This is a genomic window from Janthinobacterium sp. C22 (genome assembly GCF_057919405.1).
Window position 1 is genome coordinate 6,393,270 of the sequence record NZ_CP193659.1, and the last position, 55,218, is coordinate 6,448,487.

Consider the following 55,218-nt stretch of genomic DNA (forward strand, 5'->3'; position numbering starts at 1 on the left):
CTGGTCGCGCACGACTTTCTTGACGTCGTCGAGCACTTCGCGGCGGCGCTTGCTGATGCGGTCTTCCGTCGTGTCGGCCGTGGAATCCTGGTCGCGCACGGCATCGCGTTCCAGGTGTTTCATGGCGTCGCGCACCTGCGCCGGCCATTCGCTGCGGTCAAAGCCCGTGCGGATATCGTTGATGCGCGTATTGACGCGGTTTTCCACGCCGGCCAGCAAGTGGCCGTGGCGGTCTTCCAGCAATTCGTCGACGACGCGGAAATCGATGAAGTCGCCGCTGGAGCGCTTCAGTTCGATGCTCTTGTCGGAAAACTCGGGAAAATCGCTGAACGGCGTACCCTTCAGGAACATATTTGCAGCCAGGAAATTATCGCGCTGCGTGTCCGTGGCGCGGTTGGCGCCCGCATCCGTGCCGCCCACGCCGAAGAACGCTTGCAGCATGGCGCCGGCCCAGCGGTGGGCCCGCTCGTCGCGCGCCGCTTCCTGGCGTGTATCGAGCACGGCCATGCCGAACGAGGAAAAGCGCTTCGAGAAATACAAACGCATGTCGCCGAAGCGGTCTTGCGGCACGGGCGCGTTGTACAGCGAATTCTTGTGCTGCGCCTGGTTGACGGCGATCGAGCGCTTGGCGCGGGCGAAGTCGGCCGAGGCGAAATCCTCGAACAGCGAATCGGCCACCATGTGGTAGACGTCGCTGACATCCTTGGTGTGCTGCTGGGCAAGGTTGCCCGAATCGATCAGGTACACCTCGCTGTACGGCTCGCGCGTCAGCTCCGGACGGTCGTAGGCATCCCAGCGGCCCACATAGCCCTTGTTGCCCATCATCGCCGATTCCAGCTCCATCAGCGCCGCATAGCCGTTGGCCTCGACCCGGTCCTTGTTGGCCTTGGTGTAGCCGGTCGGCAAGAACAGCATCAGCTCCACGTCGGCCGCGCCCACTTCGCTGCGCGCCAGCCAGCGCGCCAGCAAGCCCATGTCGAGGAAGGAACCGGACCCCGTGCCGCCCGCCACGGAACCGACGATGACGATGCGGAAACGGTTCGTTTCCATGCGCAAACCCAGTTCGGCCAGCTGGCGCTCGTGCGACAGGCCCGCCTTCAGCGCTTTCAGTTTCAAGCGGATCTTGTCGCGGATCTTCGCGTATTTGTCGAAGAAATACAGGCGCGACACGGCGCGGATCTGCCCGGCGCCGCTGCTCATGTCGAAACGCAGCTCGCGGATGCGCTGCGGCGTCAGCGGCAGCCACTCCTTGATGTGCGGATATTTTTCCAGGGAATCTTCATCGCGGCTGTACTTGTCCATGTCGAACGATTCGACCACCTTGTCATCGTCCGTGAACTTCACCTGGTCGAACTGCAAGTCCTTCGCCTGCGACTCGCCGCTTTCGATCACGGCGCCATTGTCGAGGTCGAAATGGATGAATTGCGCGATGGGAAAGTCGGCCAAGCCCTCGATGCGCGTGCGGTGGCCCGCGCCGCCCCACAGGGTGTTGAGGATGCGCCGGCGCACGCGCATCAGCACCTGCATGCCGGTGCCGCCGATGCCGATGAACAGGGTCGGGCGCAGTTCGATGATCTTGTCCTGCTTGCGCTCGCTGGCGCCGCCGGTGATGGTTTGGTTCAGGTTCTCTGCCATGGTGATTCCTTCGATGATGCGTGCAACGGCGTATTCTTAGCGGCGGCTGGAGGTGAACGTCAACAGCAACGCTACCAGGCCCACCAGCACCAGCGGTCCCATGAACAATGGCGCGAGGAATTTATGCGCATTCACGGCCGCCAGCACGACGCCCGTCGCCAGGCTGGCCAGGAAGATGAACAGCCACCAGCCCGAGGCATTGGCCTTGTTCGGCGGCACGCGCTTGGCTACCAGGCCATTCGCATAGGCATTCTTGGCAAAGAAAAAGGCGATGAACAGCAGCAACAGCACGACGCCGCCGATCAGGGTATCGCGCGACGAGGTATCGGTGGTGCTGGCCGGATCGAGCGCTGGCGCCGGTTCGGTGGTGGCCGTGGTGGCGGACGCTGATGCGGCTGCATCGGCTGCCGGCGGTGTGGATGCGGGGGCAGGCAGGGTAAAACCGCTGTTGTCTTTGGGAGTCTCTTGCGCCATGGTATGCCTCAGTTGAATAGAAGTTTTTTAAAGAATGGTTGCTCAGGCCAGGCTCAGGGTATGCCCTTCGGCCACGCGCACGACGGACGGCTTGCCCAGTCCACGCTTGAGTTCGCCGATGTCGCGGCCGTCATCATCGCGGATCTGCACGCTTTTGAATGGTTTTAATAACACTTGGCGCTGCACGCCGTCAGCCATCACCTTGTAGCGCGTGGCGCGCGTGCCCAGCAAACCCAGCGCCAGCAGACCCAGCACGAGCGCCAGCACGCCGCCCAGTAGTACCAGCACGGGCAAGAGCGGATACTGGATGCGCACCAGCAGCGGGATCGTCGCCTGCGAGGCGCGCACGCTGTCGGGCGGCGTGAACATGCCAGAGATCGGATCGCCGGGGAACAGTTCCTGCAAGTCCTTGCCGAAGCTGGACGCCAGCGCCAGCCGCTGTTCCGACAGGCCCACCTGCGCCCGCATCGGCAGCAGCACCTGCTTGCCCATGGCGGCGATCGCCTGCGCCGACCACGGCGACGGAATCTGCGCCATCGGCAACGCGAACTGTACCTGCACGGACTGGCTGGCGCCCGGCTGCAGCTGGCGGATTTGATCTGGCGCAACGTGCAGCGGCGCGTTCTGGCCCGCCAGGCTGGCGTGCACCTTGGCGCTGTCGATCACGTACGGGAAAAACATGTTTTGCAAGGACGCCTGCAGCACCACTTGCGGCACCAGGTTCGCCGCATCGACGTCGAGCACGATGGTGCGCCCGTCGCGGCCCAGGCTGGCGTGCACGTTGGCGCTGTTCTTGACGGACTGGGGCACGATGCGCACGGCATCCTGGTCCAGCGGTTTCAGCCGCGCGGGCGGACGCGTCAGCACTTGCGACAAGCGGCCCTCGGCCAGGATGCGGGTCAGCGCCTCGGACGCGGGCTGGCCATACGCGAGCGCATACACCATCAAACCCTTGGCGCTGTACAGCTTGCCCTGCACGGGCATGCGCAGCGGAAACACCACCGTCTTGGTGATCGACGGTTCCAAGTGCAGCAAGCGGTAAAAATCGCGGTTGCGCTCGGCCGTCTGGCTGTCGTTGTTCGGGCTGTTCTTGTTATTGGTAAATATCCACACGATGCCGGACGCGGACTGGAACGGGCCCGTGATGGTCTTGGTCACGGCTTCCTGGAAATCCGTGTCGGCCAGCGCGCCGCCGGCGCTCTTGCGCGCCAGGCCCAGATGGGCCAGCTGGCCCGCCACGCCGGCGCCGCCCTGCCCTTGCCCCAGCAGCGACGGCGACACGTGCGCGCCGCTGCTCTGGCTGAAGGCCAGCGTATACACCTTGTCGGACGGGCTTGTGGCGGCCTGCGCCACGGCGCCCACCAGGGCTTTCAATTGCGAATGTTCATCCGTGTAGAACGGCTCCATCCAGCCCGAATTCTGCACCAGAAAGGCTTGCTGGATGCCGGCCGCGTGCGCGGCGGCGGCGCTGAAAAACGCGGCGCAAGCCACGGTCAGTAAGCGCGCCTTCATGCCTGCAAGGTCCAGCCATCGATGCGCGACAGCAGCGGGTGGTAAGCCCACAACGTGCCTTCATGGACAAACAGGCGCACGCGCCACGGCTCGCTGACGGCAAAGGTATGAAACACGGTTTCGCGCAATTCATCGTCCTGCACCAGCTGGGCCGCCAGGCGCTCGTTCGAGCGCAGCACGCTGGACAGGCCGGCGCTGGTGGCAAACTTCACGCCGAAGACGCTGTTGCCAGCACCGGATTCGAGCAGCGGCATGACGGCCTGGTTCTTGCCGCCATCGTCGCCGTGTTCCGGTTCTTCCCACGGCGCCGTTTTCAGCTTGGCGGCGAAGCGGTAATTGAAGCTGCCCGAACACAGGCGCGGCGCCAGCGCGTCGGCCCGTTCGGATTGCGCGCCCAGTTTCACGTAGACATAGGTGCCGCGGCTACGCTCGAAGCACAGCTGCCACAGGCCGCCGTCGCGCGACACGTACGGGCTGCCGAATTCGAAATGCGGCACCAGCCCTTCGGGCCAGGGCGTGAACGAAGCGGCCACGTTGCCGTCCGGCTGCAGCTGCAAGCGCAGCTGGCCGTTGGCGCAGGGCCACACGGCCATGCGGTTGTAGGCCACGGGCGCGCTGACGATACCGAGTTCGGCCACGCCGTCGAGCAACACGTCGCTGCCCGGCTTTTGCCCGGCGTCAAGGTTGACGAAGCGGATGCGGCCGTCATCGTCGCGCAGGGGCGCCCACAGGCGGTTCTGGAACCAGACGGGCGCGGCCACGCACGGCGCGCCGCCCACGTGCTCGACCACGTAGCTCAGCGATGGCACGTCGGGACGGATGCAGGCCAGGCCATGGCTGGTCGGCAAGACCAGCACGCTATTGAAGTCAGGCACCAGCTCGGCGCGCCAGGCGCCGTGGGCCAGGTCCGATTCGGCCAGCAAGCCGCCATACTCGGGGTCCAGCGCCAGCCAGCGTTTCGAGGCGGGCAGCCAGGCGTGCAAGACGGCCTTGCGCGGATCGAGCGCCAGCAGCGCGGGCGCGCTGGTGCCGAACCGGGCGGAGAAGAATTCGTATTCGCCAGGCGGCGGCATGGGCAGCGAGGCATCGGCTTGCGCATGCTCGTCGCGCGCGCGCTGGTCGGCCAGCTTCAGGGGCACGCTGGCCTGGCGCAAGCCTGCCGGGCCGGCCGGCGGCACGTCGCTGACGGGGTGCGCGCCGAAAGGAGGAACCCAGGGCGCCACTCCGGACGGTGCGGCGGCCGCCTCGGGCGGCACTTGCAAGGCGACGCCCGAAGCGGGGTCGAACGCAAATTCGGGCGGAAACTGCCGCACGGGTTCGCCGGCCGCCGCGGGCAGGCGCCGCGCCAGCATCAGCTTGCCGATATCGGCCTGGCTCACCAAGGGCGAGACGTTCTGGCCGTCCGCGCTGCGCTGCATGCTCCACGCGCCCGCGTCATCGACGTACCAGGCGCCGGAGGGCAGTGGCCAATCCCCAGAAGTTTTATGATCCATGTATTTTCTATGACAAGCAATGCATATCAGACGGTGTAACGTGCTGGGGCGGCCGAAACGAAGTCGCAGCCCTGGCAGTTCTCATAGTAACGTCTTTTTATCTGTATGGAAACATTGACGGCGCTCCTCAGCCCTGTTGCGTGCGCACTTTCGTCAACAGCTTGGTGGTCGAGCGGTCGTGCGCGAAATCGATGGCCACGGCCTGGCCGCCATACGCCAGCACGGCGCGCCCTTCGGGGATGGCCGCCATGTCGTAGTCGCCGCCCTTGGCATAGATGTCCGGTTCGATCTCCTGCACCACTTCCAGGGCACTGTCTTCCGAGAACGGCACGACCAGGCTCACCGCTTCCAGCGCGGCCAGCACGGCCATGCGGTCTTCGCAGCTGTTCAGGGGACGGTCGTCGCCCTTGCCCAGACGTTTCACTGATGCATCAGTATTCACGGCAACGATCAGCGAGGCGCCCAGCGCGCGCGCCTGCGCCAAATACGTCACGTGGCCGCGGTGCAAAATGTCGAACACGCCGTTCGTCACTACCACCGGTTTCGGCAGGGCCGCGGCGCGGGCGCGCAATTCGTCACGGCCGCACAGTTTGTTTTCAAATTCAGGCATGGATATCTCTTGTTGGGTTAAATACGGTCACGCTCAGGCGTGGCTATCGCCTTGGATGCCGCCGGCACCACGGCGCCAGGCATCGATCAAGGCCAGAATGGCCGGATCCAGGCCCTCTTCGGCGATGCGATCTTGCCGGTAATAAATCATCAGCGCATACACGCCGGCCAGGCGGCTGACGGGTGGCGACAGCGCATATTCATTGCCGCGCGCCGGTTGCCTGGCACGCCAATAATTGATCGCCGCTTCCAGCGACTGTATGTGCACATCCATCGCCCCCTCCCTCCGCCGCCCGCTCCCGCATTATAGGGGGCGATCCGCTACAATACGCCATCGGCGCCACAGTTTCACGTTTGCGCCACCTTTCATTCATTGCAAGTAAGTACTTCCTGTGTTTCAATCAACCTATGACACTGACTGAACTGAAATATATCGTTGCAGTCGCGCGAGCGAAGCACTTCGGCCACGCCGCCGAAGCCTGTTTCGTTGCCCAGCCCACCCTGTCAGTGGCCATCAAGAAACTCGAAGACGAATTGGGCGTGGTCCTGTTCGAACGGGGCGGCGCGGAAATCTCCGTCACGCCCCTGGGCGCGCAGATCATCGCGCAAGCCGAGCGCGTGCTGGAACAGACGGCCGCCATCAAGGAGCTCGCCAAGCAGAACAAGGACCCGCTGGCCGGCCCCCTGCGCCTGGGCGTGATCTACACGATCGGACCCTACCTGCTGCCGCCGCTGGTCAAGGCCATGATAGACCAGGTACCGCAGATGCCCTTGATTTTGCAGGAAAACTTCACCGTTCGCCTGCTCGAATTGCTGCGCCAGGGCGAACTGGACGTGGCCATCATGGCGCTGCCCCTGCCCGATCACGGCATGGCCATGCAGGAGCTGTATGACGAACCGTTCGTCGTCGCCATGCCGCGCCAGCATCCGTGGACGGCGCGTGAAAAAATCGCCGCGCAGGATTTGAAATCGGAAACCATGCTGCTGCTGGGCAATGGCCACTGCTTCCGCGACCAGGTGCTGGAAGTGTGCCCCGAAATGGCGCGTTTTTCCTCGCCCGGCAACGGCATGCAGCGCACGTTTGAAGGTTCCTCACTGGAAACCATCCGCCACATGGTGGCCAGCGGCATCGGCCTGACGGTCTTGCCGCGCGCCTCCGTCGCGAATATGCACGCCACCGACGGCATGCTCGAATACCGGCCCTTCGCCGCCCCCGTGCCATCGCGCCGCGTGGTGATGCTGTGGCGCAAGAGTTTTACGCGCAAGGCGGCCATCGATGCCCTGTGCGCGGCCATCGCCAGCTGCAACTTGCCTGGCATCACCCCCTTGTGCGAAGACGACGAATAGTACATTTACATACTATTTGCGATAATCGACCTTTCTCTTCAACAAGATCGAGTCTTCCATGAACAAGCTGGCGCTGTATTTCCGCCTGATACGGCTGGACAAGCCTATCGGTACCGTATTGCTGCTGTGGCCTACCCTGTGCGCGCTGTGGCTGGCGCAGCAAGGGGTGCCGGACTGGCGGCTGCTGCTCATCTTCACTCTCGGCACGTTCCTGATGCGCTCGGCGGGCTGCGCCATCAACGACTACGCCGACCAGGATATCGACAAATTCGTCAAACGCACGGCGGACCGTCCCATCACCAGCGGACGCATCAGCGGCAAGGAAGCGCTGGCCGTGGCCGGCGTGCTCACCGTGCTGGCCTTTTGCCTGATCCTGCCCCTGAATGCGCTGACCAAACAACTGTCCGTGGCCGCCGTCATCATCGCCGGCACCTACCCGTACTTCAAGCGCTTCTTTGCGATTCCGCAAGCGTATCTGGGCATCGCCTTCGGCTTCGGCATTCCCATGGGCTTTGCCGCCATCACGGATTCCGTGCCCGTCGTCGCCTGGCTGCTGCTGCTGGGGAATGTCTTCTGGGCCGTGGCCTACGATACGGAATACGCGATGGTCGACCGCGACGACGATCTGAAGATCGGCATCAAGACCTCGGCCATCACCTTTGGCCGCTACGACGTGGCCATCGTCATGTTCTGCTATGCCGTCTTCCTGCTGCTGTGGCTGGCATGCGGCTGGTACCTGGGCTTGCGTTACTGGTTCGTCGCGGGCTTGCTGGTGGCGGCCGGCTGCGCCGCTTATCACTACACCTTGATCCGCGCACGCGAGCGTATGCCGTGTTTTGCGGCATTCCGGCATAATAACTGGCTAGGAGCAGCGGTGTTTGCGGGCGTGGTACTGGACTTTGCTTTCCGTTAAGCAATGATCCTTGCGCCGCGGCAGCCCTTGAGGCGGCGCAAGACAGGCCTGGCCGCAGCTGCCTACACTGGTATTTCACTGTGCAGTTTCACTTCCATGAGGTAATACATGAGCTCGATACATACCGGAAAAGCCAGCAGCGACAACATCCTCGCCGACGCCGACAAGGCCCGCGACAAACTGGTCGGCGACCTGAAAACCGTCATCAATGAAGCGGAAGGCTGGCTCGATGGCGCCAAGGATCAGACGGGCGAGAATGTCAAAGCCGTCAAGGACAAGTTCATCGCCACCCTGGAAACGGCCAAGAAAGACTTGATCAAGCTGGAAGAAGACTTGCTCGAACGTACAAAGAAGGCAGCCAAGGCCACCGACGAATACGTGCAGGACAATCCATGGAAAGCCGTGGGCGCGGGCGCCGTCGTCGGCGTGCTGTTCGGCCTGCTTCTCTCCTCGTCACGCCGCTAGCAGTACCGGCGGCGCTGGCCGCCTCCCCTGACGCGAAAGGCAGCATATGGCTATCATGCAGCATGTCGCCCAAGTCGCAGCGACCCTCGCCGCCATCGTCCAGACCCGTCTGGCCCTGGCGGCCGTGGAAATGGAAGAAGAGTCGCTGCGCTTCCTGTCCTATCTGGCGCTGGCCATGCTGGCGCTGCTGTGCCTGTTCGTCGGCCTGGTCTTGATCGTGTTCCTCGTCATCGTGCTATTCTGGGATACGCACCGCATCGCCGCCATCGCCATCACGGCCGCCGTCTTCATCGTCGCCGCCGTCGCCACCCTGCTGGGCGTGCGCGCCAGTTTCCGCAGCAAGCCGAAACTGCTGTCCTTCACGCTTACCGAACTGAACAAAGACCTGGACGAGCTGCAACTGCTGGCCCGCCGGGGATCGGAGCGGCCATGACCACGCATCCCACCAAACTGTCGCATGTGCACAATGCCGCCAGCCTGGCGCAGCGGCGCGACGCGCTGCTGGCCGAATGCGCGCTGCAGCGCCTGGCCCTGGGCGTACAGACGCGCCAGCTGCTGGAGCCTTTGACGGGCGGCAATCTGCGCCACACCCTGGCCACGCGTTTTAAAATTCCCCTGATGGTGGGCGGCGCCGTGCTGGGCCTGGTGCTGGTGCGCCCGCGCCGCTTCCTGCCGCTGCTGCGGGCCGGTGGCGCCCTGCTCAAGCACGCCACCACCGCCATGCCCGTCGTGCTGGCGCTGGCGCAGCGTTTCAGCAAGAAAACACCACCGCCGTAAAATATTTTTGCATAGCTGCATCCAAATGGCAGGCCCGGGCGTAGTAATGGTATCAACCAGCCGGTTGAGCCAACTACCAGGAGTTCGCCATGCATGCCACCATCGCCCCACGCCATACCGCCCCCTCGCTCACCGTCCTGTGCGCCGCCCTGCTCGTGGCTGCCTGCGCACCGATGAGCGCACGCTACTCGCAGGAACAGCTGCCGACCGCCGTCAAGGTACCCGATGGCCATCAGGTGGCCATGCAGACAGTGGGCGTGGGCAAGATCGCCTACGAATGCAAGGCGAAGAAAGACATGACGGGGCATGAATGGGTCTTCGTGGGACCGGACGCGGCCCTGAACGACCGCGGCGGCATGCAAGTGGGCACGTATGTGGGCCCGCCTGCCACCTGGGCCAGCCTGGACGGCTCGAAAGTGACGGCGACGCAAGTGGCCGTGGCGCCGGCCGGCGCGGGCAATATCCCGTACCAGCTGGTGAAAGCCAATCCCGCCACGGGCAGCGGCGCCATGCAGGGCGTCAGCTACATCCAGCGCGTGGCCACCAGCGGCGGCGTGGCGCCAAGCAGCCCCTGCGGCATGGAGTCCGTCGGCGCCAAACAATGGGTGCCCTACCAGGCCGACTACATTTTTGGAAATCGGCATAAATCCTTTCAAGCGACGGTTGGCAAGCGGGTTTCTGACCTATACTCGGCCTTAAAAACTTGCTAACCGTTCACTCAACGATTGCACCGACCTTGCCAGCCCAAGCCGCCCCTTACGATTACGATGCCGCCCTGCGCGCCTGCGCCAGGGGCGAGCAGCAGGCATTGCACGGCCTGTACCAGCAGGAAGCACGCTACCTGCTGGGCGTGGCCCTGCGCATCGTGCGCCAGCGGGCGCTGGCCGAAGACGTGCTGCACGACGCCTTCCTGAACATCTGGCGCCGCGCCGGCAGCTTCGACGCCACGCGCGGCAGCGGCAAGGGCTGGATCTATGTGGTGGTGCGGCACCAGGCGCTGAACGTGGCGCGCGCCCGCGCCCATGAAGTATCGGCCGACGAGGATACCGTGGAAACCCTGCTGCATGAACGCGAAGGCAACGATGCCGACGCCACCTCGGACGCCTACGCCCTGCAGGCGAACATGGGCAAGCTGCACGATTGCCTGGGACACCTGGACGAACCCAAGCGCAACAGCATCCTGTACGCCTACGTCGATGGCTGTTCCCATGGCGAGATCGCGCAGCGCCTGCAAGCGCCGCTGGGAACCGTCAAGGCCTGGGTCAAGCGGGGCCTGGCCGCCTTGCGGGAGTGCATGGGATGATGAACAGCGACGAGGAATGGCAAAGGCTGGCCGGCGAATACGTGCTGGGCACATTGGACCTGGCCGAACGGGCGGCAGTGGAACAGCGTTTGCCGCTTGACGCCGCCTTGCGCGACGCCGTGGCTGCCTGGGAACGGCGTCTGCTGCCCTTGACGACTTTGGCGCCGCCCGAAACGCCCTCGGCGCAACTGTGGCCGCGCATCAGCGCCAGCCTGTTCACGCCGAAAACCGTGCGGCAGGCGGGCGGCTGGCAAGCGTGGTGGAACAGCCTGGCCTTCTGGAGAATACTGGCCGGCGGCGGCTTGGCGGCCACCGCCGTGCTGGCCGTGCTGGTGACCGTGCAGCTGCAGGCGCCAGCCGGGCCCGGCTACCTGGTGGTGCTGGTGGCGCCGCAGGATAAATCGCCGGGCTGGATCGTGCAGGCGGGCGGACGCGGCGGCAAGGACCGCGACCTGAGCCTGATCCCGCTGGGTCCAACTAGCGTGCCGCAGCAGAAAGCCCTGCAATTCTGGACCAAGGGCAAGGACTGGGGCGCGCCCGTCTCGCTGGGCCTCGTCAAGCCGGGGCAAAGCGTCAAATTGACCCTGGACAAGCTGCCGCCGCTGCAGCCGGAGCAATTGTTTGAAATCACCTTGGAGCCGGAAACGGGCTCGCCCACGGGCCGGCCGACGGGGCCGGTGCTCTACATCGGCCGCGCCGTCAAGGTCATGTAATTACCTGTCCACTTATTTGCCCAGCTCGTCTCCCATCTCGCGCCCGCGCTGCGCGGCCGCCTTGATGCCCTTGACGATGGCCGCCTTCACGCCGCTCTCTTCCATGCTGGTCAAGGCCGCATAGGTCGTGCCGCCCTTCGACGTGACGCGCTCGCGCAACAGCGACACGGGCTCGCTGGAATTCGCCGCCAGCTGCGCCGCGCCCGTAAACGTGGCAATGGCCAGCTGCGTGCCCTGCTCCGGCGTCAAGCCCAGCTCGGCGGCCGCCTGCTGCATCGCCTCGATAAAGTAAAACACATAGGCGGGGCCGCTGCCGGAGACGGCCGTGACGGGGTCGATCTTCGCTTCGTCATCGAGCCAGACGGTCTGGCCGACGGCGCGCAGGATGGCGTCCGCCGTTTTCTTTTGCTCCGCGCTGACGCCGCTGCTGGCCACCATGCCCGTGATGCCCATGCCGATCAGGGCCGGCGTGTTCGGCATGCAGCGCACGATGGCCGGATAACCGCCGAGCCAGCGCGACAGGTCGGCCGCGCGGATGCCGGCCGCGATCGACAGGATCAATGGCGCCCGCTCGCCGTCGAGGAAAGGCAGCAGCTGCGCCGCCACTTCGCGCATGCTTTGCGGCTTGACGGCCAGCACGATCACGTCCACGCCGCGCAGCGCGTCACTGGCGGACGCCGCCGTCGTGACGCCGAATTGCGCCTGCAGTTTTTCCAGCGCGGGCGCGTGCGGGTCGATCACGTGGATGTTGCCGCCCAGGGTCAATTTGCCCGCCAGGCCGGCGATCAGGGCCGCGGCCATGTTGCCGCCGCCTACAAAGGCGATATTCAATTCTGTCGTCATGGCTATGCTTTCTATCAATCAGTTAGGAGTAATTGCGGGAACCGAAGATGGCGCTGCCCACGCGCACGATGGTGGCGCCCTCGAGCACGGCGGCGCGCAAGTCGGCCGACATGCCCATCGACAGGGTGTCGAGCGCCAGCCCGTCCGCCTGCAATTGTTGGTACAGGGTACGCAATTGCGCGAACGCACGACGCTGGAGGGTGACATCCGTTTCCGGCTCGGGAATCGCCATCAGGCCGCGCAAGCGCAGGCGCGGCAGCTGCGCCACGGCGCGCGCCAGCGCCGGCAAGTCCGCCGGCGCCACGCCGCTCTTGCTGGCTTCGCCGCTGATATTAACTTGCAGACAGATATTCAGGTCCGGCAAGCCGGCCGGGCGCTGCTCGGACAGGCGCGCGGCGATCTTTTCCCGCTCCACCGTATGCACCCAGTCGAAATGTTCGGCGATGGGGCGCGTCTTGTTGCTCTGGATGGGGCCGATGAAATGCCAGGCGGGTGCGCCTTGCGGCAGCGCAAGCTTGACGGCGGCGATCTTGTCGAGCGCTTCCTGCAGATAGTTTTCGCCAAACGCCGCCTGGCCCGCGCGCATGGCTGCCAGCACGGCGTCCGCGCCGAAGGTTTTTGACACGGCCAGCAGGGTCACGTCGGCAGGAGCGCGCTGCGCCTCCACGGCGGCCTGCGCAATACTGTCGCGCACGGCTTGCAAGTTCTGTTCGATTGTGGACATAATCATTTTCTAGTGTATAGGGGCGGCGGCACGGTGCGCCAGCCCATCAATGCAGGCACAGGGATTATAAATGGACATCTCCGAACTTCTCGCTTTCTCCGTCAGCAACAAGGCTTCCGACCTGCACCTGTCTTCCGGCCTGCCGCCGATGATACGGGTCAATGGCGATGTGCGCCGCCTGAACGTGGCCCCGCTCGAGCACAAGGAAGTGCACAGCATGATCTACGACATCATGAACGACAGCCAGCGCAGGGCGTATGAAGAGGCGCTCGAGTGCGATTTCTCGTTCGAGATTCCCGGCCTGGCCCGCTTCCGCGTCAACGCCTACAACCAGGAGCGCGGCGCCTCGGCCGTGCTGCGCACGATTCCATCGAAGGTGCTGACCCTGGAAGACCTGAACGCGCCGCGCATCTTCGGCGAGCTGGCCATGCGCCCGCGGGGCCTCGTGCTGGTGACGGGCCCGACGGGTTCCGGCAAGTCGACCACCCTGGCGGCCATGGTGAACCACGTCAATGAACGGCTGAACCACCATATATTGACCATCGAAGACCCGATCGAATTCGTGCATGAACCGAAGAAATGCCTGATCAACCAGCGCGAAGTCGGCTCGCACACGCATTCGTTCAGCAACGCGCTGCGCTCGGCCCTGCGCGAAGACCCGGACGTCATTCTGGTGGGCGAACTGCGCGACCTGGAAACCATCCGCCTGGCACTGACGGCGGCCGAGACGGGCCACCTGGTGTTCGGCACCCTGCATACCTCGTCGGCGGCGAAATCGATCGACCGCATCATCGACGTCTTCCCCGCCGAGGAAAAGGAAATGGTGCGCGCCATGCTGTCCGAGTCCTTGCAAGCCGTCATTTCGCAGAACTTGCTCAAAACCAAGGACGGCGCTGGGCGCGTGGCCGCGCATGAAATCATGCTGGCCACGCCCGCCGTGCGCAACCTGATCCGCGAAGCGAAAGTGGCGCAGATGTATTCGGCCATCCAGACGGGCAGCAACGTGGGCATGCAAACGCTGGACCAGTGCCTGTCCGACTTGGTGCGACGCGGCACGATCACGGCGGAAACGGCCCGCGCGGCCGCCAAGTCGCCTGAAAACTTCCCCGGATAAGCCATGCAGACGACGCACGAACACTATGGCGCCATGCACGCGCTGCTGGCGCAGATGCGCGCACGGGGCGGCTCGGACCTGTTCATCACGGCCGGCTTTCCGCCCGCCATCAAGCTCGACGGCAAGCTGACGCCGCTGGCGGGCGGCCCGCTCGATGCGCTGCAGGCGGCCGGCTACGTGCGCGCCGTCATGAACGAACGCCAGGCGGCCGAGTTCGCATCAAGCCGCGAAGCCAATTTCGCCATCAGCCCGGAGGGACTCGGGCGTTTCCGCGTGTCCGCCTTCGTGCAGATGGGCCAGGCAGGCATGGTCTTGCGCTTGATCAATACCGCCATCCCCACGCTCGATGGGCTGGGTTTGCCCGCCATCCTGCAAGACATCGTGATGAGCAAACGGGGCCTCGTCATCATGGTGGGCGCCACGGGCTGCGGCAAGTCGACCACCCTGGCGGCGATGGTGGGCCACCGCAACGCGCACAGCCATGGCCACATCATCACCATCGAAGACCCCGTGGAATTCATCCATCCGCATGGCAACTGTATCGTCACCCAGCGCGAAGTGGGCGTCGATACGGACGACTGGGCCACGGCCCTGAAAAACACCTTGCGGCAGGCGCCCGACGTGATCCAGATCGGCGAGATACGCGACCGCGACACCATGGACCACGCCATCGCGTTTGCCGAGACGGGCCATCTGTGCCTGGCGACCTTGCACGCGAACAACGCCAACCAGGCGCTGGACCGCATCATCAATTTCTTCCCCGAAGAGCGGCGCCAGCAGTTGCTGATGGATTTATCGCTGAATTTGAAGGGCATGATTTCGCAGCGTTTGATCCCCAACAAGGAGGGCGGCGGGCGCAAGGCGGCGCTGGAAATCCTGCTCAATTCGCCGCTGATGAGCGACCTGATCTTCAAGGGTCAGGTGCACGAGATCAAGGACCTGATGAAGAAATCGCGCGAACATGGCATGCAGACGTTCGACCAGGCCCTGTTCGACCTGCACCAAGCGGGCGCCATCAGCCATGAAGACGCGCTGCGCAATGCGGACTCCGTCAACGACCTGCGCCTGGCGATCAAGCTCAAGGGCGCAACGGCGCCGGAAACGGCGCCGCCCTCAACCGCCACCAAACTGGGACTCCTCTGACATGACCAGCATCCACGATTTCCAGGCCGAGGCACTGGACGGCACGCCCGTCGACCTGGCCCGCTACAAGGGCAAGGTACTACTGATCGTCAACACGGCCAGCGCCTGCGGTTTCACGCCCCAATACGAGGGGCTGGAAGCGCTGTACCGCGAGTTTCACGAGCAGGGCCTGGTCGTGCTGGGCTTTCCCTGCAATCAATTCCGCCAGCAGGAACCGGGCTCGAATGCGGAAATCGGCGCCTTTTGCGAAAAGAACTTCGGCGTCACCTTTCCCCTGTTTGCCAAGGTCGACGTGAATGGCCCGCATACGCACCCCCTGTTTGCGCAATTAAAACAGGCGGCGCCCGGCATATTGGGCACGCAGTCGATCAAATGGAATTTCACCAAATTCTTGGTGCGCAAGGATGGCAGCGTATTTCGCCGCTACGCGACGGCCAGCAAACCGGCCAGCCTGGCGGCCGACATTCGGCAATTACTACAGGAATAGCCATTCGATGATTTGATTAAAAACAATAACTACTGAAATCAATCAATCCACATTTATTTCATGCTTGATATCAATATTGTGTTTCCAATAGCAAATTTCGGTGATAATGTTTGCATAATTATTCGCAGATATCGATCAAAAAACGATGCCAGTCTTTGGGAAAATAATATCTTCATGGATGCGGATGGGCATTTATTCCCGCCTCTTTATTCCTATTTTCTTCCTGATACTCGCCGTTTCCGCCGTCCGCTATCACGCCCTGCTCGGTACGGAAACGGCGCTGGCCAATGCGCGCTACCAGAGCGATGCCCGGCAACTCGACCTGTTCCTCGCCAATAGCGTGCTGCCGCTGGCCGTGCACGCGGACGGCCACGCGATGCACGACAGCGTGCGGCAAGTGCTGCGCAGCGCCCTTCCGCTGAACCGCAGCCTCGTTTCCGCCCGCTGGGACACGGCTGGCGAGCATGTCGAGGTGCTGGCCGACAGCAAGCTGGCCGATACGCTGGCCACGGTGCCGGCGTGGTTCGCGCGCCTGGCCGGCATCACGGCCATCCGCAGCCGCCTGACGGTGGCGCTGCCGGATGGCGGCGACGGCACCCTCGACCTGCACTACACGCCCGGCCTGCCCCTGGCGCAGGTGTGGCAGCGGGTGCGCGAGCAGGCCGTCCTCAGCACCATCAATATCGTCCTCGTCTTCCTGCTGCTGGGCTTGATCCTGGCCGCGCACCGCAAGCTGCTGGCGCGCTTCGTGCAGGCGACCGACCGCTTCCGCGATGGCAACTTCGCCGTGCGCCTGGCGGCCGGCGCCACGCCCGAGGCGCAAGCCGTGTCGCAGTCGTTCAACGGCATGGCCGGCGATATCGAAGAACTGCTGACCTCGCTCAAGACCAGCCAGCGCCAGCTGGGCGAACAGTTGAACGAAACCGTGCACATGCAGCAGGCGCTGCAAAAGCTGTCGTGGCAAAACTACAATGACGTGCTGACGGGGTTACCCAACCGTGCCGCGCTGGCCGCCCGCTTCGAACAGGAACTGTTCCTCGCGCGCGAACGCCAGCGCCTGCTGGCCGTCTGCCTGTTCGACCTCGACCACTTCCAGGCCATCAACGACCGCTACGGCGCCGAGGCGGGCGATGAAATCCTCAAGCAGGTGGCGGGCCGCCTGCACGGCTTTACGGGCCAGGTCCACTACGCGGCGCGCCTGGGCGGCGATGAATTCGTCCTGCTGCTGTGCGGCCAGGCCAGCATCGCCAGCATCGAACAGAATGTCACGCAGCTGATGGCTGAGCTGGGCCGCCCCTACCAGTGCGACCAGCAGGCGCTGCACATGACGGCCAGCGCCGGTATCGCCGTCTACGCGGGCAAGGACCTGAATACGGAAAGCCTGCTGCGCCACGCCGACCACGCCGTCTACCAGGCGAAGCTGACGGGGCGCAACCAGTACCATTTCTTCGACACCAACCTCGACGAGGAAGTGCGCACCCACCACAACCAGCGCACGGAAGTGCGCCAGGCCCTGATCAACGGCGAACTGCGGCTGTACTACCAGCCCAAGGTGAATATGCGCGCCGGCACGGTGGTGGGCATGGAAGCGCTGCTGCGCTGGCAGCATCCGCGCCGCGGCGTGCTGGCGCCCGCGCAATTCCTGCCGCTGGTGGAGCAGACGGATTTGATCATCGATATCGGCGAATGGGTGCTGCGCCAGGCCCTGTGGCAGATGCAGCGCTGGGTGGCCTGCGGCAAGCACTGGGTGGTCAGCGTGAACATCGCCGCGCGCCACTTCCAGCAACCGGACTTCGTCTCGCGCCTGGAAACCATCCTCGGCGAATTTCCCGGCGTGCGCGCCAGCATGCTGGAACTGGAAATCCTCGAATCGTCGGCCCTGCACGACATTGAGGACGTGCGCCGCATCATCCGCGCCTGCCAGGCGCTGGGCATCACCTTCGCACTCGACGATTTCGGCACCGGCTACTCGTCGATGTCATATTTAAAACGCCTGCCGGCGAATATCGTCAAGATCGACCAGAGCTTCGTGCGCAATATGCTCAACGACCGCGACGACCTGCACCTGGTGCGCGCCGTCATCGGCCTGGCCCGTTCCTTCAGCCTGACGGTGATCGCCGAAGGCGTGGAAAGCGTCGAGCATGGCGCGCGCCTGATCCAGCTCGGTTGCGACTTGGCGCAAGGCTACGGCATCGCCCGCCCCATGCCGGCCGACGCCGTGCTGGAGTGGGCGAACAATTTCATCCCCGCCCCGCAGTGGCGCATCGCGCAGTTCAGCGAGGTACCTATTTAGACGTCAGGGCCGAGTCGATCAGCTCGATCCAGTGCCGCACGGGCGTCTGCGTGCCCGACTGCAAATGGCTCAGGCAACCGATATTGGCCGACACGATCATCTCCGGCTCGCACGCTTCCAGGTTGGCCACCTTGTTGTCGCGCAGCTGCTGCGACAGGGCCGGCTGCAGGATCGAATACGTGCCTGCCGAACCGCAGCACAGATGGCTGTCCGCGCACAGGCGCACGTCGACGCCGACGGCGCGCAGCACCTGCTCCACCTTGCCGCGCACCTGCTGGCCATGCTGCAGGGTGCAGGGCGGGTGGTACGCCACCCGTGTGCCGATGCGTCCTTGCAGCAGCGCCACCAGCTCGTTTTCAAAGGCCGGCATGATCTCGGACAAATCGCGCGTCAGTTCCGCGATGCGCCGCGCCTTCTGCGCATACTGCGCATCGTGCGCCAGCAGATGGCCGTATTCCTTCACCGTGGCGCCGCAGCCGGAGGCCGTCATGACGATGGCTTCGGCGCTGTCGACGTACGGCCACCAGGCGTCGATATTGCGGCGCATGTCGTCCAGCGCCGCTTCCTGGTCGTTCAGGTGATGGCGCAGCGCGCCGCAGCAGCCCGCCTTCGGCGCGACGATCAGCTGCACCCCCAGTGCGTCGAGCACGCGCGCCGTGGCCGCGTTGATGTTCGGCGACATGGCCGGCTGCACGCAGCCATCGAGCAGCAGCATGCTGCGCGCATGCCGGCGCGCCGGCCATGCGCCGGCGGCGGCGCCCGGGCGCAATTTGTCCTGCAAGCCTTTCGACAGCAGCGGCCGCAGCGCCTGCCCCGCCTTGTACACGGGCGTAAACAGCCAGCGGCGCGGCAAGGCTTCCTTCAGGGCGAAGCGCAGCGCGCGTTCGCGCAGGGGCGCTGCACGCGCTGCTCGACGACGTTGCGGCCGATGTCGACCAGGCGCCCGTACTGCACGCCCGAGGGACAGGTCGATTCGCAGTTGCGGCAGGTCAGACAGCGGTCCAGGTGCGTCTGCGTCTTGGCCGTGACGGGCGCGCCCTCCAATACCTGCTTGATCAGGTAGATGCGTCCGCGCGGGCCATCGAGTTCGTCGCCCAGCAGCTGGTAGGTGGGACAGGTGGCCGTGCAAAAGCCGCAATGCACGCAGGCGCGCAGGATGGCTTCGGCTTCGTCGCCTGCCGGCGTATTCTTGATGAAATCGGCGAGATTGGTTTGCATGCGCTCAAGTCATTCTGTGCGGGTTGAAGATGCCGGCCGGGTCGAAAGCCTGCCGCAGACGCTGGTGGATTTTTTCAACGGCCGGCGCCAGCGGATGGAATACGCCTACGGCCTTGTCGCCGCCGCGGAACAGCGTGGCGTGACCGCCAGCGGCAGCCACGGCCTGGCGAATGTCCTGCGCCCCGGCCGCATCGGCATCGGCGTCGAGCTTGAGCCAGCGCTGCGCCCCGCCCCACTCGATCAGCTGGCGCCCCTTGACGATCACGGCGCTGGCGTGCGGCGGCAGCGACAGCCGCCACAGGCTGCCCGCGCCCGCAAAGAAGGCGTGCGTTTGCTCGCGCACGGACAGCCAGAAGGCCGCCGCGTCTTCGGGCGCCAGCAGCTCGCCGCCCAGCGCGTGCAGCGCCGCCGAGACGGCCGCCTCGGCGCCGGACAGGCGCACGCTCAAGACGCCATCGTGCCAGCAGCTGGCCGATATCGGCAGCGGTTGACCGGCCCATTCATTGAGCATGCGCAAGGCGGCGATTTCCGCGCACGCCACGCGCAAGGTCGCTTCGCGCAGCGGCAAGGGCAGCACCTTCAGCGACACTTCCAGGATCAGGCCCAGGGTGCCCAGGGACCCCGCCAGCAGGCGCGAGACATCGTAGCCGGCCACGTTCTTCATCACCTGCCCGCCAAAGGCCAGGCGTTCGCCGTGGCCATCCATCAGCACGGCGCCCAGCACGAAGTCCCGCAAGGCGCCCGCGCTGGCCCGGCGCGGGCCGGACAGGGCGCTGGCGACGACGCCGCCCAGCGTGGCACCGGGGCCGAAATGGGGCGGCTCGAAGGCCAGCATCTGGTTGCGCGCGGCCAGCGCCGCCTCGATCTCGGCAAGCGGCGTGCCGCAGCGGGCCGTGATCACCAGTTCCGTCGGTTCATAGTCGATGATGCCCGCATACGCGCGCGTATCGAGCACCTCGCCTTCGAGCTGCTGGCCATACCAGTCTTTCGTGCCGGCGCCGCGCAGGCGCAAAGGCTTGCCCGCCGCGCCGGCCGCCAGGATCTGCTGCCTGAATTGTTCCACGATTGCTTGCAAAGGAGTCTCCGGCGGTTAAAAACGGGGCAGGTTGGCGAACGGCAGGCGCCCCGCCGTCACGTGCATCTTGCCGAATTCGGCGCAGCGGTTCAAGGTGGGAATCGCCTTGTCCGGGTTCAGCAAGGTGTGGGGATCGAAGGCGCGCTTGACGGCAAAGAAGGCATCGAGTTCGGCGCGCGTAAACTGCACGCACATGGAATTGATCTTTTCCATGCCCACGCCATGTTCGCCCGTGATGGTGCCGCCCACGGCCACGCACAGGGCCAGGATATCGGCGCCAAACGCTTCGGCGCGTTCGAATTCGCCGGGCATGTTGGCGTCGAACAGGATCAGCGGGTGCAAGTTGCCGTCGCCCGCGTGGAACACGTTGGCGCAGCGCAAGCCATGCGTCGTTTCCATGGCGGCGATGCCCGTCAGCACTTCCGCCAGGCGCTTGCGGGGAATGGTGCCGTCCATGCAGTAGTAGTCGGGCGAGATGCGCCCGGCGGCGGGAAACGCGTTCTTGCGGCCGGACCAGAACTTCATGCGCTCCGCTTCCGACTGCGACACGGCAATCGCGCTGGCGCCCGCCCCTTCCAGCACGGCCGTCATGCGCGCGATTTCCTCTTCCACTTCCTCGTGCGTGCCGTCCGCCTCGCACAGCAGGATGGCCGCCGCGTCCGTGTCGTAGCCGGCCTTGACGAACGGTTCGACCATGCGCGAGGACGTCTGGTCCATCATTTCCAGCCCGGCCGGGATGATGCCGGCGGCAATCACGTTGGCCACCGCATTGCCGCCCGTGACGACATCGTCAAAGGACGCCATGATGACACGCGCCGTGGCCGGTTTCGGCACCAGTTTGACCGTCACTTCCGTGACGATGCCCAGCATGCCTTCGGAGCCGATGAAGACGGCCAGCAGATCGAGGCCGGGCGAGTCCAGGCATTCGCCGCCCAGTTCCAGCACGTCGCCATCGATGGTCACGACGCGCACGCGCAGCACATTGTGCACGGTCAAGCCGTATTTGAGGCAATGCACGCCGCCCGAGTTTTCCGCCACGTTGCCGCCGATGCTGCAGGCGATCTGCGACGACGGGTCGGGCGCGTAATACAGCGCGTGGGGCGCGGCCGCTTCGGAAATGGCCAGGTTGCGCACGCCCGGCTGCACCACGGCCGTGCGCGCATACGCATCGAGGCGCACGATGCGGTTCAGGCGCGCCGTCGACAGCACCACGCCGTCGGCGATGGGCAAGGCGCCGCCCGACAGGCCCGTGCCGGCGCCGCGCGGCACGATCGGCACCTTCAACTCGCGGCAGACGCCGAGGATGGCGATCACCTGTTCCTCCGTGTCCGGCAAGGTCACCACCATCGGCAGCTGGCGGTAGGCGGCCAGGCCGTCGCATTCATACGGGCGCGTGTCTTCCGCGTCGGACAGCACGCAGCGGGCCGGCAGCACGGCCAGCAGGGCCGCGACGACGGCTTGCTGGCGCGCGGCGGTCAATCCGGGTTCAGGGGCGGCATTGTGCATAAGATGGGAGGCAAATGGGCATGGGCGTGCAACGATTGTAAGCACAAAAGTGGCGCGCACCGCATTTTTTGTCCATTTCGAAGCCAAATCCGCGGCCAGTCGGCGCACAGTGTCGTATGCTGCCCCCATTCTTCTTTGACAGGATCAGCATCATGGGCAACCGACTTTCGAAAATCGCCACGCGCACGGGCGACAATGGCAGCACCGGCCTGGGCGACGGCAGCCGTACCAGCAAGGACAGCGCCCGCATCCACGCCATGGGCGACGTGGACGAACTCAATTCCAACATCGGCCTGCTGCTGTGCGAAGCCATGCCCGACGCCTTGCGCGAGGAGCTGGTGGCCATCCAGCACGACCTGTTCGACCTGGGCGGAGAAATCTGCATCCCCGGCTATCAGTTGATCAAGGAAGAGCACGTGCTGCGCCTCGACGTGCTATTGGCGAAATACAATGCGGACTTGCCCGCCCTCTCCGAATTCATCCTGCCGGCCGGCTCGCGCGCCGCCTCGCTGGCGCACGTGTGCCGCACCGTGTGCCGGCGCGCCGAGCGCAGCATCGTCGCGCTGGCGAATGCGGAACCCCTGCACGAACATCCGCGCCAGTACGTGAACCGATTGTCGGACCTGCTGTTCGTGCTGTCGCGCGTGCTGAACCGCTTTGCCGGCGGCAGCGACGTGCTGTGGCGGCACGACCGCACGCGCGGGTAAGTAAGAACGGCGATGCTGCTTGACAGGCATCGCCGTGTTGTATCCAGCTGACAGGCGCTTGCTAGCCGCAGGCCTGCAGACAGGCCTTATTGACACGCACGCAGTCAGGCACCTTGAACTCCATGACGCAGGCATCGAGCGCCATATAGCACTCGGACTGGCATTCCGAAATGTCGGCGGTACTGCTGGCCATGGCATACGAGGCGCTGACACCCATGGCAAACAAAAAGAAACCCAGCTTTTTAAACATAAGCACTCCTGTTGAATTGACAAACGATGACGGACAACCATGGCGCGCCGTCTCTTACACGCCATCCTGCAATCAGATTTTCTTCAGCGCCGCTTCCAGCGCGCCCGCATTGAAACCCTGGATCTTGCGGTTGCCGATCAACACCACGGGCACGCCGCCGCCGCCGAGTTCCGCATGGGCTTTTTTCGCCTCCGGTGATTTCTCGATATCGAGATCGACGAATTCGATCTTGTTCTCCTTGAAATATGCGCGCGTCTTGGCGCAATAACCGCACCAGTCCGTACCGTACAGCACCACTTTTGCCTGGGCATTCGGGAAATACGCGGTGTAATTACCCTCCGTGTAATTCGACTTGAGCAAGCCGGGCAACAAGGACAGGCCATAACCGCTGCCCAGGCCGGCGGCCAGGATCAAGCCATACATGGCGATGGTTTTAATTTTCTTTTGCATCATGAAGCCACCTCGACGTCGTTACTTCCAAACCGGGGCGATTGTCTCCCCCGGTCCACCCGGTTTTCTTCATTCACGCTGCATTCGGCCTTGCATGTATTGCTGGAATGGCCAGAAGATTGACGTAAAAAAGGAAATGCCACCTGCAGTACGATGCTTATTACTTTATCGAATTTACATCCTGCAAAATCGAATATAGACCGCACTTATTTTAGAGTCAACGTTTCCTTTCGATAAATTTCCAGTTTGAAAAATATATCGGCAAAGCCCATGCAATGTGGAATTTGGAGAGATTGGCAGGCGCGAAACGTCTATACAATAACAGCGCCGCAAGCAGGAGAGGCCGGTTGCGGGCGCAGCCGGCCGAGCGGCTACAGTCAGGCCGGCACAGGCAAGCTCGCGGGCCGCGCCTGCACATGTTCGCGCAATAATCCCCGCAGCAGCTGCACCTGGGCCACCGCGTCGGCTTGCAGGGCCGTCAAGCCCTCTGCAGCGCAAGGGCCAGGCGCGCCGGCATCGGCTTCGCCGCGCAGCAGCGCATCGATTTCCCTGCTGACTTCAGCGATCCAGCGTTGCAATTCGGGCGCCGCCGGCTCGGCCTGCGGACTCAGACTGATGCGCGCCGTGCTGCCCGCCACGCGGCGCAGCAGCGGCAAGGTGCGCAGCGCCGCCAGGCCCACGCCGCTGCTGCGGTCCAGGCGGCGCTCGATGCGCAGGCGCTGCAGCACCTGTTCCGCGTTATTGCTGGCCAGCCCCGCCTCGCGGCGCAGGCGCGCGATGGCGCTATCCCATTTACCGCCGGCCGCCAGCACGGCCAGCAGGTATTTCAGGTTGGCCGACACGGCCTTCGCCAGGCGCTGGTCCAGGTCGTCCGCTTCGCGGTCGGGCCACAGGAAGAACGTGGCCAGCAAGGCCAGCACGCAACCGAGCACATTGTTGCCCAGGCGGCTAGCCGCATACACCATCTCGCTGGCGGGCGCCGCATAGTCGGCCACCAGCACGAAGGCGGGCGTCATGAACAGCACGTGCAGGCTGTAGCTGACGCGGCGCAAGGCCATCGTGGCGACGATCAACGGAAACACCACCAGCGAAATCGCCAGCGGGGTGTGCACGGCCAGGCCGATCAGCACGGCCAGCAAGGCGCCCAGCACGCTGCCCGCCACGCGTTCGATGCCGCGCGGCCAGGTGGTCGACACGGACGGCTGCAATATCAACAAGGTGGCCATGGTGGCCCAGTAGCCGAACGGAATGTGCAAGGCTTCGACCAGCAAAAAGCCGGCCGTCGTCGCCAGCGACACGCGCGCCGCATGGCGCCAGCTCAGCGACTGCGGCGTGGCGTTGACTTTCGCCGTCTGCCACGCCTGCCCCAGCGCCAGGAAAGCCGCCTCGCGCCACGGCAGCTGCGCCGCGCGCGGCAAGCCCAGCTCCATGAAGTCGACATTCAGGCGCAGCGGCAGCAAGGCGCCCAGCGCCGCTTCCAGGCGCCGTCCGCAGCCCGCCAGGCGGCGCTGCAATTCCAGGGCGGCGCTTCCGGCTGGCCCTGCACGGCTTGCCCCAGGCGGCGCAGCAGCACGGCCATCACTTCCAGGCTGCGCCGCGCGCGCGGGTCCTGGCGCAGCCGCTGCTGCTCGCGCTCGCACGTATGCGTGACGGCGATCAGATAGGCGAAGATGCGCTCGGCATCGCTGAGCGCCAGCAGCAGGTTGTCGTACAGGGCGCTGCGGCCCGCGCGCGCGGGCGGCACGGCAGCCAGCGCCACGCGCGCCGCTTCCAGCGCGGCGCGCGCCTGCGAACGGTAGCTGGCGCCATGCGCGGCCGCGTCCGGCAACGCCGGGCCCTGTTCCAGGAAGCGCGCATTGTCGCGCGCGATGCCGGCCAGGCGCGAATACGCGGCGCGGATGGCGCGCCGGGCGGGGCTGAACGGATGGATGCGCCAGACCGTAAAACTGAGCACGGTGGCGAACAAGCAGCCGAACATGTACAGCCCCAGAAACGGCGCCGTCTGCGTCATCGATGCCAATGGGTGCGTGACCATCACCACGCAGGCCGTGGCCGCCAGGATGGCCACTTGCGCCGTGGCCGCGCCCCAGATGCGCGCCAGCGCGCCGGCCCAGGAAAACAGCAGCACGGCGATGGCGGCCGTCGCCAGGCCATGGCCGGCCGCCAGCGCCGTCAGGCCGCCGGCCACCGTCGACAGCAAGCCGAAGCCCACCATCGAGACAAAACGCATGCGCCGCGTGCCGGCTGCGTCGGCCAGGCACGTCCAGAAGGCGCCGATGGCGGCCCAGGAAAATCGGGGTGGTCGAACAGCAAGCCCAGCAGCAGCATGGCGCTCGAGGCGCAGGCGGCCCGCAAGCCCTCGGACAGGTTCGTTTCGTCGATGGCCAGGCTGACCATCCACAGGGGACGGCGCTGCGCCAGCTTGTCGGTGTAGGCGTGCATGCCCGTCAGCCAGCGGCTTGCCAGCATGCGGGAACGGCGGTGGAGTTTCCTGAAATGCAAGATCGGCTTTGAAAGGGTATCAAAGCGTCATCGTAGCATTCCCGGACGAGAAATGTTGCAGTGCAGCGTAAAAACCCCGCAGGCGCAAAAAAGCGGCACCGCAGTGCCGCTTTTCCGTCTGCGCGTCAGCTTAGCTGACGACAGCCAGGCGCGGCTGGGAGCCGCCAAAACGCTGCTCGATCGACGCGGCGATGCCGCTGGCGTCCAGGCCCACGCTTTTCAGCAGCTGCACGGGGTCGCCATGGTCGATGAAGGTGTCGGGCAAGCCCAGCATCAAAATCGGCTTGACGATCCCTTCCGCCGCCAGTGCTTCGGCCACGGCCGAACCGGCGCCGCCCATGATGCAGCCCTCTTCCACCGTCACCAGGTAGTCGTGGTCGAGAGCAAGCTGTTTCACCAGTGCCACGTCGAGCGGCTTGACAAAACGCATGTTGGCCACCGTCGCGTCGAGCTTGTCACCGGCCGCCACGCTCGGCGCCACCATGGAACCGAAGGCCAGGATGGCGATGCGCTTGCCGTGGCGCTTGATCTCGCCCTTGCCGATCTCGATGCTGGTCAGTTCCGGCACGATGGCCGCGCCCGCACCGGCGCCGCGCGGATAGCGGATGGCGGCCGGGCCCGGGTAGTGGTAACCCGTCGTCAGCATCTGGCGGCATTCGTTTTCGTCCGACGCGGCCATGACGACCATGTTCGGGATGCAGCGCAGGAACGCCATGTCGTAGTTGCCCGCGTGCGTGGCGCCGTCGGCGCCCACCAGTCCGGCGCGGTCCAGTGCGAACGTCACGTCCAGGTTTTGCAGGGCCACGTCGTGGATCAACTGGTCGTAGGCGCGCTGCAGGAACGTGGAATAGATGGCCACGACGGGTTTCAAGCCTTCGCAGGCCAGGCCCGCGCCGAAGGTCACGGAATGCTGCTCGGCGATGCCGACGTCAAAGTAGCGGGTCGGGAATTGCTGTTCGAACTTGACCATGCCCGAGCCTTCGCGCATGGCCGGCGTGATGCCCACCAGGCGCTTGTCGTGCGCCGCCATGTCGCACAGCCAGTTGCCGAACACTTCCGTGTACGTCATCTTGGCCGGCGCCGTGGCCGGCTTGATGCCTTCCGCCGGATTGAACTTGCCCGTGCCGTGGTACAAAATCGGCTCCGCCTCGGCCAGCTTGTAGCCCTGCCCCTTCTTGGTCACCACATGCAGGAATTGCGGACCCTTCAATTGCTTGATATTTTGCAAGGTCGGGATCAGCGAATCGAGGTCGTGGCCGTCGATGGGGCCGATATAATTGAAACCGAATTCCTCGAACATGGTGGCAGGCACGACCATGCCCTTGGCGTGCTCTTCGAAGCGCTTCGCCAATTCCAGCACGGGGCCGGGCAAGACGGATTTGCCAACATTCTTGGCTGCCGCATAGAACTGGCCCGACATCAGGCGCGCCAGGTGGCGGTTCAGCGCGCCCACGGGCGGCGAGATCGACATGTCGTTGTCGTTCAGGATCACCAGCAGGTTGACGTCTTCCTGCACGCCCGCATTGTTCATCGCCTCGAAAGCCATGCCGGCCGTCATCGAGCCGTCGCCGATCACGGCGATCGCGTGCAGCGGGTCGCCCTTGATCTTGGCGGCCTGCGCCATGCCCAGCGCGGCCGAAATGGACGTCGACGAATGGGCCGTGCCAAACGTGTCGTATTCGCTCTCGTCGCGCTTGGGGAAGCCGGAAATGCCGTCCTTCTGGCGCAAGGTGTGCATGCGCTCGCGGCGGCCCGTCAGAATCTTGTGCGAATAGGTCTGGTGGCCCACGTCCCAGACGATGCGGTCGTGCGGCGTGTTGAACACGTAGTGCAGCGCGACGGTCAGCTCGACCGTGCCCAGGTTGGACGACAGATGGCCGCCCGTCTTGGAAACGGAGTCGAGCAGGAAGCTGCGCAATTCCTGCGCCAGCGGCACCAGTTGCGAGCGGGCCAGCTTGCGCACTTGCGCTGGTTCATTGATGGTTTCTAACAGTTTCATTTATGCCTTCCGCTGCACGACCAGGTCCGCCAGCTCGCGCAGACGGCGTGCCTTGTCCCCGAATGGCGCCAGCGCCGCATGGGCGTCGCACCGCAATTGTTCTGCCAGGGCCCGCGATGGTTCCAGCCCCAGTATCGATACGTAAGTGGGCTTGTTGGCGGCCGCATCCTTGCCCGCCGTCTTGCCCAGGGTGGCCGAATCGGCCGTCGCGTCGAGCACGTCGTCGACCACCTGGAACGCCAGGCCGACGGCGCGCGCATAGGCGTTCAGCGCCGTCATGTCGTCGGCCGTCAAGTCCTTGCCCGCCAGCGCGCCCAGGATCACGGCCGCGCGCAGCAAGGCGCCCGTCTTGAGTTGATGCATCTGTTCCAGCTGCGGCAAGGTCAAGGCCAGACCGACGCTGTCGAGGTCGATCGCCTGGCCGCCGCACATGCCGCTTGACCCGGAAGCGTGCGCCAGCAGCTTGATCATCGCCATCTGCCGCGCCGGCGGAATGGCCGCGCCATCGGCCAGCAGCATGAACGCCTGCGATTGCAGCGCGTCGCCGACCAGCAGGGCCGTCGCCTCATCGTAGGCGATGTGCACGGTTGGCTTGCCACGGCGCAAGGCATCGTCATCCATGCACGGCATGTCGTCATGCACGAGCGAATACACATGAATCATTTCCAGCGCGCAAGCGGCGCGCGCGAGCGTGTCTTGATCGGCGTCAAACAGTTCGCCGGCCGCCATCACCAGCAGCGGACGCACGCGCTTGCCGCCGCCCAGCAGCGCATAGCGCATGGCCGCGTGCAGCTTGTGGGGCACGACGTCTGCCGCCGGCAGGAATTGGTCGAGCCGGCCTTCCACGCCGGACTGGGTCGCTTGCATCCAGTCGCCGAAGGTGACGCCGTCTTGTTGCACATTGGCCATCATTGGGCGGCCTCGCCGGCATCCACGAACGGTTTCAACATGTCGCCTTCCAATACTTTCACCTGCGCTTCGACACTGTCGAGCTGGGTAGCGCAATACTTGACCAGTTCCGAGCCGCGCTGGTAGGCCGCGACCGATGCTTCCAGCGGCAACTGGCCCGCTTCCATTTGCGTTACCAGCTGCGCCAGTTCCGCCATCGCCTCTTCAAACGAGGCCGGCGCTGCGGCAGCGGCAGTTAATTTCTTCGACATAGACTCAGATCTCTTCGTGGCACGAGGGGCTTGTAGGGAGACGCCGGGGACTCCCGGCCAGCATAGAAGCGTTATTTTAGAACAAACCACACTATTAAGTGAAAACTAAAGCGCAATCGGCGCGCTCAAAGTCAATAGCGTTGCCAGCTTGTCAGCGGATTTTAGCCGAATCGCCCCTCGCTACCGGAAATTGCGCGCCAAATGACAATGTTTCTCATTAATAGCGTATTTACCGGGCAGGTTTGATAATGCCGAGGCCGATACGCGCTATAATCGCCGGTTCTGTCCGAAATACCGTTTCAACAAATTTGAATTCAGGTCTTTGCGGATTCTTTCTCTCTGTAGCGGTTGCCCAGGGAATGGCCTGGGGCACTGCTGACCGTTGTACATTTATGGGGGTTGGGATGTCCGATCTGGCTACTCACGCCAAGCTGGCGCGCTCAAACGCGCAACTTCCGGTCCACGTCTATTTTGACGAAACGCTGTTGCAGCGTGAAATGCAGCAATTGTTCCAAGCCGGCCCGCGCTATGTCGGGCATGCGCTGATGGTGCCGGAAACCGGCGATTTTGCGACCCTGGCGTCTGAGAACGAAGGGCGCATGCTCGTGCGCAACGCCAATGGCATCGACGTGCTGTCCAACGTGTGCCGCCACCGGCAGGCGCTGATGTTCAATGGCCGCGGCAATGCGAACCACATCGTCTGCCCGCTGCACCGCTGGACCTATGACCTCAAGGGTGAATTGATCGGCGCGCCGCACTTCCCCGAGACGCCGTGCCTGAACCTGTCGAAAACGCCGCTGCAAAGCTGGAATGGCTTGCTGTTCGAGCAAAACGGCTACAACGTGATGGAAAAATTGAAAGATTTGTCCGTCTCGAAAGACCTCGATTTTTCCGGCTATATGTTCGACCACGTGGAAATCCACGAGTGCGACTACAACTGGAAGACCTTCATCGAAGTCTACCTCGAGGATTATCACGTGGAACCGTTCCACCCGGGACTGGGCAGCTTCGTCAGCTGCGACGACCTGCGCTGGGAATTCGGCAAGGATTACAGCGTGCAGACAGTGGGCGTGCACCGCGGCCTGCAGCAGGCCGGCTCGCCTGCCTACAAGAAATGGCAGGAGCAGGTGCTGCAATTCCGCGGCGGCGAAGCGCCGCCGTATGGCGCCATCTGGCTGACCCTGTATCCGAACATCATGGTCGAATGGTATCCGCACGTGCTGGTCGTCTCGACCCTGTGGCCCGACGGCCCGCAAAAGACGCGCAACGTGGTAGAGTTCTATTACCCGGAAGAAATCGTGCTGTTCGAGCGCGACTTCGTCGAAGCGGAACGGGCTGCCTACATGGAAACCTGTGTCGAGGACGATGAAATCGCCCAGCGCATGGATGCGGGCCGCAAGGTCCTGATGCAGCGCGGCGTGAACGAAGTGGGCCCTTACCAATCGCCCATGGAAGACGGCATGCAGCACTTCCACGAGTGGTACCGCAGCAATATCGAACTGTAATTTCCTCAAGGGGCCGCATTGCGCGGCCTTTTTCATTTTCATCGTCAGGATTACTCATGCAGTCACTTTGGATGCTGTTTGCCAGCTTTATGTTCGCCATCATGGGCGTGTGCGTGAAACTGGCCTCGGATCTGTATTCGACGTCCGAAATCGTCATGTACCGCGGCATCATCGGCATGATCGTCATGAGCTGCACGATTCTGTACCAGGGCGGCAGCTTTAAAACCACGATGCCGGGCCAGCATCTGTGGCGCGGCGTGGTGGGCGTGATCGCCCTGTGGCTGTGGTTTTATGCCATCGCCATCCTGCCGCTGGCCACGGCCATGACGCTCAATTACATGGCGCCCATCTGGATCGCCGTGATTTTACTCGCCGGCGGCTGGTGGAAAGGCATGCAACAGGTCGAGTGGCCGCTGGTGGCGGCCATTGCCATGAGCTTTGTCGGCGTGACCCTGCTGCTGCAACCGGTGTTCGAGACGGATCAGCTGGCCGGCGCCATCACGGCCTTGATTTCCGGCATGCTGTCGGCCCTCGCCTACTTGCAAGTGCGCAAACTGGGCTTGCTGGGCGAACCCGAATACCGGGTCGTGTTTTATTTCTCGGTCGTCAATTTCCTGGCCGGCGTGATCGGCCACGTGGCCAGCGCCGGCGGTGGCCCCGTCGTCTGGCACATGCACACGAGCGCCTACGGCATCGGCTTGCTGGCCGCCATCGGCCTGTGCGCCACGATGGCGCAGATGGCCATGACGCGCTCCTATCGCCTGGGCAAGACCCTCGTGGTTGCCAATTTGCAATACACAGGCATCGTCTTTTCCAGCTTCTGGGGCGTGGTGATCTTTGGCGACCTGTTCGACTGGCACGGCTGGACGGGCATCGCCATCATTCTCGCTTCCGGCATCGCGGCAACCTATTACAATACCCGCAACACGGCCCGTGGCGCGGCCATCGCGCGCACGGATCCCATCGCCAGCGAAGTGTAAAGGAGCGTTCCTGATGTACACCACCTTGATCCAGGCCAGCGAACTGGCCAGCCACCTGAATGACAGCAACTGGGTCATCCTCGATTGCCGCCACGACTTGCTCAACCCGACAGCGGGCAGCGACGCGTTTGCCGCCGGCCACATCCAGAACGCGCAATTCGCCGATATCGACACGGCCCTGTCCGGCCCCAAGACGGCGCGCGGCCCGGACTTTACGGGACGGCATCCCTTGCCGGATCGCAATGCCCTGCTGGCCACCCTGCGCGGCTGGGGCATCGATGACGACACGCAAGTGGTGGCGTACGATGGCCAGGGCGGCATGTTCGCCGCCCGTTTGTGGTGGCTGCTGCGCTGGCTCGGTCATCCGAATGTGGCCGTGCTCGACGGCGGCCTGGCCGCCTGGCAGGCACAGGGCTTGCCGCTGGTCACGCCCGTGGCGCCCCGCCCTGTCGGCAAGCTGACGGAAAAAGCCAGCCTGACGCGCACGGTCAGCGTGCAGGACGTCGTCGCCAACCTGGAAACCCAGGCCTTGACCGTCATCGACGCGCGCGCGCCCGACCGCTACCGGGGCGAAAACGAAACCATCGACCCCGTGGGCGGCCATATCCCGGGCGCGAAAAGCCGTTTCTTCAAGGATAACCTGCAGGCGGACGGCCGCTTCAAATCCGCTAAAGAACTGGAGCAGGAATTCGCGGGCCTAATCAGCACGGCTGAATCTACTATCCTGCAATGCGGCTCCGGCGTGACGGCGTGCCACAACCTGCTGGCCCTGGAAGTGGCGGGCTTACCTGGCGCGGCCCTGTATCCGGGTTCGTGGAGCGAATGGTGCGCGGATCCGGCGCGGCCGGTGGCGACGGGTAACTAAAAAAGCGGACCTCGGTCCGCTTTTTCATGCCCGGTGGATAACTACGACGTTATCCCCAGCGATTGATTCAGCTGCGCCAATTCCGCCTGCCACGCCTGCTGGCTGGCCGGCTTCTGGTGCCGCGGTTTCCTCGCCAGGTCTTCCGCCAGCAATTGCTCCAGTTCGCACAAGCGTTCCAGCTGCAGGTCGATGTCCGTCAGTACCGCAGACGCATTCTCCACGCGTACCACTGGCGCCGACGCCTGTCCATCCTCGGCACTCAACCGCGCATACGCGCTGGCAGCATCCGGCCACTCTTCCAGCCGGCCATCGGCCACTACCCAAAAACGGTTGCACGCCGTTTCGATCAGGTCGCGGTCGTGCGACACCAGCAGACAACCGCCTGCAAAGCCGCGCAAGGCTTGCCCCAGTTCCGCCTTGCCCTGCATGTCCAGGTGGTTGCTGGGTTCATCGAGCAACAATAAATGGTAGCTGGCCAGCGACAGCCCCAGGAACAGCAGCCGCGCCCGCTCGCCGCCGCTCAGGGTCGCCACCGTCTGGCCATGGCGCGCATACGGGAAACCGGCTGAAATCAAGGCCTGCCTGCGCGCCACCTGGCTGCGCGCAGCCTCGTTCTGCACGGCAAACGGGTACAGGGCGTCGGACAAATCGGCCGTATCGGCCAGTTGCCTGAGCGACTGGTCGTAATAGCCGATGTTGGCCGCGTGGTGGTAGCGCAAGTCGCTGCGTTCCTGCTGTGCCTGGATCGCCTGCCAGCACAGGCGCAGCAAGGACGACTTGCCGCTGCCGTTGGCGCCCAGCAAGGCGACCCTGTCGCCCGGTTTCAGCCACAGCTGGCCGACCTGGAACAGCACGGGAGAAGCGGGCACGGCGCGCACGTCGAGTCCGTCGAGCGCCAGCAGCTGGTCGGCCGCCAGCGCCTTGCCGCGCAAACTCAGGCGCCACGGTGCGCCATCGCTGACGAACGACTGCTCGTCCTTCAATTTGTCGATGCGCCGCTGCATGGTCTTGGCCTTGCGCGCCAGGTCTTCATTGTCATAGGTGCGGCCCCACAACGCCAGGCGGGCGCTGCTGGCGGACAGGCGGTCGATTTCCTTCTGTTCGGCCGCATGCCGGGCGGCGGCGGCCACGTCCGCCTCGGCCAGCGCCGCCAGCGCGGGGCCGCACGGCAAGTCGAAGTCGTACAGGCGGCTATCGCGCAAGATCCAGCTGCGCGTGGCCACGTTGTCCAGCAGGCGCTGGTCGTGCGAGACGAGGATGAAGGCGCCGCGCCAGCGCAGCAGGAATTGCTCCAGCCACAGCAGCGACGGCAAATCCAGGTGATTGCTCGGTTCGTCCAGCAGCAGCACGTTTGGCTCCTGCAGCAGGGCGCGCCCCAGCAGCAGCCGCGTGTGCTGGCCGCCGGACAAGGAATGCACGGGCACTTGCGCCGTCTCGTGCTCGAAGCCCAGCTCGGCCAGCAGGCTGTCAACGCGCCAATGCAGCTCGGGCTGCTCCAGCACGGGCGCCAGCAAGGCGTCGTACAGGCTCAGGCTGGCAAGTTCCGGCGGCAAGTGCTGCTCCACGTGCTGCAAGCGGCAGGCACGGGCATAGTGGATGGTGCCGGCAGTGGCTTCCCGCGTGCCGCTGAGCAAGCCCAGCAAGGTGGATTTGCCGCAGCCATTGTGGCCAATCAGGCCGATGCGGTCGCCCTGGCGCAAGGTAAAGGCGAGTTCGTTGAAGAGGAAACCGTCGTGGGTATCCAGTTGTAAAGCTTGTGTCGAGATCAGGGTAGTCATGGCTCTTGTCTTTGTTCGGGATGCAAGCATCCGCGTTAACAGGAGCGCTAACGACAACGGAGTACCAGGAAAGGACTCGTGTAGGAGGGTGACTTTGCTCTGGCCAGGTTATCGCAGCGCGATAGAACGTGGGCAAGAGCTGGCAAATGCGCTTAAAGAGCGTGCGCGCCACAAGGCGAGCAACAAGTTTTCTTCCATTATATTTTCCTCCTTTCTGTGCAAGTTAGTCAAAAAGGCAATATAACATAGCTGGCACTGCGCCGACAGTGCCGGGCATCAACCGCCGTGTTTGTGCCGCGTCAAAAACAGCACGATGCACACGCCCAGCGCGATCAGGAGCACTTGCGGGATGGTTTCGCGCAGGGTGGCGCGGCGCTGCATCTGCGGCATCAGGTCCGACAGGGCAATATAAATGAAGCCGGACGAGGCGAACACGAGCACGTACGGGATCAGATTGCTGGCGCGGTCCAGGGTGAAATAGCCGAGCAAGCCGCCGGCCACCGCCATCAGGCTGCACAGCAGATTGAAGATGTAGGCGCGCAAACGCGAGAAGCCGGCGTTGAGCAGCACGATGAAGTCGCCGATTTCCTGCGGGATTTCATGCGCGATGATGGCCAGGCCCGTGACCAGGCCCAGCTTCGGGTCGGCCAGGAAGGCGGCGGCGATCAAAATGCCGTCCGTAAAGTTGTGCATGCCGTCGCCGACCAGGATCATCCAGCCGGCCTTGCCCGCCTCGTGCTTGTCGTGGCCGTGCGCGTGATGGTGGCCATCGCCTTCGTGGTGGTGCGAATGGCGCAGGATGGCAAATTTTTCCAGCATGAAAAAGGCCAGCAAGCCCGCCAGCAGGGTGGCGAACAGGCTGCGCGGGTCCGCCTGCGACTCGAACGCTTCGGGCAAGGCGTGCAGCAAGGACGTCGACAGCATGATGCCGACGGACAAGCTGACCATGCGTTCGACCACCTTGGACAGGAATGCAAACGAAAAGATCGCCGCCGCGGTAATGCTCAACACGCCCGCGATCGTGGTCGCGAGCAAAATGGATATAAGGACGGGATCGATGATTTTCTTACCTCAAAATGGCGCCGGGTCATGGGCGCCCGCTATGCTGGCGTCTGGCCTGATGACTATTGCTTATTATTTACATTTGCGCGTCTGGCGGCAGCGTAGCGCGATGAAGATGCAATTGTACTGCATTTACACGAACCGGGCATTTTACAGCCCGGTGTGCTTCTCGCGGCAACTTCTGGAAAATGCAGGTATTTTCTGTTGCGGTATTACGCCACGCCGTGGCTTTTGAACCAGGCCAGGCAGCGCGCATAGCCGTCTTTCGCATCGGCCGCCACATAGCTGGGGCGGTAATCGGCGTTGAAGGCGTGCCCCGCATCGGGATACACGACAAACTCGGACTTGTTGCCGCCCTTGGCCAGCGCGTCTTTCATCTTGCCGATCGATTCCTGCGTGATGCCCGTATCCTTGCCGCCATACAAGCCCAGCACGGGCACTTTCAAGGTGGCGGCGATGTCGATGGGGTTGCTCGGTTGCAAGGCAGTCGCTTCGCCCACGAGGCGGCCATACCAGGCCACGCCCGCCTTGACGGCCGGATTGTGCGCCGCGTACAGCCACGTGATGCGGCCGCCCCAGCAAAAGCCCGTGATGCCCAGGCGGCTCGTGTCGCCGCCATTCTGTTTTGCCCACGCAACAACCGCATCGAGGTCCGCCATCACTTGCGCATCCGGCGTCTTGGCGATGATGCCTTTCATCAATTCCGGGATGCTGGCCACCTTGGTCGGATCGCCCTGGCGCACGAACAGGTCGGGCGCCAGCGCCAGGTAGCCCTGCTTGGCGAAGCGGCGCGCCATGTCGGCAATGTGCTCGTGCACGCCAAAGATTTCCGAAATGACCAATACCACGGGCAAGCCCGTCTTGCCTTCCGGCTGGGCCGCATACACGGGCACGGCCTGGCCATCGACCATCACCGACATGGTGCCAGTGACGAGCCCGGCGGAATCCGTCTTGATGACGTTTTGCGCCGCCACGGGCAGCACGGCCACGGCAAAGCCCGCGCCCAGCGCCACCTTCAGGAAACCACGCCGGCCATCCGGCCCGGACACGCTGCTCTGGCCCAGCAAACTTTCACAATCGGTGATCATGTCGCTCATGCGCTTCTCCTGAAGGGGTGTTGACAATCAATGTCGGCTTACGCTGCGCTAAGCCGACCTACGGTCATTGCTGAATTAAACATGTAGGTCGGCTTAGCGGGGCATGCCCCGCGTAAGCCGACGCAGCATCAATGCGCTTCGTCCCAGTTCCTGCCGACGCCTACCTCGGCCGTCAACGGCACTTTCAGCGCCGCCACGCCCGCCATCAGTTCCGGCAGCTTGCGCTTGACCAGTTCCAGTTCCGCGTCCGGCACTTCCAGCACCAGTTCATCGTGCACCTGCATGATCATCTTCGTCTGCAAACCATCCTGCTCCAGCCAGCCTTGCACGGCGATCATGGCCAGCTTGATCAGGTCGGCGGCCGTGCCCTGCATCGGCGCGTTGATCGCCGCCCGTTCCGCGCCCTGGCGGCGCGGGCCGTTCGGCGAATTAATCTCCGGCAACCACAAGCGGCGGCCGAAGACGGTTTCCACGTAGCCGCGCGCCTTGGCTTGCTGGCGCGTGTCTTCCATGTACTGTTTCACGCCGGAAAAACGGGCAAAGTAGCGGTCGATATAGCTTTGCGCGGCCGTGCGGTCCACGCCCAGGTTACCGGCCAGGCCAAACGCGCTCATGCCGTAGATCAAACCGAAGTTGATGACCTTGGCGTAGCGGCGCTGTTCGCTCTGCACTTCCGCGGCCGGCACGCCAAAGATCTCGGCGGCCGTGGCGCGGTGAATGTCGATGCCGTCGGCAAACGCGCGCAGCATCGCTTCATCGCCCGAAATGTGCGCCATGATGCGCAATTCGATCTGCGAATAGTCGGCCGACACGATGTGGCTGCCCGGCGGCGCAATAAAGGCTTCGCGGATGCGCCGGCCTTCCGCGCTGCGGATGGGAATATTCTGCAAGTTCGGGTCGTTCGACGCCAGGCGCCCCGTCACGGCCACGGCTTGCGCATAGTTCGTGTGCACCCTGCCCGTCGTGACGTTGATCATCTTCGGCAATTTATCGGTATACGTCGACTTCAGCTTGGCCATGCCGCGGTATTCCAGCAGCACCTTGGGCAGCGGATAGTCCTCGGCCAGCTTTTGCAGCACTTCCTCGTCCGTCGACGGCGCGCCCGTCGGGGTTTTCTTGACCACCGGCAGCTTCAATTTCTCGAAGAAGATTTCGCCGATCTGCTTGGGCGAACCCAGGTTGAACGGCTGCTCGGCCAGTTCATACGCCTTCTTTTCCAGCTCCAGTATCTTCACGGCCAGCTCGGCCGACTGGATGTTGAGCAATTCGTCGTCGATCAGCACGCCGTTGCGCTCGATCTTTTGCAAGACCACGGCCGTCGGCATTTCGATCTTTTCATAGATGAACGTGAGTTTTTCATCGTTCGCCACATTGCCCCACATGGCATTGTGCAAACGCAAGGTCACGTCGGCATCCTCGGCCGCGTATTTCGCCGCCTGCTCCACCTCGACCTGGTTGAAGGTGATCTGCTTGGCGCCCTTGCCGCACACGTCCTCGAACGGGATGGTCGTGTAGTTCAGGTGGCGCAGGGCCAGGCTGTCCATGTCGTGCTTCTTGTGCGACTCGAACACATACGATTCGAGCAGGGTGTCGTGGGCGATACCGCGCAACGTCACGCCATGGTTGGCGAAGATGTGGCTGTCATACTTCAGGTTCTGGCCCAGCTTGGGCTTGGTCTCATCTTCGAGCCACGGGCGCAGTTTCGCCAGCACGTGTTCGCGCGTCAACTGTTCCGGCGCGCCCGCGTAATCGTGGGCCAGCGGGATGTAGCAGGCGGCGTGCTCGGCCACGGACAGGGAAATGCCGACCATTTGCGCCGTCATCGGTTCCAGCGAGGTGGTTTCCGTGTCCAAGGCCGTCAGGGCAGCCGCGTCGATCAGCGCGATCCATTTGTCGAGCTGGGCATCCGTCAGCACGGTTTCATACTCGGTTTCCACCGCTGGGGTCGCGTCGGCGAACATGTCGCCCGTCGTGTTCGCAGCCGATGCGCCAGCCGTTGCAGGCGCGCCAACGGGCGACATCGGCGGCGGCGCCGCACCCAGTTCGCGCAGCAGGGCCTTGAAGCCGTAGCGGTTGAAGAAAGCCAGCAGCGCTTCCTTGTCTTCGTGTTTCGCCACCAGCGAATCGGCGATGGTCGTCATGTGTTCCGACAAATCGCAATCGGTCTTGACGGTGATCAAGGCGCGCGCCTGCGGCAGCCATGGCAGGGCCGTGCGCAGGTTTTCCCCCACGGCGCCGCCCACCTTGGCCGCGTTTTCCATCACGCCTTCCAGGCTGTCGTACAGGGTCAGCCATTTGACGGCCGTTTTCGGCCCGCATTTCGACACGCCCGGCACGTTGTCGACCGTATCGCCGATCAGCGACAGATAATCGATGATGCGCTTGGGCGGCACGCCGAACTTGGCCAGCACGGCCGCTTCGTCGAGCTTTTCATTGCTCATGGTATTGATCAGCATCACCTGGCTGTTGACCAGTTGCGCCAGGTCCTTGTCGCCCGTGGACACCACCACATTCATGCCGGCGGCGGCCGCCTGCACGGCCAGGGTCCCGATCACATCGTCCGCTTCGACGCCGTCGACCATCAAAATGGGCCAGCCCATGGCGCGCACGGCTTCGTGGATCGGTTCGATCTGCAAACGCAGGTCGTCCGGCATCGAGGCGCGCGTGGCCTTGTACTCGGGATACATGTCATCGCGGAAAGTTTTACCCTTGGCATCGAACACGCAGGCGATGTAGGCGGCCGGGTAATCGGCGCGCAGGCGGCGCAGCATGTTGACCATGCCGTGCATGGCGCCCGTGGGGTAACCGTCCGGGCTGCGCAGGTCGGGCAGCGCATGGAAGGCGCGATAAAGGTAACTGGAACCGTCGACTAACAGCAGGGTGTTTTGCATAATGCCAATAAAATAAGGTGAGCGCGCCCGCCCAGTGAGCAGAGCGGCGGGCGGGTGGAAGTTCGCCCAATTATCGCAGAGTTTAGGGCCGCGTCACCGGCCGCAATGCGTGCCGTTCCTGGCGTTTTTGCCACCCTGGCGGCCCCGAACGGGCACGCGGGCCGCCGCTGCCAGCCATTTCCGCTCATTTAAACAGCATTGCCTACCAGTTTGTTACAATGCCTTATAGATAAATTGACGGCATTACACCACTGCACGCGCTGCAGTCCCACACATGGAAGCGAACCCATCATGATGCGTACATCGACACTCTGGACATTCCTCGCCCTGCCCCTGCTGGCATGTTCGGCCCTTGCCAGCGCCCAGACGCCGGCCAAACCGAGCGACGCGCCGCCCCAGCTCGAACGTATCGAGGAAATGGGCGAAGCCCCCATCACCGTGGCGCCGGCCGCCGCCAAGCAGCAGATTACCGAAAAACGCGAAGCGGGTGTCACCAGCGAAGTGAAAGTCACCAGCGGCGGCAGCACCTATTACATGAAGCCGGCCGCCGGCGCCGACCAGGCCAACGGCAACGCCCTGCGCGGCCCGCAATGGAAAGTGCTGGAATTTGATCTGGGCAAGAAAAAACAGAAACAACGCGATGAAGAGGCAGCGGACGCGCCAGCACCGCCCGCACCAGCGAAGTAAGCAGCCACTCTCTTCTGCCCTGCCCCGGCCATGCGCGGGGGCAGCCGGCTTTTTTGACCTTTTAGACCATTCCTCTCTTTCCCATGGCAGTTTTTACCGCGCTACACCTGGACGATATCGGCCAGTGGATCACGCAGTTTCCACTCGGCAAACCTCTGGCGCTCAAGGGCATCGCGTCCGGCATCGAAAACAGCAATTTCTTCCTGAGCACGGAGCGCGGCGAGTATGTGCTGACGATCTTTGAAAACCTCAGCTTCGAGCAATTGCCGTTCTACCTGCAACTGATGCGCCATTTGGCGGACCGGGGCGTGCTGGTGCCCGCGCCGATCGCCAATGCCGATGGCGAACTGGTGACGGCCTTGCAAGGCAAGCCGGCCGCCATCGTCAGCAAACTCGACGGCAGCTCGCAGATGGCGCCGCAAGCCGTGCATTGCGCCGCTGTCGGCGCCATGCTGGCGAAGATGCACCTGGCGGCGCAGGACTTCCCCTGCAGCAGCCGAATCTGCGCGGACTGGACTGGTGGAACGCCACCACGCCGCTGGTCTTGCACCACCTCGACGATGCCAGGGCGCACTTGCTGCGCGCGGAAATCCATTTCCAGGACGCCTTTGCCGCCTGCGATACGTATAAAGCCATCCCGCGCGGTCCCGTGCATGCCGACTTGTTCCGCAACAACGTCATGTTTGACGGCGAGCGCCTGACGGGCTTTTTCGACTTTTACTTTGCCGGCTGCGACACCTGGCTGTTCGACGTGGCCGTCACCGTCAACGACTGGTGCGTGGACCTGGCCACGGGCGTGCTCGACACGGTGCGCGTGCGCGCCCTGCTCGACGCCTACCAGGCCGTGCGCCCGTTTACGCATGAAGAACGAACGGCATGGCAGCCGATGCTGCGCGCCGCCGCGCTGCGTTTCTGGCTGTCGCGCCTGTACGATTATTACCAGCCGCGCGAAGCGGAAATGCTGACCCCGCACGATCCCACGCATTTCGAACGCATTCTGCGCGAACGTATCGCCACACCTGCTCCGGAACTGTTTTAAACATGGAAAAATTACCTGCAAGTACAGGTTGGCAATGGGTGAAACAAGGCTTCGGCCTGTTTCGCAAGCAACCTGGCGGCATGTCGATGCTGTTTCTCGGCTATATGTTCTGCATGCTGGCCGTCAGCATCGTGCCCGTGCTCGGCCAATTGCTGCCCGTCATCCTGGTGCCCGTATTCTCCGTCGCCTTCGTGCAAGGCTGCCTGAACATCGACCAGGGCAAGCGCGTCCTGCCCAGCCTCCTGATTTCGGGCTTCCGCAAGCCGGCGTTTCCGTCCCTGTTCGGACTGGGCGTGCTGTACATCCTGATGGCCATCGTTGCCATCGGCGCCTCGACCCTGGTGGACGGTGGCTTGCTGTGGAAACTGGTCACCGGGCAACTGACGGAAGAAGCGGCGCGCGCCGCCATCCCCGACTCGCGCCTGGGCCTGGGCATCCTGCTGGCCATCGTGCTGTACGTGCCGGCCGCCATGGCCTTCTGCTTTGCCGCGCCGCTGATCTACTGGCGCCAAACCGGCCTGGGCAAGGCGCTGTTCTTCAGCTTTTTCGCCGTCTGGCGTTCGCTGTCGGCCTTCATCGTCTTCGCCGCCATCTGGTTTGCCATCAGCGTCGTCACCAGCCAATTGCTGGCCGTTATCTTTGGCCGCACGCCGCTGATGATGCAGCTGATGATGCCGCTGTCGATGATATTGACCATCATCATGCATTGCTCGTTCTACGCCGCCTACCGCCAGATCTTCGGCGTGCCCGCCGATGAGAGCAAGACGGTGTCGCTGGATAAGACCGGAGAGTGATCGCCGGCCAGATGTAAAAAGGGGCAGCCTGCGCAGGCTGCCCCTTTTTATATATCGAATGCCTTGCAAGGCCAACAATGATGTCGGATTACGCTGCGCTAATCCGACCTACACGCTCTCGAATGCCTTGCAATGCCACAGCGTAGGTCAGATTAGCGGCGGCACGCCGCGTAATCCGACGTTGCGCCGTACAACATCACCGTCCCAGACGTTCCAGCTTGGCGATCCCCAGGTCCAGCACCTTCATGCCGTGCTGGCCGAAGTTGATCTGCGCGCGCGCATTGCCGCCGCCGCCTTCGATATTCACGATCACGCCTTCGCCGAACTTGGCGTGCGCCACCGATTCGCCGATGCGCCAGCCGCCGCCCGTGGCTTTTTGCGCGATCTTTTGCGCAATCGCATTGTCCGAACCGAGACTGGCCACTCTTGGTGCCTCGTCCCAGGCCGACTTGCGGTTGCCGAACCAGTTCGCCTGCACCTTCGGCGACAGCCATTTCAAGGACTCTTCCGGCAACTCGTCGAAGAAGCGCGACTTCATGTTGTAGCGCGTCTGGCCGTGCAACATGCGCGTCTGCGAGAAGCTCATGTAGAGCCGCTTGCGCGCGCGCGTGATGGCCACGTACATCAGCCGGCGTTCCTCTTCCACGCCATTGTCTTCCTTCGAACTGCTTTCGTGCGGGAACAGGCCCTCTTCCAGGCCCGTGATGAACACGTTGTCGAATTCCAGGCCCTTGGCCGAGTGCACGGTCATCATCTGCAGCGCATCCTGGCCCGCCTGCGCCTGGTTGTCGCCCGCTTCCAGCGACGCGTGCGATAAAAATGCGGAGAGCGGCGACATCACGGCCGGCAGCGGCGCGTCGGCGTCGAGGATTTCGATGCCATCCTGGTTGACGACGGGCGCGCCCGACTGCGCCTGGGCGGCTGGTCCCAGGTGGGCCGGTGCGCCCTGTCCAAAACCTTCCTCGGAAATGAACTGGCTGGCCGCGCTGACCATCTGCTCCAGATTCTCGATGCGGTCGGCACCTTCCTTTTCGTTCTGATAATGCTGGAGCAGGGTACTCGCTTCCAGCACCACTCTGACCATTTCCGGCAGGGACAATTGCTGCGTTTCGAAACGCACGCCCTCGATCAATTTCACAAAACCGGCCAGCACGCTGCCCGCCTTGCCCGCCACATACGGCACGGAAGCGTACAGCGAAATGCCGTACTGCTCCGACGCGGCCTGCAATTGCTCGATCGAGCGCATGCCGATGCCGCGCGTGGGGAAGTTCACGACGCGCAGGAAGGCCGAATCGTTGTGCGGATTATCCATTAATTGCAAATAAGCAATCGCGTGCTTGACCTCGGCGCGCTGGAAGTAGCGCTGGCCGCCATACACGTGGTAGGGAATGGCGGCCGAAAACAGCGCGTGTTCGATCACGCGCGACTGCGCATTCGAACGGTACAGAATGGCGATTTCGCTGCGCGAGGCGCCATCGGCGATCAGGCTTTTCGCCTCTTCGATGATCCACTGCGCTTCCTGCAGGTCGGAACTGGCTTCATACACGCGCACCTGCTCGCCATGGCCCGCGTCCGTGCGCAGATTCTTGCCGAGGCGCTTGCTATTGTTCGCGATCAACACGTTGGCGCTGTCGAGGATGTGGCCGTGCGAGCGGTAGTTCTGCTCCAGCTTGATCAAGTTCTTGACCTGGAACTCATGCTCGAAGGCGCTCATATTGCCCACGTTGGCGCCGCGGAAGGCATAGATGCTCTGGTCGTCGTCGCCGACGGCAAACAGGGCGCCGCCATCGCGGCTGCCATGGCCGGCCAGCAATTTCAACCAGTTGTATTGCAGGTTGTTCGTATCCTGGAACTCGTCCACGAGAATATGGCGGAAGCGCGCCTGGTAATGCTCGCGCAATGGTTGATTGCGGCTCAGCAACTCATACGTGCGCAGCAGCAATTCCGCAAAATCGACGACGCCTTCGCGCTGGCACTGGTCGTCGTACAACTGGTACAGCTCGACCATCTTGCGCTCGTGCGCGTCGTACGCTTCCACGTCCGTGGCGCGCAAGCCCTGGTCCTTGGCATTGTTGATGAAATACATCACCGTCTTCGGCGGGAATTTCTCATCATCGATGTTGTTCGCCTTCAACAAGCGCTTGATCACGGATAGCTGATCCTGCGAATCGAGGATCTGGAAGGTCTGCGGCAAGGCGGCGTCGCGGTAGTGCGTGCGCAGCAAGCGGTTGCACAGGCCGTGGAAGGTGCCGATCCACATGCCGCGCGTATTGATCGGCAGCATGGCCGACAGGCGCGTGAGCATTTCCTTGGCGGCCTTATTCGTAAAGGTCACGGCCAGGATGCCGGGCGGCGATACCTGCTGGGTCTGGATCAGCCACGCAATGCGGGTGGTCAGCACGCGGGTCTTGCCCGAACCGGCGCCGGCCAAGATCAGCGCATGCTGGGCCGGCAGGGTGACGGCAGCCAATTGTTCGGGATTGAGGTTGTGAAGAAGATTTTGCATGCCGTGATTATACCGGCATGGCTAAAAATACTGTGCATTTGTCCAGCGGTCGCGCCATTTTACCCGCGCGCGCTACAATCGCTATCCCGACACAGCGGCCTGTATCCCCATGACACCCCCACCCACCTCGACGGCGCCCGCGTACTGGCCTGGGCCTGGTCCGACCTGCCCTTCGGCCACCTCACCGATGAGCATGGCACCGCCCCCGCCGCCATCCACGGCCTGGCCGTGTGCCAGTATGCGGGCGAGGCGCGCGTCTACCGTTTCAGCTGCGACGCGCGCTGGGAAACGCTGCAGGACGAGGTGTATGCCAGCGAAGACGAGGCCAGGGCGCAGCTGCCGTCGCAATACCGCGCCGTGGCCGCCAGCTGGAACCAAGTCTAGCGCACCAGTTTTGCCTTGCCCTCGCTGAGGGCCTGGGCGATCACCTGGCGCGTAGCCTTGTCGGCTGCCTTGGTGGCCTTTTCCTGCTGGCGTCCCAGCGCTTCCATCTGCTTGCCCAGGGTTTCCATCGGCTTGCCGCGCTGATCCATCTGGCGCGACAGCGCATCCACCTTGTCCGCCTCGCGTTCTTGCGCGGCGGCAATGCGGTCGTTGACCTCTTCCATGGCGTCCTGCGCATCTTCCATCTGCTGCTGCAGGCGTTCCACCTCGCGTCCGGCCGCGCGGCGCGCCGTCTCCGTGGTCGCCTGCGCCTGGCGGCGCGCCGCCTCGCCCATCTTGCGGCCCAGTTCCTGCTGCTGTCGGCCCAGCGCCTGCAGTTGCGCCACATCGCGCGCGCCGACGTTCGCCTGCGCCGCGCCATGGGCGCCCATCTTGCTGCCCAGTTCGCCCATCGCCTTGCCGTGTTCGCTCATCTGCTTGCCCAGGCCGCTCATCTGAAAACCCAGATCTTGCGACGGTTTCCAGGCGTCGCGCACGCGGGCCAGCAGCGCGGCATCCTGCGTCACATAGCCCTTGCCCTGGTCGCGGAACCATAGGAACTGCCCCTTGAGCGAACGCTGCAGCTGCTTGATCTGCTGGCCGTCGACATCGGTGCCGGCCATGGTGACGCTGTCCTCGCTGCTGTCGACGAGCGCATAGCCATCGCCGCTGCCCATGGAAATATTAATCTGCTTGCTCGGTGCGGCCGGTGCAGCCGGCGGCGCGGGCGGCTGCGGCGGCTGTACGGCCAGCGCGCTGCCGCCAAGCACGATACCGGCCAGGCTGAGGATCAAACGGTGGGAAGTGGACATGGCTGCCTCGTCGCAAAAGTAGTGGAGCATCGACTGTAGCGGCGGATGGCGCACGGCTCCAGCGCGCTGCGACAGGCTGCAAAAAGACCTGCCTGGATGGCAGACACGGACGATGGATGGCACGCGGGGCAAAAAAACGGAGGCCTAAGCCTCCGCAAAAACGCCGTGGTACGGCGTAATGTATTAGTACAGCACGACGGAGCGGATCGATTCGCCGCTCTTCATCAGGTCGAAGCCCTGGTTGATGTCGTCGAGCTTCAAGCGGTGCGTGATCAAATCGTCGATATTGAGCTTGCCTTCCATGTACCAGTCGACGATCTTCGGCACGTCCGTGCGGCCGCGCGCGCCGCCGAAGGCGGAACCTTTCCACACGCGCCCCGTCACCAGCTGGAATGGACGGGTGGAAATTTCCTGGCCGGCCGCCGCCACGCCGATGATGATGGACTGGCCCCAGCCCTTGTGGCAGCACTCGAGCGACTGGCGCATGGTGGTGGTGTTGCCGATGCATTCAAAACTGTAGTCGGCGCCGCCGTCCGTCAGCTGCACGATGGTGTCGACCACGTTTTCCACTTCGTTGGCGTTGACGAAATGCGTCATGCCGAACTTGCGGGCGATGTCCTGGCGCGCCGGGTTGATGTCGACGCCGATGATTTTATCGGCGCCGACCATCTTCGCCGCCTGGATCACGTTCAGGCCGATGCCGCCCAGGCCGAACACGACGACATTCGCGCCCGCCTCGACCTTGGCCGTAAACAGCACGGCGCCCACGCCGGTGGTGACGCCGCAGCCGATGTAGCAGACTTTATCGAATGGCGCGTCTTCGCGGATCTTCGCCAGGGCGATTTCCGGCACCACGATGTAGTTCGAGAAAGTGGACGTGCCCATGTAGTGGAAGATGGGCTTGCCGTCGATGGAGAAGCGCGAGGTGGCGTCCGGCATCAGGCCGCGGCCCTGCGTCGAGCGGATCGATTGGCACAGGTTGGTTTTTTGCGACAGGCAGAATTTGCACTGGCGGCACTCCGGCGTGTACAGGGGGATGACGTGGTCATCCTTCTTCAGGCTTTTCACGCCCGGGCCTACGTCGACGACGATGCCGGCGCCTTCATGGCCGAGGATGGACGGGAAGATGCCTTCCGGATCGGCGCCCGACAGGGTGTAGTAATCGGTATGGCAAATGCCCGTGGCCTTGATTTCGACCAGTACCTCGCCCTCGCGCGGGCCGGCCAGGTCGACTTCTTCGATGGTCAACGGGGCGCCCGCCTTCCAGGCAATCGCTGCTTTGGTTTTCATGTGTGTCCTGTCTATGGTTGAACCAGGCGCGCCAGCGCGCCGTATCGCCACATCATAGCAAGGCAGGCATGCGGGCGCGAGAGGATACGCTTACTTGGTCTTTGCCCGGTTCAAAAATGCGCCATGCAAGCCGTTCAGGGTTTCCTCGGCCAGCAGCAGCTGGCTGGCGATTTCATTGATCTTGCGGCGGCTGGAACGGGCGTGGTCGCGCAGCACCTCGAACGCCGTGTTGCGGTCCGTCTGGAATTTGCCCATCAGCAAACCCACGGCCAGGCTCGTTTCACGGCCGGCGGCCAGCGCCGCATTCAGGTTCAGCTCGGTGCGCCGCAGCTGGCGGATCTCGTCCGCACGGGCCAGGCCCGCTTCGAACGCGGGCATCAAACGGCCTTCATCGACGGGTTTGACGACATAGCCGACGGCGCCGTAGGCGGCCGCCTGCTTGCCCGATTCGCTGTCGCCGCTGCCGGACAGGAACATGAACGGCACGGCCGTCTCGCCATGCAGGCGCTTGGCCAGTTCCAGGCCGGACATGCCCGGCATGTGGATGTCGAGCAAGGCCAGGTCCGGCTCGCGCTGGGCGATCAACTGCAGCGCCACTTCGGCCGAATGGGCCAGGGCCGTTTCATAACCGGCATGGCGCAGGACTTCGCCGAGGAATTCCAACAGGAGCTGGTCATCGTCAACGATCAGGATAAGGCGTTTCGCGGCGGCTGGCTGACTCATGGGTGGGGGACCTCGGTAATGAATGATGTTCTTATTATATGCCGATTATTGCCCCAAACCAGCCCTGCACGTCCATGCTCATACCGCGAACAAGTGGTTGAATTGCTGCACCGCAATATTCACATCGTCCGCCTCGTATGCATTGTTAAAGACGCTGCTGATGGCGGCCACCATGTCGGCGCCACGCGCCACCAGCGGCGCCGCGTTCTCCGGCGTCATGCCGCCGATCACCACGCACGGCAAGGCGATCTCGCGCTTGGCCTGCAGCACGATATCCAAGGGCGTGGTCACCGGATACTTTTTCACCAGCGAGGGATAAAAACCGCCGAAGGCCACATAGCTGGCGCCGCCCGCCTCAGCCGTCCGTGCCAGGGCCATGTCGCCATAGCAGGAAGCGCCGACGATCTTGTCCTTGCCCAGGCGCGCGCGCGCCTGCGCCACGGACGCGTCCGTGCCGCCCACGTGCACGCCATCCGCGTCGAGCTCTTCGCACAGTTCGATAAAATCGTTGATGATGAAGGGCACGCCATACTTGCGGGCCAGGGCCAGCAAGGCGCCCGCCTGCTCGCGCCGCTGCTGCGCGTCGGCGCTCTTGTGGCGATATTGCAGCAGGGCCACGCCTGCCTGCAAGGCTTGCTCGCTCACGTCGAGCAGGCGGTCGGTGTCGTCCCAGTTCGGGGTAACCAGATACAGTCCACGCATGATATTTCCTTATTGAATGAATCGTTGCGGCATGAGTTGACCTGGCGCAATCGCATACGCGCCGGCCAAGGCCGCATGACAATAGCTTTGCGCCAGATCCAGCGCTTCAGGCAGCGCCTGTCCCAGCGCCAGATGCGCCGCGATGGCCGAGGCCAGGGTGCAGCCGCTGCCGTGAAACTCGCCGGGCAGGCGCGGCCAGCGCCATTCGCGCTCCCCACCGACGCTATCGAACCAGCGGTTGACGACCGTCTCGCCCTCGCCATGGCCGCCCGTCACCAGCACGTGCTGGCAGCCTTGCGCAAGCAAGTTTTCCTCGCCGCCGAAGGCCGCCGCTTCCGGCCCGTTCGGTACGATCACGGTCGTCACCGGCAGCAAGGGCGCCAGCGCCAGCACGGCATCGTCCCGGCTGAGCACGTCGCCATGGCCGCTGGCCAGCACGGGATCGAGCACCACGGGCAAGCTTGGGCGGGCCAGCAGCAATTGCGCGATCAGCTGCGCAATGACGGTCGCATTCGCGGCGCTGCCGGGAATGCCGATCTTCACGGCATCGATGGCGATCTTGTCGATCAGCGCCAGCGCCTGCCGGCGCAGCAGCTCCGGCGCCACCGGCTCGACAGCAAACACGCGGTCATTGTCCTGCACCGTCAGCGCCGTAATCACGGGCAAGGCATGCGCGCCCTGCGCCGCAATCGCGACAATATCGGCGGCGATGCCGGCCCCGCCCGACGGGTCGACGCCGGCAAACACGAGCACGGTGCGGTGCATCGGCACCATCACGCCAGGCGGCCCGCCATCGGCGACGATGGGGAAGCGGCGAATTTGCGCGGCATGCGTCCCGCCAGGAACGCTTCGCGCCCGGCCCGCACGGCCAGCTTCATGGCGCGCGCCATGCGCACGGGGTCGCGCGCACCGGCAATGGCCGTATTCATCAGCACGCCATCGCAGCCGAGTTCCATGGCAATGGCTGCATCCGACGCCGTGCCCACGCCCGCGTCCACCAGCACGGGCACCTTCGCCTGGTCGATGATCAAGGACAAATTCCACGGATTCAGGATGCCCATGCCCGAGCCGATCAGGGACGCCAGCGGCATGACGGCCACGCAGCCGATGTCTTCCAGAATCTTCGCCTGGATGGGGTCATCGCTGCAGTAGACCATCACGTCAAAGCCATCCTTGACCAGCGCCTCGGCCGCGATCAGGGTTTCCGGCATGTGCGGGAACAGGGTCTTTTCATCGCCCAGCACTTCCAGCTTGACCAGGTTGCGCCCGCCCAGCAGCTCGCGCGCCAGCTGCAGGGTGTACACGGCATCTTTCGCGTTGTAGCAGCCGGCCGTGTTCGGCAGTATCGTGTACTGGTCGGGCGGCACGAAGTCAAGCAGGCTAGGCGCATTCGGGTCCTGGCCAATGTTGACCCGGCGAATCGCCACCGTGATGATCTGCGCCTCGGCAGCGTCCGTCGCTTCGCGCGTCTGCGGCAAATCCTTGTACTTGCCGCTGCCCACCAGCAAGCGCGATTGGTATTGTTTGCCTGCGATGGTCAGCAGGTCGTCATGTGTTGCGGTAATCATGTGCTTTTCCTTGTCTATTCTCAACTTAGCCGCCGCCGATGGCGCGCACGATCTCTACTTGGTCTTGCGTTTGCAAGACCTGTCCCGGCCACGCCTTGCGCGGCACGACGTTGCGGTTGACGGCCAGCGCCAGCGCCTGGTTTTCCAGCGACAGCGCGGCGATCAATTGATCGAGTGTCTGCCCGGGCGGCACCTGGTGCGGCGCGCCGTTGAGCGTGATGGATATCAATGCAGGCATCACGCTCTCCTTCAGACCTTGCGGTACAGCTCGGCGCCGTTCTTGATGAACTCGATGGCCTTGATTTCCATGCCCTGCTGGAGCGCCTTGTCTTCCGCGATGCCCATGCCGGCCGCGTATTCGCGCACTTCCTGCGTGATCTTCATCGAACAGAAGTGGGGGCCGCACATGGAGCAGAAATGCGCCACCTTGGCCGAATCCTTGGGCAAGGTTTCATCGTGGAATTCGCGCGCCTTGTCCGGGTCCAGGCCGATGTTGAACTGGTCGTCCCAGCGGAATTCGAAGCGGGCTTTCGACAGGGCATTGTCGCGGATCTGTGCGCCCGGATGGCCTTTCGCCAGGTCGGCCGCATGCGCCGCAATCTTGTAGGTGATGATGCCATCCTTGACGTCCGCCTTGTTGGGCAAGCCCAGGTGCTCCTTCGGCGTCACGTAGCACAGCATGGCCGTGCCGTACCAGCCGATCATGGCCGCGCCGATGCCGGACGTGATGTGGTCGTAACCGGGCGCGATGTCGGTCGTCAATGGCCCCAACGTGTAGAACGGCGCTTCGCCGCACTGCTCCAATTGCAAGTCCATGTTTTCTTTAATGAGTTGCATGGGCACGTGGCCCGGGCCTTCGATCATCACCTGCACATCGTGTTTCCAGGCAACCTGCGTCAGCTCGCCCAGGGTCTTCAGTTCGCCCAGCTGCGCTTCGTCGTTGGCGTCGTAGATGGAGCCGGGGCGCAAGCCGTCGCCCAGCGAGAACGACACGTCGTACGCCTTCATGATTTCGCAAATCTCTTCGAAATGCGTGTACAGGAACGATTCCTGGTGGTGCGCCAAACACCATTTGGCCATGATGGAGCCGCCGCGCGAGACGATGCCCGTCAGGCGCTTGGCCGTCATCGGCACGTAGCGCAGCAGCACGCCCGCGTGGATGGTGAAGTAATCGACGCCCTGCTCGGCCTGCTCGATGAGGGTGTCGCGGAAGATTTCCCACGTCAGATCTTCGGCCTTGCCGTTGACCTTTTCCAGCGCCTGGTAAATCGGCACGGTGCCGATGGGCACGGGGCTGTTGCGCACGATCCATTCGCGCGTCTCGTGGATGTGTTTACCCGTGGACAGATCCATGACGTTGTCGCCGCCCCAGCGGATGGCCCAGGTCATCTTTTCCACTTCCTCGCCGATCGACGAGGTGACGGCGGAATTGCCGATGTTTGCGTTGATTTTCACCAGGAAATTGCGGCCGATGATCATCGGTTCGACTTCCGGATGGTTGATGTTGGCGGGAATGATGGCGCGGCCGCGGGCGATTTCCTCGCGCACGAATTCCGGCGTGATTTCCGCCGGGATGCTGGCGCCGAAGGACTGGCCCGGATGCTGGCGGCCCATCAGGTCGGCCAGGCGCTCGCCCATGGGGCCGGAAGCTTTCAGTTCGCGCAAATACTCCTGGCGGCGCATGTTTTCGCGGATGGCGACGAATTCCATTTCCGGCGTGATGATGCCTTGGCGCGCGTAATGCATCTGCGTGACGTTCTTGCCGGCGATGGCGCGGCGCGGCTTGCGGTGCAGATTGAAACGCAGCTCGGCCAGCTTCGGGTCCGCCAGGCGGGCGATGCCGTAGTCGGAGGTGGGGCCGGGCAATTCTTCCGTGTCGGCACGCTCCATGATCCACGGCAGGCGCGGCGTGTCGAGGCCGGAGCGGATGTCGATCTGCACGTCCGGATCCGTGTAGGGGCCGGAGGTGTCGTACACGTAGATCGGCGGATTCTTTTCGCCGCCGAACGACGCTTCCGTGTCGGACTGGCTGATTTCGCGCATGGGCACGCGGATGTCGGGGCGGCTGCCTTCGACGTAGATCTTGCGCGAATTGGGCAGCGGCGCGATGGCGGCTTCGTCGACCGTGGCGGTGGCGGAGAGGAATTTCGGGTTGGCGTTCATTTTGGCTCCTTGGCTAGACTATTTTTAAGCCTGGAGCCAGCTAAGGAGGTTCGGAATTACGCACGCGGAAAGGCGGGGTGCGTTCATCCTAAAGCTTCCCTTCGCTGGCATTATCCAGATCAGGTTCGGAGGGTATTTCTCACCCGCGCTTGCACTGTGTTTTCACAGCGAAAGGCAGGACCCCTAGCGTTTGCCGCCTTGCGGCAGCGAGCCAATTATACGCGGTTCGCGCCGCGTGGCCAGATGATTTCTTGCCGGTGTCGTGTTTGCGCATCTGCTGCAATGCAGCAGACGGCGTCACGCTTATTTCTTCTTGCCCCAGCGCCAGGCGGTCGGTTCGCCCTTCAGCTGGCAGATGAAAATGAGCACGGCGACGATGGCCACTTCATACACGATATAGCCGACGAGCATGGTTTGCGGCGGGAACAGGAAGGCGCCGCAGGCGAACAGCGCCAGCGCGGCCAGGAACACCAGCCAGCCCTGCCAGGTGATGGGCAAGCCCCAGCCCCAGCCATAGGTCTTGGCGGGGAACCAGTAGGAGGGAGATTTGTCAGTCATGATTTTTCCTGGTCAATATCAATACCGCCAAGTATAAATCACGCTCCCCGCAAGCGCTCCGTGACATCGAGGCCGATGCCGCGGTAGCCGATGAAGCGGCTGCCATTGTCGAACATCGGTTCGCCGCTGACTTGCAGATACTGCGTGCTTCCGTCGAGGTTGGTGCGGCTGTAGATGAAATCGAGGAACGGTTCGCGCGCGGCGATCTTGGCGTCGAGCAAGGCGCGCTCGGTGGCGTTCCAGCGCTGCGGCTCTTCCTCGCTGCCGATGCCCAGCATTTCAGCCACGGGGCCGGAAAAGCGCGTCAAATTGCCCTGCGCATCTTGCTCCCAGTACCAGTCGGACGACAGTTCCGTGAAGCGCTGGAAGCGCGCTTCGCTTTCGCGCAGCTCCGCCGTGCGATCTTCCACCATCTGTTCCAGCGACTTGTTGTATTCGGCCAGCTTCTGGTACAGCAAGCGCACTTCCAGCATGTTGTGGATGCGCGTCTTGACTTCCACCAGGTCGAAGGGCTTGCTGACGAAATCCTTGGCGCCCGCCTGCAGGGCGCGCAGCTTGTGGCCGGGCTGGGCCGTGATCACCAGCACGGGCAGGTAGCTGCCCGCCTCGATGTCGCGCAAACCTTCCATGACTTCGAAGCCATCCATTTCCGGCATCTGCAGGTCGAGCAGGATCAGGTCGTAGCGGTGCTGCTGGTGCAGCGCGCGCACGGCTTGCGGGTCCATCGTGGAGGTGATGCGCGTGTAGCCGGCATTGCGCAGCACCTGTTCCAGCAGCATGACGTTGGCCTCCTGGTCATCGACGATGAGGATGCTGGCGTTCAGGATCTCGGTGGCTTGAAGCATGGCGGTATTCCTAAAATTGAGTGCTGAATCAGCGTATTGCGTGAGTGTCGTCGGCCAGGCCGTGCGCGGCTGCATGGTGCAGGGCCACGTCGAGCGCGTCCATGAATTCGACGACCTTGATCGGCTTGGTCAGATAGCGGAAGAAGCCCGCTTGCAAGCCTTTTTCGATGTCGCGCGGCACGGCGTTGGCCGACAGGGCCATGACGGGAATGTGGCGGGTGAGGGGATCATCATGCAGGATGTGCAGCGCGCCGTAGCCGCTGATGCCGGGCAGGTTGATATCCATCAGGATCACGTCCGGCTGGTAGGTGCGCGCCAGGTCGATGCCCAGGTGCGCATCGATGGCCGTCAGCAGTTTCAAGTCGCTGCGGCGGGCGATCAATTGCTCGACCAGCGCCAGGTTGGCGGGATTGTCTTCCACGTACAGCAAGGTGCGCAGGCTTTCCTGCGGTTCCTGCACCTGCGGCAGCGCATCGCCGTCGCCCAGCACCAGTGCCGGCGCGCTGCTGGCGGCCAGCTCGAACCAGAACGTGGTGCCCACGCCGACGGCGCTGTCGACGCCGATGGTGCCGCCCATCAATTCGACCAGTTGCTTGGTGACGACGAGGCCGATGCCCGTGCCCTCTTCCGTGCTGTTTTCCTGTCCCAGGCGATTAAACGGCTGGAACAGCTGCGCCACCTGGGCCGCGTCGAGGCCGGCGCCGCTGTCGCGCACGCTCACGCGCACGCGTTCGCCATGCCCGCTGCATTCGACGGTGACGGCGCCGCCGCCCTGGTTGTATTTGATGGCGTTCGACAGCAGGTTGATCATCACCTGTTTTACGCGCGTGCGGTCCGCATGCACATAGAAAGCCTTGCCGCAGCGGGGAAAATGCATGCGGATGCCGCGCTTTTCCGCCTGCGGCGCGATCATGGCCTGGCAATCCTGCAGCACGTCGAGCAGCGACATCGCTTCCTGCGACAGCGTGACCTTGCCCGATTCGATCATGGCCAGGTCGAGAATTTCATTGATCAAGCGCAACAGGTACCAGCCGCCCTTGAGGATTTGCTCGATCGAGCGCTGCTGCGGCGGGCTCGGCGGCGGCACGTCGGACGCCATCAGCTGGGCGAAACCCAGCACGGCGTTCAAGGGCGTGCGCAATTCATGGCTCATGCTCGACAGGAATTCGGACTTGGCGCGGTTGGCCTTTTCCGCCACCAGGCGCGCCTTCTTCAGCTCGGCATTGTTGGTTTCGACCAGCGAGCGCGTATCGCCTGCTGTTCGCGCAGGCGCTGGTCCAGCAGCGCCTGTTCCGCCTCGACCTGCTTGCGCACCGTGTTGTCGGTGCCGATCAGCAGATAACCGATGACCTTGCTCTGCGCGTCGCGCAGGGCCGTCACGGAGACGATGGCGGGGAAGCGGCTGCCATCCTTGCGGATGTAGGTCAGCTCATAGATGTCTTCGATGCCGCGCGTGGCCTTGAACACGAGCGCTTCCACGCCCGGCGTGATGACGGTGTCGAGCTCGGCGCTGAGGGCGGCCGCGCGGGTGACGATTTCTTGCGCGTCGGAAATACCGGCCGGCGTCAGCTTGTCCACCACATCGCTGGCTTCATAGCCGAGCATGCGTTCGGCGCCCACGTTGAATATCTGGATCACGCCCTGCGCATCGGTGGCGATGCACGAGAAGTTGGCGCTGTTGAAAATCGCATCCTGCAAGGCACCCGCCTTGAGCAGCTGGCGCGGCAGGCTGGCCGACACCGTGCGCCGGTACAGCGCCACCAGCATCAGCAACAACAGGCATACCAGGGCCTCGATCAGGATCGCCGCATCAAAAGGCGGCGCGCGCCAGGCCAGCACGCCGATGACCACCAATACGATGGCGCTGAACGCGAACGCCAATGCCATGGGCCAGCGCGACGGGGCGCGGTTAGGGTTATTTTCAACTGAGTGCATGGGTAGCCTGGGCTATGACAACAATAAAAGAGAGGGAAATGCGGCGCCTAGCGGCCTTGGCGCTGGCGCACGTCCGACAGCAGGCGCGTAAATTCCTTCTTGACGACGCCATAGCATTCGCACACCTGGCCTTCGAGGCCGGCGCGGTCCTGCACCGTGATATGGCCGCGCCGGTAACTGATGAGGCCGCGCGCTTGCAATCGCCCCGCCGCTTCCGTCACGCCTTCGCGGCGCACGCCCAGCATGTTGGCGATCAGTTCCTGCGTCATGGTCAGCTCGCGGT

Annotated in this window: 54 protein-coding genes, 3 pseudogenes and 1 riboswitch (2 of these 58 running past the window's edge); of the genes and pseudogenes, 21 read left to right on the plus strand and 36 right to left on the minus strand. The window is 63.7% G+C overall.

The window, feature by feature from the left end; genetic code table 11:
• The 6 genes from ACRHIG_RS29995 to ACRHIG_RS30020 all read right to left on the minus strand — a co-directional run.
• On the minus strand, positions 1 to 1,635 hold the 5' portion of the coding sequence (locus tag ACRHIG_RS29995; protein ID WP_489628864.1) for a tubulin-like doman-containing protein. Its footprint begins 1,875 nt before the window's first position; 1,635 of the gene's 3,510 nt are visible here — the first part of the coding sequence; the start codon lies at positions 1,633 to 1,635; its stop codon lies off the left edge, out of view.
• A 36-nt stretch (positions 1,636 to 1,671) separates the two neighbouring features.
• Positions 1,672 to 2,109 carry a hypothetical protein gene (locus tag ACRHIG_RS30000; protein ID WP_489628865.1) on the minus strand — a complete coding sequence of 146 codons (438 nt, stop codon included), beginning with the start codon at positions 2,107 to 2,109 and terminating at the stop codon, positions 1,672 to 1,674.
• A 42-nt stretch (positions 2,110 to 2,151) separates the two neighbouring features.
• Entirely contained in the window at positions 2,152 to 3,621 is a 1,470-nt protein-coding gene (locus tag ACRHIG_RS30005) for a hypothetical protein (protein WP_489628866.1), read from the minus strand.
• Positions 3,618 to 5,114 carry a hypothetical protein gene (locus ACRHIG_RS30010; protein ID WP_489628867.1) on the minus strand — a complete coding sequence of 499 codons (1,497 nt, stop codon included), beginning with the start codon at positions 5,112 to 5,114 and terminating at the stop codon, positions 3,618 to 3,620. The genes ACRHIG_RS30005 and ACRHIG_RS30010 overlap by 4 nt, the downstream gene beginning before the upstream one ends.
• Positions 5,115 to 5,241: 127 nt before the next feature.
• Positions 5,242 to 5,724: a D-glycero-beta-D-manno-heptose 1-phosphate adenylyltransferase gene (rfaE2, locus tag ACRHIG_RS30015; RefSeq protein ID WP_489628868.1), complete on the minus strand. Its 483-nt coding sequence runs from the start codon at positions 5,722 to 5,724 to the stop codon at positions 5,242 to 5,244.
• 33 nt (positions 5,725 to 5,757) lie between these two features.
• Positions 5,758 to 5,997, minus strand: a complete 240-nt coding sequence (locus ACRHIG_RS30020; RefSeq protein WP_489628869.1) for a DUF3717 domain-containing protein — start codon at positions 5,995 to 5,997, stop codon at positions 5,758 to 5,760.
• A gap of 134 nt (positions 5,998 to 6,131) precedes the next feature.
• Between ACRHIG_RS30020 and ACRHIG_RS30025 the strand changes: the two genes are divergently transcribed.
• The 8 genes from ACRHIG_RS30025 (at position 6,132) to ACRHIG_RS30060 (ending at position 11,241) form a co-directional block, all read left to right on the plus strand.
• Positions 6,132 to 7,070, plus strand: a complete 939-nt coding sequence (locus ACRHIG_RS30025) for a hydrogen peroxide-inducible genes activator (protein WP_230541530.1) — start codon at positions 6,132 to 6,134, stop codon at positions 7,068 to 7,070.
• Positions 7,071 to 7,128: 58 nt separating this feature from the next.
• Positions 7,129 to 7,983, plus strand: coding sequence for a 4-hydroxybenzoate octaprenyltransferase (ubiA, locus tag ACRHIG_RS30030; protein WP_489628870.1), 855 nt, complete (start codon positions 7,129 to 7,131; stop codon positions 7,981 to 7,983).
• A 108-nt stretch (positions 7,984 to 8,091) separates the two neighbouring features.
• Complete coding sequence (locus ACRHIG_RS30035; RefSeq protein ID WP_489628871.1) at positions 8,092 to 8,448, plus strand: ElaB/YgaM/YqjD family protein; 357 nt, start codon at positions 8,092 to 8,094, stop codon at positions 8,446 to 8,448.
• Positions 8,449 to 8,494: 46 nt separating this feature from the next.
• Positions 8,495 to 8,881, plus strand: coding sequence for a phage holin family protein (locus ACRHIG_RS30040; protein ID WP_489628872.1), 387 nt, complete (start codon positions 8,495 to 8,497; stop codon positions 8,879 to 8,881).
• Positions 8,878 to 9,225 carry a hypothetical protein gene (locus tag ACRHIG_RS30045; protein WP_475414667.1) on the plus strand — a complete coding sequence of 116 codons (348 nt, stop codon included), beginning with the start codon at positions 8,878 to 8,880 and terminating at the stop codon, positions 9,223 to 9,225. The genes ACRHIG_RS30040 and ACRHIG_RS30045 overlap by 4 nt, the downstream gene beginning before the upstream one ends.
• 89 nt (positions 9,226 to 9,314) lie before the next feature.
• Positions 9,315 to 9,935 carry a DUF3455 domain-containing protein gene (locus ACRHIG_RS30050; RefSeq protein WP_489628873.1) on the plus strand — a complete coding sequence of 207 codons (621 nt, stop codon included), beginning with the start codon at positions 9,315 to 9,317 and terminating at the stop codon, positions 9,933 to 9,935.
• Between the two features lie 26 nt (positions 9,936 to 9,961).
• Entirely contained in the window at positions 9,962 to 10,528 is a 567-nt protein-coding gene (locus ACRHIG_RS30055) for a sigma-70 family RNA polymerase sigma factor (protein ID WP_475414665.1), read from the plus strand.
• The gene (locus tag ACRHIG_RS30060) at positions 10,525 to 11,241 is read left to right on the plus strand and encodes an anti-sigma factor (RefSeq protein WP_489628874.1); all 717 of its coding nucleotides are present in this window, start codon (positions 10,525 to 10,527) and stop codon (positions 11,239 to 11,241) included. The genes ACRHIG_RS30055 and ACRHIG_RS30060 overlap by 4 nt, the downstream gene beginning before the upstream one ends.
• Before the next feature lie 12 nt (positions 11,242 to 11,253).
• Here ACRHIG_RS30060 and proC read toward each other — a convergent pair whose 3' ends face one another.
• The gene (proC, locus tag ACRHIG_RS30065) at positions 11,254 to 12,084 is read right to left on the minus strand and encodes a pyrroline-5-carboxylate reductase (RefSeq protein ID WP_489628875.1); all 831 of its coding nucleotides are present in this window, start codon (positions 12,082 to 12,084) and stop codon (positions 11,254 to 11,256) included.
• Positions 12,085 to 12,106: 22 nt separating this feature from the next.
• On the minus strand, positions 12,107 to 12,808 hold the full coding sequence (locus tag ACRHIG_RS30070; RefSeq protein ID WP_489628876.1) for a YggS family pyridoxal phosphate-dependent enzyme: 702 nt from the start codon (positions 12,806 to 12,808) through the stop codon (positions 12,107 to 12,109).
• A gap of 70 nt (positions 12,809 to 12,878) precedes the next feature.
• Between ACRHIG_RS30070 and ACRHIG_RS30075 the strand changes: the two genes are divergently transcribed.
• The 4 genes from ACRHIG_RS30075 (at position 12,879) to ACRHIG_RS30090 (ending at position 17,845) form a co-directional block, all read left to right on the plus strand.
• Positions 12,879 to 13,922 carry a type IV pilus twitching motility protein PilT gene (locus ACRHIG_RS30075; protein ID WP_489628877.1) on the plus strand — a complete coding sequence of 348 codons (1,044 nt, stop codon included), beginning with the start codon at positions 12,879 to 12,881 and terminating at the stop codon, positions 13,920 to 13,922.
• 3 nt (positions 13,923 to 13,925) lie between these two features.
• Positions 13,926 to 15,065, plus strand: a complete 1,140-nt coding sequence (locus tag ACRHIG_RS30080) for a PilT/PilU family type 4a pilus ATPase (protein WP_475414661.1) — start codon at positions 13,926 to 13,928, stop codon at positions 15,063 to 15,065.
• A gap of 1 nt (position 15,066) precedes the next feature.
• Positions 15,067 to 15,552 (plus strand): glutathione peroxidase, encoded by a 486-nt coding sequence (locus ACRHIG_RS30085; RefSeq protein WP_489628878.1) that lies wholly within the window; start codon positions 15,067 to 15,069, stop codon positions 15,550 to 15,552.
• A gap of 184 nt (positions 15,553 to 15,736) precedes the next feature.
• Positions 15,737 to 17,845, plus strand: a complete 2,109-nt coding sequence (locus tag ACRHIG_RS30090; protein ID WP_489628879.1) for a putative bifunctional diguanylate cyclase/phosphodiesterase — start codon at positions 15,737 to 15,739, stop codon at positions 17,843 to 17,845.
• Here the strand turns inward: ACRHIG_RS30090 and glcF are convergent.
• The 3 genes and pseudogenes from glcF to ACRHIG_RS30105 form a co-directional block, all read right to left on the minus strand.
• Positions 17,838 to 19,063: pseudogene (gene glcF / locus ACRHIG_RS30095) on the minus strand (glycolate oxidase subunit GlcF). The gene ACRHIG_RS30090 and the pseudogene glcF overlap by 8 nt on opposite strands.
• 4 nt (positions 19,064 to 19,067) lie before the next feature.
• Positions 19,068 to 20,138 (minus strand): glycolate oxidase subunit GlcE, encoded by a 1,071-nt coding sequence (gene glcE, locus ACRHIG_RS30100; protein WP_489628880.1) that lies wholly within the window; start codon positions 20,136 to 20,138, stop codon positions 19,068 to 19,070.
• A 15-nt stretch (positions 20,139 to 20,153) separates the two neighbouring features.
• The gene (locus ACRHIG_RS30105; protein WP_489628881.1) at positions 20,154 to 21,644 is read right to left on the minus strand and encodes an FAD-linked oxidase C-terminal domain-containing protein; all 1,491 of its coding nucleotides are present in this window, start codon (positions 21,642 to 21,644) and stop codon (positions 20,154 to 20,156) included.
• A gap of 152 nt (positions 21,645 to 21,796) precedes the next feature.
• On the opposite strand from ACRHIG_RS30105, the gene ACRHIG_RS30110 reads away from it, so the two are divergent.
• Positions 21,797 to 22,351, plus strand: coding sequence for a cob(I)yrinic acid a,c-diamide adenosyltransferase (locus ACRHIG_RS30110; RefSeq protein ID WP_489628882.1), 555 nt, complete (start codon positions 21,797 to 21,799; stop codon positions 22,349 to 22,351).
• Between the two features lie 61 nt (positions 22,352 to 22,412).
• Here the strand turns inward: ACRHIG_RS30110 and ACRHIG_RS30115 are convergent, their stop codons facing one another.
• The 8 genes from ACRHIG_RS30115 to ACRHIG_RS30150 form a co-directional block, all read right to left on the minus strand.
• The gene (locus ACRHIG_RS30115; protein WP_475414655.1) at positions 22,413 to 22,601 is read right to left on the minus strand and encodes a hypothetical protein; all 189 of its coding nucleotides are present in this window, start codon (positions 22,599 to 22,601) and stop codon (positions 22,413 to 22,415) included.
• Between the two features lie 72 nt (positions 22,602 to 22,673).
• Entirely contained in the window at positions 22,674 to 23,054 is a 381-nt protein-coding gene (locus tag ACRHIG_RS30120; protein ID WP_489628883.1) for a glutaredoxin family protein, read from the minus strand.
• Between the two features lie 374 nt (positions 23,055 to 23,428).
• Complete coding sequence (locus tag ACRHIG_RS30125; protein WP_489628884.1) at positions 23,429 to 24,565, minus strand: FUSC family protein; 1,137 nt, start codon at positions 24,563 to 24,565, stop codon at positions 23,429 to 23,431.
• The gene (locus ACRHIG_RS30130; RefSeq protein WP_489628885.1) at positions 24,493 to 25,281 is read right to left on the minus strand and encodes a hypothetical protein; all 789 of its coding nucleotides are present in this window, start codon (positions 25,279 to 25,281) and stop codon (positions 24,493 to 24,495) included. Before ACRHIG_RS30130 ends, ACRHIG_RS30125 begins: the two co-directional genes overlap by 73 nt.
• Entirely contained in the window at positions 25,224 to 25,520 is a 297-nt protein-coding gene (locus ACRHIG_RS30135) for a hypothetical protein (protein ID WP_489628886.1), read from the minus strand. Before ACRHIG_RS30135 ends, ACRHIG_RS30130 begins: the two co-directional genes overlap by 58 nt.
• A 163-nt stretch (positions 25,521 to 25,683) precedes the next feature.
• Positions 25,684 to 27,552, minus strand: a complete 1,869-nt coding sequence (gene dxs, locus ACRHIG_RS30140; RefSeq protein WP_489628887.1) for a 1-deoxy-D-xylulose-5-phosphate synthase — start codon at positions 27,550 to 27,552, stop codon at positions 25,684 to 25,686.
• A complete protein-coding gene (locus ACRHIG_RS30145) occupies positions 27,553 to 28,464 on the minus strand; it encodes a polyprenyl synthetase family protein (RefSeq protein WP_489628888.1) in 912 nt (303 codons plus the stop codon).
• On the minus strand, positions 28,461 to 28,712 hold the full coding sequence (locus ACRHIG_RS30150) for an exodeoxyribonuclease VII small subunit (protein ID WP_046683420.1): 252 nt from the start codon (positions 28,710 to 28,712) through the stop codon (positions 28,461 to 28,463). Before ACRHIG_RS30150 ends, ACRHIG_RS30145 begins: the two co-directional genes overlap by 4 nt.
• A 404-nt stretch (positions 28,713 to 29,116) precedes the next feature.
• Between ACRHIG_RS30150 and ACRHIG_RS30155 the strand changes: the two genes are divergently transcribed.
• The 3 genes from ACRHIG_RS30155 to ACRHIG_RS30165 are packed head-to-tail and all read left to right on the plus strand — an operon-like array spanning position 29,117 to position 32,062.
• Complete coding sequence (locus ACRHIG_RS30155) at positions 29,117 to 30,217, plus strand: aromatic ring-hydroxylating oxygenase subunit alpha (RefSeq protein ID WP_489628889.1); 1,101 nt, start codon at positions 29,117 to 29,119, stop codon at positions 30,215 to 30,217.
• Between the two features lie 56 nt (positions 30,218 to 30,273).
• On the plus strand, positions 30,274 to 31,197 hold the full coding sequence (locus ACRHIG_RS30160; RefSeq protein WP_489628890.1) for a DMT family transporter: 924 nt from the start codon (positions 30,274 to 30,276) through the stop codon (positions 31,195 to 31,197).
• 13 nt (positions 31,198 to 31,210) lie between these two features.
• Entirely contained in the window at positions 31,211 to 32,062 is an 852-nt protein-coding gene (locus ACRHIG_RS30165; RefSeq protein WP_489628891.1) for a sulfurtransferase, read from the plus strand.
• 41 nt (positions 32,063 to 32,103) lie between these two features.
• Here the strand turns inward: ACRHIG_RS30165 and ACRHIG_RS30170 are convergent, their stop codons facing one another.
• A complete protein-coding gene (locus ACRHIG_RS30170; RefSeq protein WP_489628892.1) occupies positions 32,104 to 33,840 on the minus strand; it encodes an ABC-F family ATP-binding cassette domain-containing protein in 1,737 nt (578 codons plus the stop codon).
• A gap of 276 nt (positions 33,841 to 34,116) precedes the next feature.
• Positions 34,117 to 34,875, minus strand: coding sequence for a ZIP family metal transporter (locus ACRHIG_RS30175; RefSeq protein ID WP_131688328.1), 759 nt, complete (start codon positions 34,873 to 34,875; stop codon positions 34,117 to 34,119).
• Here ACRHIG_RS30175 and ACRHIG_RS30180 point away from each other — a divergent pair.
• On the plus strand, positions 34,787 to 35,137 hold the full coding sequence (locus ACRHIG_RS30180; RefSeq protein ID WP_489630918.1) for a hypothetical protein: 351 nt from the start codon (positions 34,787 to 34,789) through the stop codon (positions 35,135 to 35,137). The genes ACRHIG_RS30175 and ACRHIG_RS30180 overlap by 89 nt on opposite strands.
• Here ACRHIG_RS30180 and ACRHIG_RS30185 read toward each other — a convergent pair.
• Positions 35,115 to 35,999, minus strand: a complete 885-nt coding sequence (locus ACRHIG_RS30185; RefSeq protein WP_489628893.1) for a dienelactone hydrolase family protein — start codon at positions 35,997 to 35,999, stop codon at positions 35,115 to 35,117. The genes ACRHIG_RS30180 and ACRHIG_RS30185 overlap by 23 nt on opposite strands.
• 128 nt (positions 36,000 to 36,127) lie before the next feature.
• On the minus strand, positions 36,128 to 38,890 hold the full coding sequence (polA, locus tag ACRHIG_RS30190; protein ID WP_489628894.1) for a DNA polymerase I: 2,763 nt from the start codon (positions 38,888 to 38,890) through the stop codon (positions 36,128 to 36,130).
• Positions 38,891 to 39,181: 291 nt separating this feature from the next.
• Here polA and ACRHIG_RS30195 point away from each other — a divergent pair, with 291 nt between their 5' ends.
• From ACRHIG_RS30195 to ACRHIG_RS30205, 3 genes and pseudogenes are all read left to right on the plus strand, one after another.
• A complete protein-coding gene (locus ACRHIG_RS30195; protein ID WP_475414645.1) occupies positions 39,182 to 39,577 on the plus strand; it encodes a hypothetical protein in 396 nt (131 codons plus the stop codon).
• Positions 39,578 to 39,660: 83 nt separating this feature from the next.
• Positions 39,661 to 40,616 (plus strand): annotated as a pseudogene (locus ACRHIG_RS30200) (homoserine kinase).
• 2 nt (positions 40,617 to 40,618) lie between these two features.
• Positions 40,619 to 41,410, plus strand: coding sequence for a BPSS1780 family membrane protein (locus tag ACRHIG_RS30205; RefSeq protein ID WP_489628895.1), 792 nt, complete (start codon positions 40,619 to 40,621; stop codon positions 41,408 to 41,410).
• A 196-nt stretch (positions 41,411 to 41,606) separates the two neighbouring features.
• Here the strand turns inward: ACRHIG_RS30205 and ACRHIG_RS30210 are convergent, their stop codons facing one another.
• Complete coding sequence (locus tag ACRHIG_RS30210; RefSeq protein WP_166448197.1) at positions 41,607 to 43,916, minus strand: UvrD-helicase domain-containing protein; 2,310 nt, start codon at positions 43,914 to 43,916, stop codon at positions 41,607 to 41,609.
• 3 nt (positions 43,917 to 43,919) lie between these two features.
• Here ACRHIG_RS30210 and ACRHIG_RS30215 point away from each other — a divergent pair, with 3 nt between their 5' ends.
• Positions 43,920 to 44,300: a hypothetical protein gene (locus tag ACRHIG_RS30215; RefSeq protein ID WP_489628896.1), complete on the plus strand. Its 381-nt coding sequence runs from the start codon at positions 43,920 to 43,922 to the stop codon at positions 44,298 to 44,300.
• Here the strand turns inward: ACRHIG_RS30215 and ACRHIG_RS30220 are convergent.
• The 12 genes and pseudogenes from ACRHIG_RS30220 to ACRHIG_RS30275 form a co-directional block, all read right to left on the minus strand.
• Positions 44,297 to 45,151: a hypothetical protein gene (locus tag ACRHIG_RS30220; protein WP_489628897.1), complete on the minus strand. Its 855-nt coding sequence runs from the start codon at positions 45,149 to 45,151 to the stop codon at positions 44,297 to 44,299. The two genes, ACRHIG_RS30215 and ACRHIG_RS30220, sit on opposite strands and share 4 nt — an antisense overlap.
• A 183-nt stretch (positions 45,152 to 45,334) precedes the next feature.
• On the minus strand, positions 45,335 to 46,441 hold the full coding sequence (locus ACRHIG_RS30225; RefSeq protein ID WP_035824628.1) for an S-(hydroxymethyl)glutathione dehydrogenase/class III alcohol dehydrogenase: 1,107 nt from the start codon (positions 46,439 to 46,441) through the stop codon (positions 45,335 to 45,337).
• A gap of 90 nt (positions 46,442 to 46,531) precedes the next feature.
• Entirely contained in the window at positions 46,532 to 47,164 is a 633-nt protein-coding gene (locus tag ACRHIG_RS30230) for an ANTAR domain-containing response regulator (protein WP_034749164.1), read from the minus strand.
• Positions 47,165 to 47,242: 78 nt separating this feature from the next.
• Positions 47,243 to 47,866, minus strand: a complete 624-nt coding sequence (gene thiE, locus ACRHIG_RS30235) for a thiamine phosphate synthase (protein WP_489628898.1) — start codon at positions 47,864 to 47,866, stop codon at positions 47,243 to 47,245.
• Positions 47,867 to 47,875: 9 nt separating this feature from the next.
• Positions 47,876 to 48,640: a bifunctional hydroxymethylpyrimidine kinase/phosphomethylpyrimidine kinase gene (gene thiD, locus ACRHIG_RS30240; protein WP_489630894.1), complete on the minus strand. Its 765-nt coding sequence runs from the start codon at positions 48,638 to 48,640 to the stop codon at positions 47,876 to 47,878.
• Positions 48,640 to 49,434 (minus strand): thiazole synthase, encoded by a 795-nt coding sequence (locus ACRHIG_RS30245; protein WP_475414638.1) that lies wholly within the window; start codon positions 49,432 to 49,434, stop codon positions 48,640 to 48,642. Before ACRHIG_RS30245 ends, thiD begins: the two co-directional genes overlap by 1 nt.
• A 25-nt stretch (positions 49,435 to 49,459) precedes the next feature.
• The gene (gene thiS / locus ACRHIG_RS30250) at positions 49,460 to 49,663 is read right to left on the minus strand and encodes a sulfur carrier protein ThiS (protein ID WP_070222852.1); all 204 of its coding nucleotides are present in this window, start codon (positions 49,661 to 49,663) and stop codon (positions 49,460 to 49,462) included.
• A gap of 20 nt (positions 49,664 to 49,683) precedes the next feature.
• Positions 49,684 to 51,597 (minus strand): phosphomethylpyrimidine synthase ThiC, encoded by a 1,914-nt coding sequence (thiC, locus tag ACRHIG_RS30255; RefSeq protein WP_489628899.1) that lies wholly within the window; start codon positions 51,595 to 51,597, stop codon positions 49,684 to 49,686.
• A 79-nt stretch (positions 51,598 to 51,676) separates the two neighbouring features.
• Positions 51,677 to 51,792: riboswitch (TPP riboswitch) on the minus strand.
• Between the two features lie 108 nt (positions 51,793 to 51,900).
• Positions 51,901 to 52,155: a hypothetical protein gene (locus ACRHIG_RS30260; RefSeq protein ID WP_475414636.1), complete on the minus strand. Its 255-nt coding sequence runs from the start codon at positions 52,153 to 52,155 to the stop codon at positions 51,901 to 51,903.
• A 38-nt stretch (positions 52,156 to 52,193) separates the two neighbouring features.
• Complete coding sequence (locus tag ACRHIG_RS30265; protein ID WP_475414635.1) at positions 52,194 to 53,000, minus strand: response regulator; 807 nt, start codon at positions 52,998 to 53,000, stop codon at positions 52,194 to 52,196.
• Positions 53,001 to 53,028: 28 nt separating this feature from the next.
• Positions 53,029 to 54,935 (minus strand): annotated as a pseudogene (locus ACRHIG_RS30270) (hybrid sensor histidine kinase/response regulator).
• Positions 54,936 to 54,982: 47 nt separating this feature from the next.
• A protein-coding gene (locus tag ACRHIG_RS30275) for a Crp/Fnr family transcriptional regulator (protein WP_475414633.1) crosses the window boundary here: on the minus strand, positions 54,983 to 55,218 show its end. 505 nt of this gene lie beyond the right edge of the window; only the last 236 of its 741 coding nucleotides appear in the window; its start codon lies beyond the right edge, outside the window; its stop codon occupies positions 54,983 to 54,985.

Excerpts from the sequence above, each read along its gene's own strand:
- ACRHIG_RS30265 (WP_475414635.1), bottom strand. The coding sequence starts at position 53,000 with ATGCTTCAAGCCACCGAGATCCTGAACGCCAGCATCCTCATCGTCGAT.
- ACRHIG_RS30050 (WP_489628873.1), top strand. The coding sequence starts at position 9,315 with ATGCATGCCACCATCGCCCCACGCCATACCGCCCCCTCGCTCACCGTC.
- ACRHIG_RS30220 (WP_489628897.1), bottom strand. The coding sequence starts at position 45,151 with ATGTCCACTTCCCACCGTTTGATCCTCAGCCTGGCCGGTATCGTGCTT.
- ACRHIG_RS30225 (WP_035824628.1), bottom strand. The coding sequence starts at position 46,441 with ATGAAAACCAAAGCAGCGATTGCCTGGAAGGCGGGCGCCCCGTTGACC.
- ACRHIG_RS30165 (WP_489628891.1), top strand. The coding sequence starts at position 31,211 with ATGTACACCACCTTGATCCAGGCCAGCGAACTGGCCAGCCACCTGAAT.
- thiE (WP_489628898.1), bottom strand. The coding sequence starts at position 47,866 with ATGCGTGGACTGTATCTGGTTACCCCGAACTGGGACGACACCGACCGC.
- ACRHIG_RS30040 (WP_489628872.1), top strand. The coding sequence starts at position 8,495 with ATGGCTATCATGCAGCATGTCGCCCAAGTCGCAGCGACCCTCGCCGCC.
- ACRHIG_RS30045 (WP_475414667.1), top strand. The coding sequence starts at position 8,878 with ATGACCACGCATCCCACCAAACTGTCGCATGTGCACAATGCCGCCAGC.
- ACRHIG_RS30205 (WP_489628895.1), top strand. The coding sequence starts at position 40,619 with ATGGAAAAATTACCTGCAAGTACAGGTTGGCAATGGGTGAAACAAGGC.
- ACRHIG_RS30000 (WP_489628865.1), bottom strand. The coding sequence starts at position 2,109 with ATGGCGCAAGAGACTCCCAAAGACAACAGCGGTTTTACCCTGCCTGCC.
- ubiA (WP_489628870.1), top strand. The coding sequence starts at position 7,129 with ATGAACAAGCTGGCGCTGTATTTCCGCCTGATACGGCTGGACAAGCCT.
- ACRHIG_RS30155 (WP_489628889.1), top strand. The coding sequence starts at position 29,117 with ATGTCCGATCTGGCTACTCACGCCAAGCTGGCGCGCTCAAACGCGCAA.
- ACRHIG_RS30060 (WP_489628874.1), top strand. The coding sequence starts at position 10,525 with ATGATGAACAGCGACGAGGAATGGCAAAGGCTGGCCGGCGAATACGTG.
- dxs (WP_489628887.1), bottom strand. The coding sequence starts at position 27,552 with ATGAAACTGTTAGAAACCATCAATGAACCAGCGCAAGTGCGCAAGCTG.
- ACRHIG_RS30020 (WP_489628869.1), bottom strand. The coding sequence starts at position 5,997 with ATGGATGTGCACATACAGTCGCTGGAAGCGGCGATCAATTATTGGCGT.
- ACRHIG_RS30120 (WP_489628883.1), bottom strand. The coding sequence starts at position 23,054 with ATGATGCAAAAGAAAATTAAAACCATCGCCATGTATGGCTTGATCCTG.
- ACRHIG_RS30185 (WP_489628893.1), bottom strand. The coding sequence starts at position 35,999 with ATGAGCGACATGATCACCGATTGTGAAAGTTTGCTGGGCCAGAGCAGC.
- thiD (WP_489630894.1), bottom strand. The coding sequence starts at position 48,640 with ATGGTGCCGATGCACCGCACCGTGCTCGTGTTTGCCGGCGTCGACCCG.
- ACRHIG_RS30025 (WP_230541530.1), top strand. The coding sequence starts at position 6,132 with ATGACACTGACTGAACTGAAATATATCGTTGCAGTCGCGCGAGCGAAG.
- ACRHIG_RS30160 (WP_489628890.1), top strand. The coding sequence starts at position 30,274 with ATGCAGTCACTTTGGATGCTGTTTGCCAGCTTTATGTTCGCCATCATG.
- ACRHIG_RS30115 (WP_475414655.1), bottom strand. The coding sequence starts at position 22,601 with ATGTTTAAAAAGCTGGGTTTCTTTTTGTTTGCCATGGGTGTCAGCGCC.
- ACRHIG_RS30145 (WP_489628888.1), bottom strand. The coding sequence starts at position 28,464 with ATGATGGCCAATGTGCAACAAGACGGCGTCACCTTCGGCGACTGGATG.
- ACRHIG_RS30135 (WP_489628886.1), bottom strand. The coding sequence starts at position 25,520 with ATGCTGGCAAGCCGCTGGCTGACGGGCATGCACGCCTACACCGACAAG.
- ACRHIG_RS30170 (WP_489628892.1), bottom strand. The coding sequence starts at position 33,840 with ATGACTACCCTGATCTCGACACAAGCTTTACAACTGGATACCCACGAC.
- ACRHIG_RS30075 (WP_489628877.1), top strand. The coding sequence starts at position 12,879 with ATGGACATCTCCGAACTTCTCGCTTTCTCCGTCAGCAACAAGGCTTCC.
- proC (WP_489628875.1), bottom strand. The coding sequence starts at position 12,084 with ATGACGACAGAATTGAATATCGCCTTTGTAGGCGGCGGCAACATGGCC.
- ACRHIG_RS30180 (WP_489630918.1), top strand. The coding sequence starts at position 34,787 with ATGCGTTCGACCACCTTGGACAGGAATGCAAACGAAAAGATCGCCGCC.
- ACRHIG_RS30110 (WP_489628882.1), top strand. The coding sequence starts at position 21,797 with ATGGGCAACCGACTTTCGAAAATCGCCACGCGCACGGGCGACAATGGC.
- polA (WP_489628894.1), bottom strand. The coding sequence starts at position 38,890 with ATGCAAAACACCCTGCTGTTAGTCGACGGTTCCAGTTACCTTTATCGC.
- ACRHIG_RS30085 (WP_489628878.1), top strand. The coding sequence starts at position 15,067 with ATGACCAGCATCCACGATTTCCAGGCCGAGGCACTGGACGGCACGCCC.
- ACRHIG_RS30070 (WP_489628876.1), bottom strand. The coding sequence starts at position 12,808 with ATGTCCACAATCGAACAGAACTTGCAAGCCGTGCGCGACAGTATTGCG.
- ACRHIG_RS30230 (WP_034749164.1), bottom strand. The coding sequence starts at position 47,164 with ATGAGTCAGCCAGCCGCCGCGAAACGCCTTATCCTGATCGTTGACGAT.
- thiC (WP_489628899.1), bottom strand. The coding sequence starts at position 51,597 with ATGAACGCCAACCCGAAATTCCTCTCCGCCACCGCCACGGTCGACGAA.
- ACRHIG_RS30080 (WP_475414661.1), top strand. The coding sequence starts at position 13,926 with ATGCAGACGACGCACGAACACTATGGCGCCATGCACGCGCTGCTGGCG.
- ACRHIG_RS30260 (WP_475414636.1), bottom strand. The coding sequence starts at position 52,155 with ATGACTGACAAATCTCCCTCCTACTGGTTCCCCGCCAAGACCTATGGC.
- ACRHIG_RS30090 (WP_489628879.1), top strand. The coding sequence starts at position 15,737 with ATGGGCATTTATTCCCGCCTCTTTATTCCTATTTTCTTCCTGATACTC.
- ACRHIG_RS30010 (WP_489628867.1), bottom strand. The coding sequence starts at position 5,114 with ATGGATCATAAAACTTCTGGGGATTGGCCACTGCCCTCCGGCGCCTGG.
- ACRHIG_RS30005 (WP_489628866.1), bottom strand. The coding sequence starts at position 3,621 with ATGAAGGCGCGCTTACTGACCGTGGCTTGCGCCGCGTTTTTCAGCGCC.
- ACRHIG_RS30035 (WP_489628871.1), top strand. The coding sequence starts at position 8,092 with ATGAGCTCGATACATACCGGAAAAGCCAGCAGCGACAACATCCTCGCC.
- ACRHIG_RS30210 (WP_166448197.1), bottom strand. The coding sequence starts at position 43,916 with ATGCAAAATCTTCTTCACAACCTCAATCCCGAACAATTGGCTGCCGTC.
- ACRHIG_RS30105 (WP_489628881.1), bottom strand. The coding sequence starts at position 21,644 with ATGCACAATGCCGCCCCTGAACCCGGATTGACCGCCGCGCGCCAGCAA.
- ACRHIG_RS30130 (WP_489628885.1), bottom strand. The coding sequence starts at position 25,281 with ATGCGTTTTGTCTCGATGGTGGGCTTCGGCTTGCTGTCGACGGTGGCC.
- ACRHIG_RS30195 (WP_475414645.1), top strand. The coding sequence starts at position 39,182 with ATGATGCGTACATCGACACTCTGGACATTCCTCGCCCTGCCCCTGCTG.
- rfaE2 (WP_489628868.1), bottom strand. The coding sequence starts at position 5,724 with ATGCCTGAATTTGAAAACAAACTGTGCGGCCGTGACGAATTGCGCGCC.
- ACRHIG_RS30150 (WP_046683420.1), bottom strand. The coding sequence starts at position 28,712 with ATGTCGAAGAAATTAACTGCCGCTGCCGCAGCGCCGGCCTCGTTTGAA.
- ACRHIG_RS30245 (WP_475414638.1), bottom strand. The coding sequence starts at position 49,434 with ATGATTACCGCAACACATGACGACCTGCTGACCATCGCAGGCAAACAA.